Here is a 47,797-nt window from a genome sequence, read left to right on the forward strand (position 1 = left end):
TACCCTGCCAGAGGGGGTAAAGACAGTATTTCTACTTAAAAAAATCCAGTTATTTACCATTTTATAACTAAGGTAAAAACCAAAAAATATCGAAGTTAGCTTAGATAAAGTTATTCTATAAATTAAAACAAAGCAGGTTTTAATAATTCCCGCACTATCATACATTTACGATAAATAACAAACTTAGATTTTATAAAAACAATTTGATCAATAATGTTTTTTGTAAACTTTGAATTACATACTCTAAAAATAAATCTCCCTGATAAACTTGTCATAATTCCAAATGCTCTTCCAATCTTGATTCGCAACACATGGCATCAGCGTGTTGCATATAGACTTCCTATAAAGCCGTTGGGAAGAAGGAGTTTATATTAAAATCAGGAACGAAAAATGAACCAACAACGTCTACTAAGCTGGAAAATAGCAGCTATTCTAGGTACATCTTTTGGCTTTAATGCACACGCTGCAGAAATGGTCAGAGTCGATAATGATGCATTACTACAACAAAGCCTCGTCGCTCAGTCGAAGAGTGTTGCTCCACTTGAATTAGGTTTTTCTGAAGTGAAACGGGTGGTATTGCCCAATGGAAAAACGAAAGTCCGCTACCAACAAACCCACTTAGGTTTACCCGTCTTTGATACTTCGGTCGTGGCCACCCTTTCCAAGAACCAACCCACTCAGGTATTTGGTTCCATGGCACAGGGGATCAGTGGTGACCTATCCAGCATCGCGCCAAAACTGAATCAAGAGCAAGCGATAGAAGCCGCATTGTCTGCTCACCGCACGTTTACCGTCGGCAAAAAGTCGATTAAAAATAAAAACGCGAAACTGATGGTGAGATTGGATGAGAACCAAACCGCGCAAGTGGTGTACCTGGTCGATTTCTTTATCTCGTCCTCAATGCCAGAGCGCCCTTTCTACTTTATTGATGCCACGACTGGCGATGTACTCCAAAAATGGAATGGACTAAACCACGCTAAAGCATTAGGTACTGGCCCCGGTGGCAACCTCAAAACCACTCGATATGAATATGGCAGTGACTTCCCTAGCTTTCCCATCGACAAAACAGGCACAACTTGTACGTTAGAAAACGATTCGGTTAAGACAGTCAACTTGAATCATGGAACCTCTGGCAGCGCAGCCTACAGCTACAACTGTGCCGACGGAACTAACTACACCGATCATAAATACATCAACGGGGCTTACTCGCCTCTTAACGATGCACACTACTTTGGTAATGTCGTATTCGATATGTACAAAGAGTGGATGAATACGTCACCTTTAACTTTCCAGCTGACAATGCGAGTTCATTACAGCACCGATTATGAAAACGCTTTCTGGAATGGTACATCAATGACCTTTGGCGATGGTGGCAGCACCTTCTATCCATTGGTCGATATTAACGTGAGCGCTCACGAAGTCAGCCACGGTTTCACAGAGCAGAACTCAGGGCTTGTCTACAGAAACATGTCGGGCGGTATTAACGAAGCTTTCTCCGATATTGCGGGCGAAGCGGCTGAATACTATTTACGTGGCAATGTGGATTGGATTGTCGGTAGCGACATATTCAAATCGGAAGGTGGCTTGCGTTACTTTGATCAACCCTCAAAAGATGGACGCTCGATTGACCACGCCTCAGAATACTACGATGGTTTGAACGTTCACTTGTCTAGCGGTGTTTATAACCGCGCCTTTTACCTTTTAGCAAACAAATCGGGTTGGAATGTACGCAAGGGCTTTGAAATATTCACAGTCGCAAACCAACTGTATTGGACGGCAAACAGTACCTTTGATGCCGGTGCGTGTGGCGTTGCGAAAGCCGCAGCAGACATGGGGTATGTGGTTGCCGATGTTGAAGATGCATTCAACACTGTAGGCGTGAATGCGAGCTGTGGTGTAACGCCGCCAACGGGCAATGTGCTAACGAAAGGCACACCGATTGCAAACCTAAGCGGGACTCAATCCTCAGAGAGCTTCTACACCTTCACTGTGGATTCTGCATCAAGCGTTACGGTTTCAATGTCTGGCGGTTCAGGCGATGCTGACCTTTACGTGAAATCGGGCAGCAAGCCAACTACATCGAGTTACGACTGTCGCCCTTATCGCGCTGGCAACAATGAGCAGTGCAGTGTGAGTGCGCAACCTGGCGTCACCTATCATGTTTTACTGCGCGGATACTCGAACTACTCTAGCCTAACGTTACGTTTAGATTGAGTTAGAGCGAACCTCTCAAATATGGCGTATTAGTCAATGATGACGACTTTGTGGACGTGTACTACACCTTAGTGCAAAACACGCCTTATGTAGACCGTCCGGGCGCTGGCGGAAATACTGTCGCATCTTTTGCACCAGTCACGATTGCGCCTACAGAGTAGATCGTTTCTTATTGAGTTAGGGCTTAATCACTAAGCCCTAACTCTTCATTATCGAAGGTCAGTAAAACACAACAGACATACTGACAAGCTGCTTACAGGGAGTAATCAAACACAATGATGTCGTCCAGAAGCGGACGAAACACATCTTTTAGCGCGTCATGTTCTGGGTGCGGAAGGTAATTCTGGCGGCCTTCTTCATCGGCGAACGTCATTAACACCGAGTGGGTATAACCTTGATTCTTGTTCTCAGGGCTGTCATTTAGCCCCCACTCTACTGAAGTGACTCCTTCGACCTTATTTGGCATTGCTTCAAACAGTTCTTTCAGTTTCTCTATTTCAGAAGCTTCAGCATCTTGTTTAAACTTAATCAGTAAAATATGACGAATCATTCCCGCTTCTTTTCGATTCATTGCTAGTCCTTTTCGAGTCTTTGTTTACTGGTGCGTCATTCGAGCACACACCCAGTCGCAAGTTAACGTTAATAGAAAAACAAAATGCCACAGGTTACAGATACTGCCAAGGCTAGATGGCTGAATTTTATAAAAGACTCTAAAACGAAAAACGCTGTACCCGAAGGCACAGCATTTCTCATGACAATGGTAAGCACGTTTAAAGTGGTAAGCACACTTTAAACGTTAATCACGACGACCTGTAAGTTGGATCGGTTGGTTTTGATCAACGTTTTTTGGGAATTGGATTCCACCGTTAGAAGCTTCATTTCGCCCTTCTAGTACTGGCTCAGATTCAACACGCTCAGCCTTTACTTGATTACCTTCGCTTCTCGTCATATCGAGAGTACTCGCATAAGTACCGTCAGCTGCGAAAGCTGTGTTCATTGATAGAGCCATCAATCCAAGTGCGATTAACTTGTTCATACATCACCTCGTTGTATTTTTAATTCTTTGTTCGTTTGGTATCTGTGTTTTTGTTGGAGTAACTTTAACAATCGAACATGGACCATTCGAGGAAAAGCAAGATTTACCAAATGGAAAATCAAGAGATTAGCGAAGTTCTGACGCTGTGCTGTCTTAAAAGTTTGGCATTACCACTATGATATTGAGGTCACATAATTTCTGCCTATTAAGGACCGATTTGGAGAGCCTGTGGACCTCAATCTAGATATTCAAAATATCCTTGTTATAAAGCGAATGTATGAACTGCGTAATGTTAGCTTAGTGGCGGAGTCATTAGGTAAAACGCCGGGAGCGATCAGTAAAAACCTAGCCAAGCTCAAAGCCCAACTCGGTGATCCTTTGTTCATTCAATCTAAGCAAGGGTTTGAACCCACAACATTTGTTGAAAGTAATATCGGTAATTTTGAACAAATACTCAGTAGCATCGAGTCCATAAAACACCAAGAGTTTTCCCCAGAGTCCTACCAAGGCGACATAAAGATCTACGCGAATACGCTATTTTGGGAGCGCTTTGGCTCGAAGCTCTACTTTGCTTTGAGTAAACAAGCGCCGCACGCAAACTATTCATTTGTTCGATGGGGAAGCAATGTTAAGAACCGATTGATTGACGGCGAAGAATCAATCGCGGTTCACTACTTTGATGAAACTATGCCACAGTCGATTTCTCAAATGGAGTTCGGAAAAGAAAAAGTGGTGTTCTTTGTAAGGGATGCTCACCCCGCGAAAGAGTTCGCGTCACTGGCAAATTTTCCAACGGTTCTATTTAAAACCCCGGGGTGGAATGACAACAAATACCCTATCCTTGAGCGCCTTCGAAACATAGGGTTCGACGTAACTCCAAAAGTAGAAGTCGACCACCCTGCGATGATTCACGATGTGGTCCTCAAGTCTGACTATTATGGCATCACACTTAGTGGTAGCGTGCCAGAGGGCTGCCGCAGTATAGATCTACCTGAAATACTGGCCATTGAGGTGAGCTATGTGATGAGCTGCCGCCGTTCGCAACAAGATGCACCGCTAAATCAGTGGTTATTACGAATACTGAAAGCAACCCTGAAAAACAAGTAATCTAACCTAGCTAAAATCGGCCCATTCGAACCCAACCGCTAATCCCCCCCCTGAACCAGACTCGAAAAACAAAAGGCTCCAAAGGAGCCTTTAATTATGGTTCTGATGACTATTCGCTTATATTGTTATTTTAAAATGCTTCTTCGAGCGTTTGTTCATTCTTTTTTTCTGTTGGCTTTTCACTGGTTTCGACCTCTTTCAAACGCGCAGTGAAGTGCCTTAGCACAGGTGGTTCGTAGGTAAAGTCGAGCCCTTTGACCTTGCTCGCGTTCTCTTTTACTTTTTCAAATGCTTCGATAATGAAATCCATATGAGTTTGTGTGTAAGTCGCCCTAGGAATGGTAAGACGCAATAGTTCTGCAGGGCATGGATGTTGCTCGCCCGTTACTGGGTCACGACCTTGCAGTAACGAACCAATCTCAACCGCTCTTATACCCGCGACTTTATACAGTTCACACGCCAGAGCATGTGCAGGAAACTGACCTGCAGGAATATGAGGAAGCAATTTGCCCGCGTCCACAAACGCAGCATGACCGCCTGCTTGCTGACACACAATACCTATCGCTTCTAAGCCATCGACTAAGTATTGAACCTGACCAATACGATATTCCAACCAATCTTGACGCATGCCGTCATAAAGGCCAACTGCAAGGCGTTCCATCGCCCCTCCCTCTAAGCCACCATAGGTTGGGAAGCCCTCTTGCACAACACACAAGGTTCGACATTCTGTGTACACGTCCATGAAAGAGTCGTCTTTAAAGCACAGCAAACCGCCCATTTGTACCATGGCGTCTTTCTTGGCAGACATAGCCAAACCATCCGCGTATTTATAAGACTCTCGTGTGATCTGTTCGATTGTCCAATCTTGATAACCCGCTTCGCGCTGCTGAATAAAGTAGGCATTTTCAGCGTAACGCGCAGAATCCATAATTACTGGGATATCGTACTTCTGGGCAATTTCATAAACCGCTTTTAGGTTGGCGATAGACACTGGTTGGCCACCAGCAGAGTTACAGGTAATGGTGCTCACGATGTAAGGAACGTTAGTTGCGCCCGCTTCTAAGATGGCTTCTTCCAGCTTGACCACATCGAAGTTACCTTTGAAATCCGCGTTCACTGATGTATCGAACGCTTCTTTGGTGTAAACGTTCTTCGCGACACAGCAATTCACTTGGGTATGACCTTGTGTGGTGTCGAAGAAATAATTCGACAGAGCAACCATTTTGCTGCGATCGAGCCCCTTTTCCATTTCACGCTTCTTGATAAGAACAGGAATGTAGATTTGCTCAGCACCGCGTCCTTGGTGAGTAGGAATGGTCAACTCGTAACCGAAGATATCCTTAACCGCATTCGACAATGCGTAGTAACTGCGACTACCACTGTAAGCTTCATCGCCCATTAGCATTGCGGCTTGCATGCGTTGAGTGATAGATCCTGTACCGCTGTCTGTCAGTAAGTCGATAAACACATCGTCACTGTCGAGTAGAAATGGGTTCATACCCGCTTCGATAATGGCTTGCTCACGGTAAGCGCGAGTTGTTCTTTTTACTGGCTCTACAACACGAATACGAAACGGTTCTGGTAGATGTTTGAAGTTTTCCATAATAATACCTTTCAATACATTCCGATCAGGTCGAAATATACTTTCTTTAGATGTCACGAATCCTCACCATTAAATTAATCGATCCGTATAAAGACACGCGAACAATTAACAGTGAAAATAAAAAAGTTAAATAATGACTTATTAATCAAACCTAAACAGAGGCTAAGATAATTAACGAAAACGACATAACAACGAATACCCTGCACGGAATAATAAGTGCGACATTCATGTGTTCAAAGGTTATCAAAGCTGCTGATAGGTAAACAAAGCACGCTGCTTTGCTGGCGCGTGACGCCTAGAGGGTACTACTCTGAAGAGAGGTGAAACGAGAGCTGATGATCTAAGGTATACCAAGCTAACAAGGTTAGCCATGCTGTTGATTGCCATTTCAGATACATGTTCACAATATATCCCTACGTTGAAATCAAGATGATCCGAAATTTAAATATAGTGCAATTGTTTTATAAATAAAGATGATAAAAGTATAAATGTGATCAGTATTTAGAATCGGAAATCAAAATACGCTCGTATGTTATATAAACTGTGAATTCCAACCCTTTATATACTATTAAACTAGTTCAGCGAGAGAGTTTATAATAACTGAGACTTTTAAGTTTATGCTTCTCTAATAAAAGTCAAAGATAGCTGTTTTCTAAAAACTATCTTCCAAAAGCCACTTTTCAAAAACCACTGTCAAAAAGCTACCTTCAAGAAATCTGAGGTTCTGATGAGATTCAAACCTTCATCAGAACCGTATTGTAGAAGCAGTCGCAGGTTATTTTTTCTTAACTGCTTGCTTGATGGCCATTTCAGCCAGTTTCGGTGTCGCCGCTTTCAATGCACTGGGAGCAACTTTCTTACCCGCCTTGACCGCTTTATTCAGTTGGCCTTTAACCGACGTGCCTCTTTTCATTGCTTCTAAACGTTGGCGATTTCTCTGAACGTTGTTTGCGTCAGCGATACGTTCGAGCAACGTCTGCCTTAAAGTGTCCAAACCAAACTGTACCTTTTCTGGCGCAATCGCCAGCGGCAGAGCAACATCGGACTGTAATAGGATTTGATTGTATTCGAGCGCTTGAACAATGATCTTTGCTTTAGCCGATGTTGGGTTATCTAAGTCATACGGAGGCTGCCATTCATCAACAGGTTTTAACTTATCGACTTGGTTGACAACCGACACCACAATCGGTTTCTTACGTGAGATGTTCTTAGAATCGTCATAGAAAGCATCAAACTTATCTTTCAACTGCTTATCTAAATCACGTGCAGATTGATTAGCTTTAAGTACCCATAACACCACATCAGCTTGGGTCATCTCTGTCAGCGTTAAGGCTTCAACTTTAGGGTTGCCATCAAGCCCTTGAAGATCAACAACTCGCACATCATTATCATCGACAAACGCATTGTAAACCGTTGAAGTGTCAGTCGATGGCAGTACATCCACTTCTGCAACCAACTCTTGCTTAAGTGCATTGATAAGGGAAGACTTACCAGAACTCGTCTGCCCCACCAGCACGATCCGCACAGGTTCTAGCTCTGGAGCAAAACGTTGTTCATCGATTTCAGAAACGTCGGACGCTTTCAGTGCTTCATCTTCGATGCTAAAACGTCCGCTGTAGAGGTCAATCGCCACCGCAGCGACTTCATCTAACAAGGCTTGTTTGGCGGCGTATTGCATGTCATCAACCACACCTCTTGTCATCGATGCGGTCGCTTGTTCTCGACCCAAATCGGAAATCACTTTCAATGGGTTCAAATACAGGTTTTTAAGGTGATTACCCCAAATGGCAGCCTTAACGATCTTCTGCCCTAACTCGCCATATTTGTCATAGGCTTCGTAGCCCGCTTTGATGTAAGACACCTTAAGATACTCAATGCCCGGTATATGCTCTCGTACCACCAGCTTGTAGCGTCGGCTAACCTCTTCGAACAGCTTTAGCCCTTCAGGGATTGAAAAATCGAGCGATTTCTTATCAAACTTTTTCGCGACAAATTCGAGCACCTCTAAACCGGTTTGGTCTAGATTCCCCCACTCTACATCGACCATTAATTGCTGGCGTACATGGCGTTTGGATTCATTCCAAATCAACAATTCTTTTTGAGACCAATCACTCGAAGCCTTAACCAATGCATCGTTGATATCTGTTTTATTAAGTTGTGGTTCAGATTCAGAAGCACCTTCTCCAAGGTCATCACTCTCTTTATGTGAGAAGGATTGACTTGGAGAATGGTGTGAAGAATCGCGTGAAGAGCGGCTAGAAATAAACAGAGGAATGGTGAACACCAAGGTGCTCACGGCAATAGCAATCGACATCTCTAGTAGATAACCGTATTTGATCGCCAAAAAGACACCAAAGCCCATCATGATGAGGCTTGGAAAGATTGCCGAAATCAGCACAATACCCCAACGTCCGCTCGATAGCACCGCCAGTAATCGAAATAGGTTTCTAATTTTCTTCATAGCCCGATGCCGCCTTTCCTTTTTTCAGGGATTCTTTATAGATCTTCTGCATCTCTTGTTCAGACACTTCTTCGCCTTTGTTCTTATGATAGAAGTAAAAACAAGCCACCCGACCTAAACCATAACTGGTGCCAAAACTCATTGCCGCAACAGCAACCGCACCTACTGTTTGACCATAAACTGGAATCAATTTTATCAACTGTCGAGTGCCCAATTTCATTCCGTATTGCAATGCGAAGCTGCTTCCCAAAGTACCTATCAACTCACTAAAGACTCTTTTATTCCACTCAACCCCATATTGATTTGCCAAGCTATGAAGCATTTTCGCTTGAATCGCAGGCACAGAAACCAAACCAACACCCGGAATAAGATCACTTGCTGCGGCACTTCCCGCATACCAAAGCACTTCGTTTTCGACTTGATCAAAATTGGCTTCTTCTTGAGTCGAGTGTTCTTTGTCTTGCACCATCATGCCGATCACAGGAAGAATGCTGGTCAACTTTTCTAACAAGATGCCGTAGTTGTAAACCGAACCATCCTCAGTTTCAAAATCAACCGCTACCGACTCTAGCCCCTTGCCCCAAACCTTCTCGACTTGGTTGGTGTTAAACTGAATCTGTCTTGCTCGGTCTGCTTCGCTGGAAGACAACACCGCAGTATGAACAAGCAACAAGTGTTTAATCTTCTTTTGCTTCTTAATCTGTTTTAGAGCTGCAAGCACCGCAGATTGTTCAGGTTCATCGGCTTTCATCACCACGACTAACGCATTACCCGCCAAACCAATTTCTTCAAGATCCTCTTTCGCATCGTAATTCGCTTCACTTAAACCCCTGGTATCGAGAAAGCGCATTACCGGTTTGTCTTGGGGAAACTCATACGACATTGCCGTCATGGTACAAGGAGCAAAACCATTCCCAACTTCAACAGAAGAGTCACCCGTGATCGCTTGGATAAACGATGACTTGCCCGCCCCCGTTTTTCCCAACAACCACAGGGTTGGTAGATGCTTGCGCTGATATTCGTGCGCCTGAGTCAGGTCTGGGTTCTTACTCGGGTTAATGAAGTCTTTTATTTGATCAAACATGTTTAGAGTAACGCTCACTTGATATTGAGATTCGGGTTGATGACAAAGCAATGCTGACTTACACGATCAAAAGCCATATTTAACTTATGTTTGTTCTGTCGCACTGGTTTACAATGCTTAAGCGCTTGTTTTTATGTGCTCGCTTATTTTTATAGACGCTTTTTTATACGTGCGGGTATCATCGTATTGATTCACGTACCTAACGAACATCAACAAACACAGAGGGCTCAAAGAAAAGTATGGAACAAATTTATTTAGCCGGCGGGTGTTTGTGGGGCGTACAAGAATTTATTAAGTACGTTCCTGGCGTTGTCGGCACAGAAGCAGGCCGTGCCAATGGAAGCGCGCAGCTAACAGAAAACCTTACGACACAAAGTGATTACGACGGTTACGCAGAGTGCGTACGAATTGAATTTGATCCAAGCGTCACGTCAGTAACAATTCTGATGGAACACTTGTTTGAGATTATCGACCCTTACAGCGTAAATAAACAAGGTGACGATGTCGGAGAGAAGTACCGCACTGGTGTATACAGCACCAATGCAGAACACTTAACAGAAGCTGAGCACTTTATCGCTTCCAGAGATGATGCCGAACGTATCGCCCTTGAGATACTGCCGTTAACTCACTATGTCGCGAGTGATGAGATCCACCAGCATCACCTCAGCCATTTCCCTGAAGATCGCCACTTATGTCATATCCCTTGGGATCTGCTGCATAAATATAAATCACAGTAGCCACAACGTGAGATCGAGGTAATCAAGACCTAAGATCAATAAAGCCTCAACAGACATATCCGTTGAGGCTTTTTAGGTGTTAACGGCTAAGACAGCTATCGTGAATATATTTGATAACCCAGACCGTTAAGCATTTAGCATTAAGCTACTTAGTCGTATTCTCAAGCACGTAGCTTGGTCCCGCTGTTTCAGCCGTCACTACCGCAAGCTTAGATACATCTGCACCTTCACCTTGGTAAGCGTTAATTCCATTCTCAACCGTCATTTTTGGCAGCTCAACCGAGTAGCCTTCAATCAGTTCAGAATCCGTTACTTGACCTACGTATGTTTCGTCTGTGTAAGTAGCACCCACTAATGGGAAGTCTTGCGTTGCGCGCACACTTACAAACTCAGGTGACTGCGAGTTATCAACCACGTTGTGTTTGAATGCCACACATCTACACCTGCGTAGATGCCTTCAACTTCTGCGTTGTTAAACAGGCTGACACGGTGGCTTTGGTTACCGTAAACAATGCCCCACTCAGTATCGACTAGAGAGTTGTTTTCAATGGTGATGTTTTTCGGCGTCCACTGCTTATTCAGCTCTTTGCCTTTCACCGATTGATCAAGCTGTTCACCGTTCGCCACATCGATGATACCAGTGTTAATCACGATACCACCACGCAGGTCAGCATTGCCTTCAATCACACCATCACGGCCACGAGTGTTCGCAATGTAGTTGTTGCGAATTACATGGTCTTCATCGTAGATACGAATACCGCCGGTTAAGCGCTTCTCGTTACCCAAGATCATGTTGTTCTCAACCGTATTACCTTTGCCGTGACGCAGTGAAATCAATGCCGCACTTTGGAAGATGGTGTTACCTGAAATTGTGTTGTCGCCCGACTTAATAGAGATAAGCTCACGCTCACCATCCATATCGATCATTAGGTTGTTTACAAACTTAGAGCTTGAATCCCACTGTGAAGATTTAGAATCGCCGATACGGATCGCTTCCCAACTGTTGCCGTTGTAACGAATCGCTTCTTTGATATCGAATTCATTAAACTGGTTTGGCTTTTGATCCATAAAGATGTTGTTAGCGATCAGGTGGTTGTCTGACGTGTCATCCTTTTGAACACCAATCAAAGTACCGCGCTTTTGCTTACCTTCGAAACGGTTGTTGATCACTTTACCGTCTTTACCCCATAGAGAAACCCATAGGTACTTTGGATACTCAGAACGACGCTCGTCTGGCTCGTAAGTGTAATCATGGTTGAAGTAGTAGAATGTTGAGTTTTGAAGCGTGTTGCCATTACCCATCATACGTACTGCACCAAAGCGTTCATTAGGACCGCCCTCAGTAAATACCAAGCCATCAAGCGTGATGTCATTGCCTTTCAGTTCAAATTGGATCAAACCAGTGATCCACACAGAACCTGCTTGCTCAGCTTTGATGGTGATATCATTAGCGGTAATCGTCACTTGACCTAAGTTCGCGTATTTACCCGCAGGGATAACCACTTCGTCGCCATCATTTAGGTTTTCAAATTGTGCTTTAAGCGCGGCTGCTTGTTCAGTAACACTGACGACTGGCGCTGTGTTTTCTTGTGTTGTACAGCCTGTTGCAAAAGCGAGCGTGAACGCGCTAATAATGCTTACCGATAATAGTTTTTTGTTCATTGTACATCTCACGTTAAAGTTTGGATTTGAAAAATGACGGCCACCCATTCAGGTGGCCGTGATGTTATTTAGGATGCGTATTAAACTAGCTTTCTGCCGGAGTCACTTCGTCTTGCTTCTCGACTTTGTCATCGACCGCTTTAACAAGCAGCAAACCAACAGAGAATACAATCAAGCCACACAGAACGAATACCATGCGTCCCCACATTGGGTTTGGCAGTACGAACATTGTCATTACGCCCACACCCGCAACAGCGATAAGTGAACCCAACATACGACGTTGCTTGTTATCCAGTTTCTTCTGTTCGTTACTTTCAGCAACCAATGGTGTTGCTAGGTTGTTGAAGAACTTGTCTACGTCTTTCTCACGGTGCTCAGCCAAAGGCTTGTAGAACAGAGTTGAAAGAACAAAGAAGCCAGCAGTAAAGACGATGTGACCGATAAGACCGATAGCCACTTTCAGGTCTGCCCACTCACGACCAGTGAGTTCATTTAGACCGAACCAGTTTTGGATCATGTCCGCAGTGATAACGAAACCAACGAAGTAAGAAACCACACCACCGACAACTAGCGTGCCCCAGCCAGCCCAATCCGGTGTTTTACGGATAAAGAAGCCACAGAATGCAGGGATTGTCATTGGGAAGCCGATCAATGCGCCCACGTACATCATGGTGTCGAAAAGGCTCAGACCTTTAAGAGAGTTGATGAACAGAGCAACCAAGATGATCGCGATACCGAAGAAAGTAGACGTTAGCTTAGAAACCACCATTAGCTCTTTCTCTGTCGCTTTCGGGCGAAGAATCGGCTCGTAGAAGTTCTTAACGAAAATACCTGAGTTACGGTTTAGACCAGAGTCCATTGAAGACATAGTCGCAGCAAACATAGCGGCAATCAGAAGGCCAACCATACCTGCAGGCATGTATTCTTGAACAAAGTAAAGGTAAGCGAAGTCAGCGGCTTTGCTGCCAGCTTCTGGGTAAGCTGCTGCTAAATCAACACCTTGACCTGCCATGAACCAAGAAGGCATGAACCAAATGATTGGACCAAGCGTCATTAGTACACAAGCAAGTAGCGCTGCTTTACGTGCGTTGTTTGAATCTTTTGCAGCAAGGTAACGGTAAGAGTTAAGCATGTTATTGGTAATGCTGAACTGCTTTAAGAAAATGAACACAGCCCAGATGCTGAAGATGCTCATGTAATTAAGGTTGTCACCCGTAATGAATGAATCCGTTGGGAAGTCGCTAACGATCTGTGTAACACCGCCACCGTGGTAAATAGCGACTACGGCACATGTCACCGTTACCGCCATGATGATAACCATCTGCATAAAATCAGATGCGATTACCGCCCAAGAGCCGCCCGTCACTGACATGATCAGTACAACCAGACCCGTTAGGATAATCGTCGTTGTCATATCAAAGCCGAAGATACCCGATGCGATGATCGCAAGGCCGTTCAACCAGATACCTGCAGAGATAACGCTGTTTGGCATGCCAGACCAAGTAAACACTTGCTCATTCACTTTACCAAAACGCATACGAATCGCTTCAATTACCGTCACAACGCGCAGTTGGCGGAACTTCGGAGCGAAGTAAAGGTAGTTCATTAGGTAACCGAATGCGTTAGCAATGAAGATAATCGCTACGGCAAACCCATCGGTAAAGGCTTTACCTGCTGCACCAGTAAATGTCCACGCGCTGAACTGGGTCATAAATGCGGTTGCACCTACCATCAGCAGTCTCTGGCTTTTTTCATATATGAAAGCAGCCAATTTTCGTAAACGGTAAGTAATAAAAAAGGTATGCACTTGGCATACCCTTTTAAGTCGTTATTTTAAACAAAGCTGTCATTTCAATCTGAAATGGCTCAGACGTACTTTAAACCATTTCTATTACGCATCTACTACGCAGTCACCAAACGGTGGTTGGCATCTTGCAAGTGTGCAGCAGACACTACTCTCGCCTTGTCACTGTCACCCGCCATGATAGCTTCATAGATTCTACGGTGTTCGTTGATACACGTACTGCCCTCTTCAGAAGAGTGCACAATGAAGTTAACGAACATCGTAGTCAAAATATTACCAAACGGTAGATAGAAGTCGTTGCCTGTCGCATTGAAGATCAAGCTGTGGAAACGAGTATCAATATCTGTCCAACGCTCTTGGTCAAACACTTCCGCTTCATCCACTTCTACCATCTTTTGGAAAATCTCTGAAAGTTCGATACGCTGTTCAGCAGTAGCAAACTTTGCCGCCAGCGCACACGCTTCAGGTTCAATCGCGCGACGAAGGCCCAAGAACTGTGAACAGAATTGGTCTACGTCGGTTAGGCCGTCCATCCATTCAATCAGTTGAGGATCAAGAAAGTTCCAGTATGCGCGGTCGACTACACGAGTACCGATTTTCGGGCGGGACTCTAACAGACCTTTAGAGGTCAATAGTTTCACAGCTTCGCGAAGTGCCGTTCGGCTAATACCAAACTGTTCACACAACGCCATTTCACCAGGAATAATAGAACCTTGTGGCAGTTCGCCAGACAATATTCCACGAGCGATTTCACGCGCTACTTGCACATGCAGGCTACGCTTCGAGCCCGAAATTGAATTAAAAGTGGTAACCATAAGTTCACTTATTTTATATGTTATGTTTATGTATTATTTAAGGATCACTATAACAGTATTTCAACCTACAGCCAATTGAGTAAAATCCAAACGAATCACAACCTGCAAATTTTTATAATAAGAGATTTAAAAAGCATCCTTTGAGAAACGTTATCTTAAATCACTCATAAATCCGTATTCAAAACTAATCCTATCTGTATCGGTATGAAAACCACCAGCACAACCTCGCAAAACCATGGAAGAAAGGTTCACCATTACAAGTGCAATTCATTAACTGCCAGAGATTATTAAAAGTGCTCCCCTTCCCAAATTACATTAGCCTCTTTCCTATACGCATAAAAAAACCGAGCAACTCGCAACGAGTTACTCGGTTTGACTTATTCCCGATATTCTTTGTCATCGACATTAATTTCGTTCAGTTACTCAGATGCGAACACCCTTACAACTCAACATGACATGGTACTTCGTTCCCGCAAAGCACCACATCAATACATGTCATCGTTAAACGACGTGTATGTTAATCATTTACAGTTGAGCAAATGATCCTTCCCACGAGTATGTCTCACCCGCGAACTCCACAGTGTGAGTTGCTTGCTGCGTGTCTTCAGCTTGGTTTGAGATACCGTAGTGGTAAGTGTTGCCAGAAGTAGTCTGAATGCGAACAACAGTCCCGACACTGTTATGGCCCACAACAGATACTGATTTAACCAGACCACGAGCGCCTACAGGCGCTTCGATAGACTCGTTAAAGTAACCATGCGTTTCTAGTACAGAAGCAAACACGTGGTTTTGACCAGACTGACGTAAGATAAGCGCAGGCTCACTCTTAAGATTGAAGTCTGGATCGTTAGCACCAGTGCGAGCAAAAATCACTTCGCTGCCCGCATTAGCGCTGGTTACTAGGCTGTAGTAGCTGCTGTCATGTAGCCAGCTTACTAGAGAGCCCTCTTCGTTCACTTTGCCTGAAGCCACGTTCCAAAGGTGTTGGTAACCGTTGTCATCACCTAATGGCTTCAACGTGCTTTCCATATTGTAATCGAAGTCAGTACGGATGATTTGACCAGAGTGGTGAACGGGTAGGTCGTACTGGTGCTCAGCATCAGCTTCAATGCGGTATACATCGATAATTAATGGCTTATCGAACTCAGGAAGTTCAGCAAGAATCACACTACGTTGCATGTCTACGCCAGTGTAGTACTCAGAAATCGTGCCGCTCATCCCTTGTAGAGATTTGTCGTCTGCTACGAAGAAGTGCTTCTGACCAAACTTAGACTCAGCCAATGCTGAGTTGAAGTTGTTCTGCGTTTTCTGATCAACCGTTACGGTATTGTGAGCAACAGTTTGCTTACAGTAAGACTTGTTCTCTGGGATGTAACGACCACCAAACTTAGGCTCAACGTTTACCCAACGACCGAAGCCGTAATCGTGCAGTACTTCGTGGCCACGGTTGAATACACTTAAGTGCAAACCATCGTAGTGACCGTGGTCTAACGCAGAGTGGTACTGGTGATCAGAACCGTGTTGACCAAACCAGATCAATGCCATGGTATCTGCGGTCTTAGGGTCGTCATCTTGCTCGTCACGGTGACGAAGGATGCTTACGCCGCCTTTTTCTCCTTCAGGGCAGTCGGTTACAAACAGGCTACCCCAGTTGAATGCTTTGATGTCGTCTGCTGCATCAACCGCGTCAGACAATGTTTTACCTGAAGCATGAACCCAAACATCTTGTTGGTGATTAGCCATGCCAAGCAGAGTCTCAGTCTGTTCGTAACGGTGATAACACACAGACGTTGCCATGATAACGCCTTCATCGTTGATAGAAATCGTCTTAGATGAATCGTTTAGCGCTGGCAATGTACCATCTGGGAATGCTGTTTTGAATACAGAGTAAGACGTTGTCTTAATCACTGAGTCGTTGAATTCATAGATACCCACTTCAGGCTGACGACGTTCAATCGCTTCTGCGAACAGGTAGATTGGACGCAAAGAGAAACGGTGGTAGTAAGGACCTTCCATGTAGTAGCCGTCTGGCGAAAACAGTTGGTCAAGTTGCGCTAGGAAACCGCCGCTTACTTTGTCTAGTTTCAAGCCGTATAGTGCTTTGTCTACAGACTCTTGATCGTTGATCGCGTAACCACAAATGCCTACTGCAGCCACTGCCCATAAGCCGTGGTTGTGTACGATATCGAAGTCGTGTGCGTAAGTCACAACGAACATTTCGATCATTTGCTTTAGAAGATCGTCTTCGATCAGACGCTTCTGTTCTTCAGAGATTGTGTGGTAAATGCAGCTGTACGCACAAGAAGCGCAAAGCATCCACATGTTCTCGTTCAACGTTTGATGGAACAGCTTACCCGGAGGGTTAGAGTCACGGCTTACGTTGCTTTCCAATGTTGGGTAAACCGTCGCATACGCAGTCAGCATATCAACGATGTAGTCACGGTACTTTGATTCCTCAGTAATAAGGAACAAACGACCCGCTAGATCCTCTTTTGACGCGGTTTACCTAAGTGGTATTACGCTTGCTATCTTGACAGAGAATGGACGTACGCAGCTATTCAACTTCTTAGACAAATTCAAAGCTCAAGGCGGCCAGGTATTCTTCGACAATAACTTCCGTCCTAAACTTTGGGAAAGCCAACAAGAAGCGATTTCTTGGTACTTGAAGATGCTTAAGTACACCGACACGGCTCTACTAACGTTCGATGACGAACAAGAGTTGTACGGCGACGAAAGCATTGAACAGTGCATTGCGCGCACATCTTAGGCAGGCGTGAAAGAGATTGTGATTAAGCGTGGTGCAAAAGACTGCTTAGTTGTTGAAAGCCAACGTGCTCAATATGTTGCTCCCAACCCAGTAGACAATATCGTAGATACTACAGCAGCTGGCGATTCGTTCAGTGCCGGCTTCTTGGCTAAGCGCTTAAGCGGTGGTAATGCTCGTGATGCAGCATTTGCAGGTCATATTGTAGCGGGAACCGTGATTCAGCATCCAGGTGCTGTTATTCCTCTAGAAGCAACGCCTGATTTATCACTATAATTACGTACTTTAACTATTAATCAAGGGATTGCTTAGTTGAAAGCAAACCCACAATTAACGTGAGAAAGAATTCATGACGACATTAAATGAACAACTAGCAAACCTAAAAGTAATTCCTGTTATCGCTATCAACCGCGCGGAAGACGCTATTCCTCTAGGTAAAGCACTGGTTGAAAACGGCATGCCATGTGCAGAAATCACGTTACGTACTGAATGTGCAATTGAAGCGATTCGCATCATGCGTAAAGAATTCCCAGACATGCTGATCGGTTCAGGCACGGTGCTGACTAACGAGCAAGTTGACGCATCTATCGATGCTGGTGTGGATTTCATTGTAAGCCCAGGTTTCAACCCTCGTACTGTTCAATACTGTATCGACAAAGGTGTTGCTATCGTACCGGGTGTTAACAACCCAAGCCTAGTTGAGCAAGCAATGGAAATGGGTCTTCGCACGTTGAAGTTCTTCCCTGCTGAACCTTCTGGCGGTACTGGCATGCTTAAAGCACTAACTGCGGTTTACCCAGTTAAATTCATGCCTACTGGTGGCGTAAGCTTGAAGAATGTTGATGAATATCTATCTATCCCTTCTGTTCTTGCTTGTGGCGGTACTTGGATGGTTCCAACTAACCTTATCGACGAAGGTAAGTGGGACGAACTAGGCAAGCTTGTTCGTGACGCGGTTGATCACGTTAACGCTTAATCTGTTTTAGATTTAGTGGTAGAGCCTCACTTCGGTGGGGCTTTTTGTTATCCAAGTATTAGTGGCCACATACCTATTTGGCAGTGTGTGTTCGTTTCTTGCTCCTGTATATAGAAATGCCAACTCTCCAATCCTTCACCTGCCTATACTCATCGCTTTTGTCGTACAAACTAATCAAACCTCGCCAGATCAAGAACCAACTTAACTGGTGTCTAAGCGATCCACGATTCGTTCTGCTTGTTTAGTCCTTGTACACCTATTACGAGGTGGTAAACCTTAACAAGGGGCTGGCTCGCATTGTCAATGCGCGATTTGAGCAAGAATATGGCCACCCTTCACCAACATTGATATCAAGAAGAGTCTAGACACAATGCCTATACTCAGATAAATCTAATATGTTCATAAAAACAAGAAGCTATATCGATACCAACAACGTGATAGCAACTACTTTTAATCATGAAAGGTGTCGCAAAATTAAGCTCTTTTGTAGCACACTTATTACGGTTATAACTAAAATCTTATGTGTGCCGCTACTTACGCCCCTTTGGCTTATATTGTAATACATATGAACATTTACAAGGTCGTTTGGCTCAAAACAAAATCAAAAGCAGATTTCAACTAAACACCTTTAAAACAACAACTTATACCGACTCTTAATATTTAACTAAAAATCAATGCGACCTAGATTATACTAAAGACACATTGTAGTACAAATAAACCTTTAGACGCGTTAATCTAAGCCCAGTTAATTATGATATTTAAAAGGCTGAAAAGATGACTATTGATACTTTTGTTGTTCTCCCTACTTCTTCTTTTTAATCGCTATTGGTTGGATGTTCCGTAAGTTCACCACGTCGACTAGTGATTACTTCAGAGGGGGCGGCAAAATGTTGTGGTGGATGGTTGGTGCAACTGCCTTCATGACACAGTTTTCAGCATGGACGTTTACAGGTGCCGCAGGACGCGCGTTCAATGACGGTTTCGTTATTGTAATCCTATTCTTAGCCAATGCTTTTGGCTACTTCATGAACTATATATACTTCGCTCCAAAGTTCCGCCAACTTCGTGTGGTAACGGCGATCGAAGCTATTCGTCAGCGCTTTGGTAAAACGTCTGAACAGTTCTTCACATAGGCAGGTATGCCTGACAGCCTTATCTCTGCGGGTATCTGGCTGAATGGTCTTGCTATCTTCGTAGCAGCGGTATTCAACATCCCAATGGAAGCAACCATTGTGGTAACGGGTATGGTTCTAGTATTGATGGCAGTAACGGGCGGCTCTTGGGCGGTTGTTGCTTCTGACTTCATGCAAATGCTCGTTATCATGGCGGTTACGATTACTTGTGCGGTTGCAGCTTACTTCCACGGTGGCGGCCTAACTAACATCGTTGCAAATTTCGACGGCGACTTCATGTTAGGTAACAACCTAAACTACATGAGCATCTTCGTTCTTTGGGTTGTGTTCATCTTCGTGAAGCAGTTCGGTGTAATGAACAACAGCATCAACGCTTACCGTTACCTATGTGCGAAAGACAGTGAAAACGCACGTAAAGCGGCAGGCTTAGCATGTATCCTTATGGTTGTTGGTCCACTAATTTGGTTCCTACCACCTTGGTACGTAAGTGCATTCATGCCTGAGTTCGCTGAGCAATACACATCAATGGGCGACAAAGCCGGTGATGCTGCTTACCTAGCATTCGTACAGAACGTAATGCCAGCAGGTATGGTTGGTCTTCTTATGTCAGCAATGTTCGCTGCAACGATGTCTTCTATGGATTCAGGTTTGAACCGTAACGCTGGTATCTTTGTAATGAACTTCTACAGCCCTGTTCTTCGTCAAAATGCGACTCAGAAAGAGCTGGTTATTGTAAGTAAGTTAACGACTATCATGATGGGTGTCATCATCATCGCGATTGGTCTATTCATCAACTCTCTACGTCACTTAAGCTTGTTCGATATCGTAATGAACGTAGGTGCGTTGATTGGCTTCCCGATGCTTATCCCTGTACTACTAGGTATGTGGATTCGTAAGACACCAGATTGGTCTGGTTGGTCTACTCTAGTGGTTGGTGGTTTCGTTTCTTACATCTTCGGTATCTCTCTTCAAGCAGAAGACATCGAGAACCTATTTGGTCTAGAAACAGCACTTACTGGCCGTGAATGGAGCGACTTGAAAGTTGGTCTAAGCCTAGCAGCTCACGTAGTGTTCACAGGTGGTTACTTCATCATGACCTCTCGCTTCTACAAAGGCCTAACGCCAGAGCGTGAGAAAGAAGTTGACCAACTATTCACTAACTGGAACACGCCGCTAGTAGCGGAAGGTGAAGAGCAACAAAACCTAGATACTAAACAGCGTTCAATGCTTGGTAAGCTTATCAGCACAGCAGGTTTCGGTATCCTAGCAATGGCTCTGATTCCAAACGAACCGACAGGACGCTTACTGTTCCTACTATGTGGTTCGATGGTACTGACCGTTGGTATCCTACTGGTTAACGCATCTAAAGCTCCGGCTAAGATGAACAACGAGTCAGTTGCTAAATAGCTCAATCGCTAAAGAAAGCATCTAACACGTTAAACCAATAATGAAGCCCATGTTATTCGATAACATGGGCTTTTTGTTTACCACTTAAAGTTGCTGATGCTTTTAAATCTGAATAGCACTTTAATGTGTCTTGTCCCCTTCCCTAAACCTTTCCATTCCACCCTTGTTTCAGACAGAGTCTTCTTACCTCTATTTTTTGCAATCGCACTTTCTTTTTAACTTTCCAATGGTTTGATCTCTTTCTGCTTTTCTTTCTGTTACTTTTAACAACTAGACAAACACAACAGATAATTACAATGAAAAAAACATCACTATTACTTGCTTCCATTACACTGGCACTTTCTGGTGTTGCACAAGCTGACCAGTTAGAGGACATTCAAAAATCAGGCACACTTCGTGTCGGCACCACTGGCGACTACAAGCCTTTTTCTTACTTCGACGGCAAAACCTACTCTGGTTATGACATTGACGTCGCTAAGCATGTTGCAGAGCAGCTGGGTGTCGAATTACAGATTGTTCGTACCACATGGAAAGACCTACTGACCGACCTAGATGACGACAAGTATGACATCGCAATGGGCGGCATTACTCGCAAAATGCAACGCCAATTAAACGCAGAGCAAACTCAGGGCTACATGACCTTTGGTAAGTGTTTCTTAGTTGCGAAAGGCAAAGCAGAACAGTACGACAGCATTGAGAAAGTAAACCTTTCTTCGGTTCGTGTAGGCGTTAATATTGGCGGCACTAACGAGATGTTTGCAGACGCTAACTTGCAAAACGCAAACTTCACACGTTACGAGAACAACTTAGATGTGCCGCAAGCCGTTGCGGAAGGTAAAGTTGATGTCATGGTGACAGAAACCCCTGAAGGTCTGTTCTATCAAGTAACGGACGAGCGCCTTGAAGCAGCTCGTTGTGAAACTCCGTTCACCAATAGCCAATTCGGTTACCTAATTCCTAAAGGCGAACAACGTTTGTTGAACACAGTGAACTTCATTATGGATGAGATGAAATTGAAAGGCGTTGAAGAAGAGTTTCTGATCCACAACTCTCTGAAATAATCTTCTATCGTTCTAGATAAAAAAATAGGCCAGCATTGCTGACCTATTTCGTTTTGGTTTAATGGTTCGCGTTAACCGTGAGTGATCACATTCTGCTGTACTAATGCATCCAGAATATCCGAAGGCATAGTGCCACTTAGTGTTAACTGAGGAGCAAGGTCTTCAACCACGATCACTTGCTCTGTGGTCCCTACGCCATCTGGGTTGATCGTAAGCTCAATATCATTCCCTTCCACCTTCGCGTCTATCTGTTGAAGCAACGCAGTCATGTCTGGAGACGTATTTTTAAGCTCTGGCAACACTTCACGCAGATCGATTTGATCTCCTTCCGACAGGCTGAAATCGGTAATGGTGTCTTCAACGCCATCTTCAATATTAAGCCATACGAACGAATCCATACCATCGCCACCGGTTAGAATATCTGAACCGCCGCCGCCGATGAGTGTGTCGTTACCGTCACCACCCACGAGCGTATCATCACCTGCGCCACCTTCCAGTCTGTCATTACCTGTACCGCCCGTTAAGTCTGTCGCATTAGCACCAGCCAGTAACTGAACGTCATCGGTTTCCGAAGCCAAGTTAATATCAACCGCGTTAGACACAATGTTCAAATTCAGGTCAATCGATGTAGAGGTTGCCGTATCGTTGTTGCCAGTCTCTTCAGAAACCGCCTCAACTTTCAGCGTGTAGTTACCTGGAGTTTGAGAAAGCCCAACCGCTTGCAAGCTTTCAATTGCATCCGCCGTTGCTACCCACACACCACCGCCAAGATCCGTCACAGAACCGGCTGTACTGGTGATTTGAGCGCCAGCAGGCACATCACTGATATGCAGCGTTAGCTCTTCTGTAATGTCCGTTAAGGCTGCGATAATCCCAACTAAAGGAATGCCACTCGCACTCACTGACTGGCTCGCAGTTATGTTTCTCACGTAGTTAGTCGCACTATCGATAGACAAGGTTGGTGCATTCGCTACTGGCGTCACCGCGATGTTGTAAACCACAGGTGCTGTCTCTATCGCGATACCTGAAGGGTTGCCGCTGTCTTTGGCGATAACTTCTAATCCAATGCTATTGGTCGGAGATAGGCTCGCATCAAGAAACACACCATTTTGACTGGTTGGCGTATCAATCAACGCATTCAGGTCGCTCAATGTCCCCACTAAGATGACTGAACCCGTATTGTTACCGTTAACTACAACCGTCGTCACAGGCGGAAGCGATACGTTTAATGTGCCGTAATCCACCGTCAGTGTGACTGTCATTAAGTCATCAGAAAATGCATCTACATAATCAGGGTCACTGACATTGATACCACTCAACAGTTGACCAGCATCCTCATCGATAAGAGTGGTGACACTGTCACCATTAACAACAGGCGTATCGTTCACTCCGTCGACAATCGCGGTGATCTCCGCTGTATCCGTTAGGAAATCATTGCTGCCGTTGGTGGTACCATCATCCTCTACGGTGTAGGTAAACTTAACGTTGCCGTTGTATTCATCAGCTGCCGTAAATACCCAGTATGGGCCTGTGATCGTAGCATCATCAGCGCCACCTATGTTCTCGAAGCGTTGTAGCTGACCTTGACCTTCATCGAGCACCAGATTAGTTACGGTAATCGTATCGTTCTCTGGGTCGCTCGTTGCGCCGATCAGGTCTTCCTCTTTGATGATTAACTGACCTTCTTCCAGGATGGTGCCTAGGTCGATGTCCGTAGCAATAGGTTGATCATTCACTTCGGTTACTTCAAGACTAATTTCAGCACTGTCGGTTAGGAAATCATCCACTCCATTAGTTGTACCGTCATCAGTAATTGAGTAATTGAATTTAACGTCGCCGTTAAAATCATTGTCCGCTACAAATAGCCAGAATGGACCGGTAATCGTTGCATCATCAGCACCACCAGCATTTTCGAAGCGCGTTAGTTGGCCTTGCCCCTGAGTCAGAGTTACACCAGTTACCGTTAAGTTGTGGTTTTCTGGATCAGAGCTTGCTGCAATCAAATTACCTTCAACAATGACGATTTGGCCATCTTCAGCAATCGAACCTAAATCAACATCAGTCGCGACAGGAGCATCATTCACTTCCGTTACGACGAGGCTAATTTCAGCATTGTCAGTTAAGAAATCATCCACACCGTTGGTGGTACCGTCATCAATAATGTCGTAACTGAACTTCACATCGCCATTAAAATCATTGGCTGCAGTGAATATCCAGAATGGTCCTGTAATCGCAGCGTCATCGGCGCCACCAGCGTTTTCAAAGCGCGTTAATTGGCCTTGTCCTTGAGTCAGGGTTACACCCGTAACCGTGAGGTTATGGTTTTCGATGTCAGAACTTGCTGAAATCAAATCGCCTTCCACAATCACTATTTGACCATCTTCAGCAATCGAACCTAAATCAACATCTGCGGCGACAGGTGCATCGTTCACTTCCGTTACCTTGATGGTAAAAGTTGTCTGGTTGATTTGTGCTGTATTAGGGTCACCCGCGTCAATCAAGCCGTTATTACCACCGTCATCGAGTGTCGCATTGATCGTGACTAAACCACTCTGGTTGAGGTAGTTCTGGTCTGGATCTGGTTTGAAAGTCACCGCGCCATTAGTCAATGCGGTATTGATGTCGGCTTCTTTACCGCTCATAACCAATGAACCGTCAGGTTGCAATACAAACATCACGTCAGGAGAGCTCGTAAACTCAAACACACCCTGCGCTCCCGGCAGTGCTTGATCCACTTGTAACGTAAGAACATACGGCGCATCTGGGTTATCAAAGTTAGCGTCAACATCGTAGATACTGAAGTTGTCGATAGCGATGCTAATATCTTCTTGCGTTTCAATGTTGGTGACATTCACAAACGTCGGTTGATCGTTAATTGGATCAATCACTAAATCGACATCAAAGCTGGTTGGCGTGCCTAAGTATTCAGTGTTATCAGCATCTGTATCCACCGAGCGAACCGTAATTTGTAATGGGCCATTAATGCCAAGTACATTGCCCGCATCGCTGTTATGTTCACCTGAGTTGAATACGATCTTATCTAACGACTGAGCCGAGACATCAAGTGTCCATAGCTGCGTCACCGGATCGTAGCTCGCTAAGGTTGTGCCATCAGGGTAGAAAATAGAAGCATCTTGAGGCACGCCTGCCACTTCAACTCGAAGTGTTTCTGGCGCGTTTTCGCTATACGTTCCGCTTCCTGTTGCCGACAGTTCTTTATCCAAAATCGTCGCATTGATTTCGATATCAATGTTTTGACCTTCGTTGCCTGTCACAGAGTCAGTTGGATTGGTATCAACATCGTCACCCACTGGCACCACATGCAGTTTAAAGCTCGGCAGATTCGATGCTGCAGTAGGCACGCCCAACAAAGATTCTTGAGTAAAGACAGCAACGCCAAATTCCGCCGTACCACTGAAGTTTTTAGGCGGTAAAATCGAAATCTCACTCAAATCAAATGACAGTCCTGATGCTTGAGGTAATTGAACACTCCACTCACCACCACCATTGTTCTTCACAGTATAAGCGGAGCCCGGATCTGCACTCATTAAGAAGCCATCAGGTACACCGGTGAACTTAATCGAAACGAACTGTTCTGAGCCGTCTAAGTCAGTGAGTGCAATAGAGACAGGACCCGTTCCCGATAGAGAAATAGCTTGGTCTTCATTGCCCGTAATCTCAATAACATCAGGATCACTGCCCGGCCCTGTCACAAGCACATCATCAACCACTGGGACAACTTCAAAGCTAACACTGGTATTAAACGTATCAGTATCAGTTGCCGTACCGATTGGAGACGAGGCGTCATTGTATGTCGCAGTATCGGTAATCGTACCGCTAACATTAACTTGCACCTGATTGACGTCATTACCCGTTGGATAGTTTAACGTAGGTCGGAACAAGACATTGTCTAGCGCGCCCGTATTAATCTCTGCCTCAGTGAACGTCACTGATGTACCAAGAGAAACACCCGCACTGGTATAAAACGCACCGACGCTCGTATCATCCAAAGTCAGCGTAATAGAAGTGAATTTTTCGTCACCACCTTCAAACCCACTGACTTGGTCCTTAATGGTTGAGCTGAAATCAAGCTGAATATAAGTATCTTCGTAACCCACAGGATCTTGTCCAGCTTGACCGTCAGTATCGACAGGGTTAAACAAATCATCTAGTGAGCCAGTTACCGTCACATCAAAGTCTGGATTACCTTCAACATCAGGCGCTACTTTAATGACCACATCGGTCACCAAGGTTTTCTCATCACCAGACTGTGTATCTTTGGTCACTATCGTGATTGGTAATCTAAAGTCACCAGAATAGTCGGCAGGTAGATTCAGTAACAAACCCGATGAATCAACGGCTACACCTTGTTCAACCGTCGTCTCGTAAACGTATTTCCCATTCACAAAGTCAACATCACTTCTTCCCGAAAGGCTAATTGGGAATGATGTAGTGCCATCAATCACTAGCGTACCATCGATTATCACCGTCACTTGATCTGGAGAATCATCACGTCCGGTAAAGCTTATAATGCCGTTTAGAGCTGCGCCGAGATCAAGTTGAACATCCTCAACAGCATCGATAACACTGTCTGGTACTACTGCTATATCAGCAGCGACTTTATCCGGAGCTGTCAAAACTTCTGGATAAGAAAGCGTCACTTCACCACTGAGCTGTACTTGAGCAGACGACTCATTGTTAGCATCACCCGGATCCGACACTAATGTATAAAGTGTCATCTTGATATCATTGAAATCACCAACAACATCATCAGTATCATCCGACGGTGTAAAATCTAAACCTTGAGGTGCGCTGATACTAAAGGCATCTTCATTGGTCACAACCCATCGGCCCCCCCCCTCATAAGAGGCACCAGTTACTAAAAGTTGCCCTAAAATATCATCCGACAACGCGCTTCCGTCAGTGTTAGTCAGCTGAACAATCACTTCGTCAACTTGCTCTTCTACTGTGCTTAAATCCGTTTCTTGGTATCGGACGACATATTCACCATCCCAGATTTCGTCTCCGTTAGTATCAGTCGTTTGGTTATCACTGTTGGTTGTAAATTTAATTACGCCATTAGAGTCAGCCGTGATCTTAGTCAGTTCTCCAGAACCATCTTCGTTTGAAACAACAATCTTGTTATCGGCATCTCCAGGTTCAACAACGGGTCTCACACGCACATCAATCGTACCGGTAATCGTCGCGGTAACAATGCCCTGACCAGGATCAGTTGCATCAACGTATTCATGATCGCGTTCTTCGATCATGACAACCGTATTAAGCGTAAAGTCTGTACTTGAATCTTCTTCCGGGGTTATCTGAATAAAGTTATTGCTCAGCGCAATTTGAGTAAACTCTTCTGGAGTCTGTCCACTCTTTGGTGTGATGGTTAAAGTACCTGCTGCTGCATCGTAGACCCAAGTCACGTCACCATTAACCACAACACTTTCAACACCTGTTGGTATCGTACTGATGACGATTGAAGTGAAGTGCTCATCATCGTCAATATAATCAGAGCCTTCGGGATGCCAGTCAATATTGATAGCCGTATCTTCATCCCCACGAGTCACCGTATTGTAAGTTGCAGAAGTATCAATCTTAGGCTCAACCAACACTCGAACTTCTTGGTCAAAGGTAAGCGTATGACCATCATTCTCGGTCACGATCACTTTACCTTGGATATGAATATTCTCTGTCGACGAATCAACAGGTCTAATACGGATACCTGAAGTTTTCCCCGCGTCAGTGATGTTCGCTTCGTAGATTGGTTTAGACAGATCTGGGCTACCACCCGGACCGGTTTCATAACCGACAAAGTTAAGGTCAATAACTGTACCGTCACCATCTTCCAGAATAACGCCATCAGGAATACCCGAGAGGATAACCGTTATGGATTCTGAACCGTCGTCAGGTAATGGTGTCGTGCCTGTGTCAGGTTTTCTCTCTCCCGACAACACGGTGAAATCAAGCTCAGCAAAGCTATCGCCATTTTGACTCTCTTGAATCGTGGTTTGAACACCAGATGTTGTGCCATCGGTGATTGCTGTCCAAGCCGTACCGTTAGTACCTCCATATGGAATATCTGCGACACCTTTAACCTCTACATTAACCGTCTTAGTTCCCAGAATCTCTTCATCGACTTGCGCACCTGTAGAAAGGTTCGCGGTGTCTTTGACCACACCTGTTACATCAAAGGTAAAATCCACATTGCTGTGTTTAGTTGGAACAACTTCAACGTTAGCCAAATCGGAATACGCAATTTCTTGGTAGTCAACGCCATTGATCGTGATGGTCGGAACGACTGTCGTGGTGCCTAAGAAGTAAAGTACCGCGCCTTCGGTAACATTACTGATGCGCACAAACAGTTCTTCAGATCCATCTGTATCCACTGACCCAGTCATAGTGATGACTTCGTCTAGCGTGAATGCGTCTTTGTTTTCCAAAGGACCAATGTAATCAGGGTCAGCGATATTGTCTTCGTTGATCTTGATACGACTCACACTGAACTTGCCCGGGTCAGCATCGGCAGTCACATCTATAATGATGTTTTGTTCGACAGAGCGAGCGGTGGTTTTGTCTACCCCACCGTTGGCTGAATCATCGTATGGATTGCGTGTCTCCTCGGTGATTGCCGTTGCTTTAAACTCTATCTGCCCAGAGAAGTTATCGATTGGGTTCACTACTGTGCTATTGATATCTGCTGCAGCAATCGTGTAGACACCATTGACCGGCGCTAACACATTGCCATTTTGATCCAACAGCTCAAACTTCCCATCCCCTTGAATCGCTTCAAGCTCATAGGTAATGGTCTCGGTACGGCTGTTATCTTGAGACTCTGCGTTCAGCTGTAGCGTCACATTGTCTTCATCTTCATTCACTTGATATTGATACGTACTATTCGCATCATCCCAAGTCGCAATATCCGCTACCGCTTCAATTTCAATTCTGAAGTTTGAGTTTACGGTGTGGTCTAACGAACCATTATTATCAATTTCGAGCTCGTAGTTGATTCGCACACCATTGTTATTTGAACCGTAATTTTGGTCTGGAACAAAGAACAAGTTGTCGATCGTCGCAATAGTGTCTAGTGGTTGGTTTACGCTTGGAGCAAAGCTCTGCTGCATTTGGGGTGGACCAAACAAGATATCACCGTTTGGCTCAGCGACTAACTTGTGATATTCCACGCCATCAAAGTAATAGAACGTCCCTCTGTGATTACCACTTTGAATCGTCAACTGGCCGATAGACTCGCTGTTATCTTGGTCCTTCAGGTTAACCTGCAGCGCAATTTGTGCTGGTGCATCAGGCAATCCACTTTGATTATCTTGAATATTCTCTAGGCTTGGGGCATCACCCGTTGCATAAGCGATTGTCGAGTCTCTACCCGCATCCTCAAACGTAGTCACCCTGAGCGATACTGCTGAAGACTCTTCGTCCGTAATCGTGATGTTCAAAGGCGTCGATGACGTATCTAAGTCACCGTCTGTCGCAATCACATTGATCGAGAAGTCGATGGTGTCTCCATCATGATCGAGATAATTGGTAGCTCTAAATTCTATTTCGCCATTTGAGTTGATACGCAAAGTACCCAGCTGCCTTTCCTGAGTGCCACCATTGCCATCATCGGTCTGCTCATAAACACGGATAGTTCGACGTCCACTTTGAACATTCAAGCCATCGCTAAAGCCAGTATTGTTACCTCGTTGAAAAACAATATCAGCCCCGTTACTTGAGATACCTTCAATTCGACTTAGTACCGCGCCATCAGCCCCCACATCCGTAGCATTGGCAAACATATCGACTTTAGAACCATTGTAATTCTGACCTTCAATACGAGCGATAGACTGAGTTGTCACTAACGGAACATCATCGGTTACTGTGATTTTCAGATCGATTGCGTTTGATTGGTCTTGGTCAAAATCTTCAGCAATGATTGAAAAATCAAGTTCGATGTTGTTTTCATCGGCCCCATCAGGGTGTTTTAGAGGTTTAAACAGTTCAAACTGATAGCTGTTGTTTGACGTATCAAAAATAATCTCGAAAACAGGCACTTGACCTGTGTCTGTCTGAGCAACGTAAGTAAACGTACTGCCAGATACAGACACAGGTAACCATTCTAAGCTTTCTCCATCGGAGGTTAAGCCAGTTAGAACCAAATCTTCATCAACCAGTTCATACTTCACAACGCCATCGGCACCTTCATCTACGGTGAATAGTCCATTGATGATGGTGTCTTCAGAACGATCCGAACCAATACCAATCAGATCGTCTTCATCGACAACCGTTTCACCAGTCGGAGCAGTCATTACAGGTATATCGTCAATGACTTCAATTGGTAATTGATACTGATTTGAATCATCGCCATCACTGTCTACCGCCACTACATCAAAGGAGATAGACAGCTTATTTCTCGCCTCTGAGCTGGGCTCATGATCAAGAGGGCCAAGCAAGGTAAATGAATACGCTCCGTCATTACCCAGTGCAAGTGTAAAAATAGGCGTTCCGCTTGCGGTTGTGCCTTGATAGGTGGTTGTATTAGCCGCCCCCGTAACCTCAGTTATCGAGATTGCTTCACCACCTGACGATAGCGTAGTTTCCAACGTTGGGATATTACGCAGTTCGTAAACCTCTACTAGGTCAGCACCTTCGGTCGTAACAAATCCACCTGTTGCTTGAGCCCCTCCAGACCCAAGAACATCTTCATCAACCTCAAATGTACTCCCAATAGTCGTATCTGTGATAGTTGGCGCATCATCGAGCACCTCGATTGGTAATACATATTGGTTAGAATCATCACCATCACCATCAACGGCGACAACATCAAACGGGATAGTTAATGTATCGAGGTTGTTCGGTGTCGTAGCGTGATTGAGAGGGCCAAGCAAGGTAAAGGTGTAGGCACCATCATTAGTCAACACTAATGTAAAAATTGGTGTTCCACCTGAGTCAGTTGCCCCTTGGTAGGTGGTCGTGTTAGCAGCTCCAGTGATCTCAGTGATCTTAATACCTTCATTGCCCGACGATAACGTTGCTTCCAGCGTTGAGATATTACGCAGTTCGTAAACCTCAACTTGGTCTGCACCTTCTGTGGTAACAAACGACCCCGTCGCTTGTGCCAGAGTGCCTAAATCATCTTCATCAACGACAAACGTACTCGCAACAGTCGTATCAGTGATCGTTGGCACATCATCCGTCACTGTAATCTTCAGAGCGATCGCATTCGATTTATCTTGGTCAAAATCTTCTGCCACAACAGAGAAGTTAAGGTCAATCGCATTTTCACCCGCGCCATTAGGGTGCTTAAGTGGTTTAAACAATTCGAATCGATAGCTGTTATCTGAGGTATCGAAAATAACCTCGAACACTGCTTCATTACTCGTTGCTGTTTGAGCAACATAAGTAAATGTTGTGCCGTTTTGTGAAACAGGCAGCCACTCTAAGCTTTCTCCATCGGAGGTTAAGCCTGCAATCACTAAATTTTCATCAACCAATTCATACTTAACAACGCCATCGGCACCTTCATCAATCGTGAATAGCCCATTAATAATGGTATCTTCAGATTGATCAGAACCAACGCCACTAAGATCGTCTTCATCGACAACGGTTTCACCAGTAGGAGCTGTCATAACCGGTACACCATCGAGCACTTCGATTGGCAATACGTATTGGTTAGAATCATCGCCATCACCATCAACGGCCACAACATCAAACGGGATGGTTAGTGTATCGAGGTTGTTCGGTGTCGTAGCGTGATTGAGAGGGCCAAGCAAGGTAAAGGTGTAGGCACCATCATTAGTCAACACTAATGTAAAAATTGGTGTTCCACCTGGGTCAGTTGCCCCTTGGTAGGTGGTCGTGTTAGCAGCACCAGTAATTTCGGTGATCTTAATGCCTTCATTGCCCGACGATAGCGTCGCTTCCAACGTTGAGATATTACGCAGTTCGTAAACCTCTACTTGATCAGCACCTTCTGTCGTAACAAATGCACCTGTTGCTTGAGACACTAGAGATCCAAGATCATCTTCATCAACGACAAACGTACTCGTACCAGTCATATCAGTAATGGCTGGCACATCATCCGTCACTGTGATCTTCAGAGCGATCGCATTCGATTTATCTTGATCGAAATCTTCAGCCACGACAGAGAAGTTAAGGTCAATCGCATTTTCACCCACGGCATCAGGGTGCTTAAGTGGTTTAAGCAATTCGAATTGATAGCTGTTATCCGAGGTATCGAAAATAATTTCAAACACAGGCTGATTACTGGTTACCGTCTGTGCGACATAAGTGAAGGTTGTGCCACTTTGTGAAACAGGCAGCCACTCTAAGCTTTCTCCATCGGAGGTTAAGCCTGCAATCACTAAATTTTCATCAACCAATTCGTACTTAATAACACCATCAGCACCTTGATCAATCGTGAATAATCCATTAATGACGGCATCTTCAGATTGATCTGAACCAATGCCAGCAAGATCATCTTCATCAACAACCGTCTCACCCGTTGGCGCACTCATCACAGGCACATCATCGAGCACTTCGATTGGTAACATATACTGATTAGAATCATCACCGTCACCATCAACTGCAACGACATCGAATGGAATCGTTAAAGTATTGGAATTCGGACTTGTTGGATGATTCAGCGGACCTAACAACGTAAACGTATAAGAGCCATCATTCGCTAGCGCGAGCGTGAAGATAGGAGTCCCGCTTGTCGTCGTACCTTGATAGGTCGTTGTGTTAGCCGCCCCTGTGATTTCTGTAATCGAAATCGCTTCCGTTCCAGAGGTCAATGTCGCTTCAAGAGCTGACACATTACGCAGTTCGTAAACTTCTACTAGGTCAGCACCTTCTGTCGTAACAAATGAACCTGTTGCTTGAGACACCATAGATCCAAGATCATCTTCATCAACAACAAATGTACTCCCAACAGTCGTATCAGTGATAGTTGGCGCATCATCGAGCACCTCGATTGGTAATACATATTGGTTAGAATCATCGCCATCACCATCAACTGCGACAACATCAAACGGGATGGTTAATGTATCGAGGTTACTCGGTGTCGTAGCGTGATTGAGAGGGCCAAGCAAAGTGAACGTATAAGCACCATCATCAGTCAACACCAATGTGAAAATTGGCGTTCCGCCAGGATCAGTTGCCCCTTGGTAGGTAGTCGTGTTAGCTGCGCCTGTGATCTCAGTGATCTTAATACCTTCACTGCCCGACGATAACGTTGCTTCCAACGTTGAGATATTACGAAGCTCGTAAACCTCTGCTTGGTCTGCCCCTTCTGTGGTAACAAACGAGCCTGTCGCCTGAGCGATAACAGAGCCTAAATCGCCTTCATCAACGACAAACGTACTCCCAACACTCGTATCAGTGATGGTTGGCACATCATCCGTCACTGTGATCTTCAGAGCGATCGCATTCGATTTATCTTGGTCGAAATCTTCAGCCACAACAGAGAAGTTAAGGTCAATCGCGTTTTCACCCGCACCATCTGGGTGCTTAAGCGGTTTAAACAATTCGAATTGATAGCTGTTATCCGAGGTGTCGAAAATAATCTCGAACACTGCTTCATTACTCGTTGCTGTTTGAGCAACGTAAGTAAATGTTGTGCCGTTTTGTGAAACAGGCAGCCACTCTAAGCTTTCTCCATCTGAAGTTAAGCCTGCAATCGCTAAATTTTCATCAACCAATTCATACTTAATAACACCATCGGCACCTTCATCAATCGTGAATAACCCATTAATCATGGAATCTTCAGATTGATCCGAACCAATACCAGTAAGATCGTCTTCATCGACAACGGTCTCACCAGTCGGCGCCGTCATGACTGGCGCACCATCGAGCACCTCGATTGGCAATACATATTGGTTAGAATCATCACCATCACCATCAACGGCCACAACATCAAACGGTATGGTCAATGTGTCTAGATTATTCGGTGTCGTAGCGTGATTGAGAGGCCCGAGCAAAGTAAACGTATAAGAGCCGTCATCAGCCAACACTAGTGTAAAAATTGGTGTTCCACCTGGGTCAGTTGCCCCTTGGTAGGTGGTCGTGTCAGCAGCTCCAGTGCTTTCAGTGATCTTAATACCTTCATTGCCCGACGATAGCGTCGCTTCCAGCGTTGAGATATTGCGTAGTTCGTAAACCTCAGCTTGGTCTGCCCCTTCTGTGGTAACAAACGAGCCTGTCGCCTGAGTGATAACAGAGCCTAAATCATCTTCATCAACGACAAACGTACTCGCAACAGTCGTATCAGTGATGGTTGGCACATCATCCGTCACCGTAATCTTCAGATCGACTGCATTCGATTTATCTTGGTCGGAATCTTCAGCCACAACAGAGAAGTTAAGGTCAATCGTGTTTTCACCAGCGCCATCAGAGTGCTTAAGTGGTTTAAACAGTTCGAATTGATAGCTGTTATCTGAAGTATCAAAAATAATTTCAAACACAGGCTGATTACTGGTTACCGTTTGTGCAACATAAGTGAAGGTTGTGCCACTTTGTGAAACAGGCAGCCACTCTAAGCTTTCTCCATCGGAGGTTAAGCCTGCAATCGCTAAATTTTCATCAACCAATTCATACTTAATAACACCATCGGCACCTTCATCGACGGCGAACAATCCATTGATGATAGTGTCTTCAGATTGATCCGAACCTATGCCTGAAAGATCGTCTTCATCGACAACCCTTTCACCCGTTGGCGCACTCATTACTGGTGCATCATCTGTGACATTGATGAGAATCTCAGCGGCTTGTGATGTACTTGAACCGCCAGATAGTGCAGAACGGTCTCCATCGGCATCAACGGCATAAATAGGTAGAGCAAAGGTTAACAGCGTGTCTTCAGCACCTTGGTGTGAAAGCGATTCGTACAGAGTAAATTCATAGTTCCCCAATGACGGACTATCAACTTTAACATCAAAAACCGTAATTCTAGCGCCATTAACCTCAACATAACCTTCGTAAGTTCGCACACCATTGGTTTCATCAACCAGTTCGAGTAACACAACCTCACCGTTAGATATCAGTGTGCCAGCGGTATTAAACTCTGCAGCTTCAAGTTCATGATGATCGATAATGTCACTATCAAAAATTTCTGAAGTGACACTGCCACTTCCTGATACGGTTGCCGTCCCCTCTTGAGAACCGCCAACAATGCCAGCTTCATCAACATCAATACTGTCGACATTGGTAATGACTGGTTTATCGCCATCAGAAATAGCGAGGTTGATGGTATTGGTTACGACATCTTGGTCAAAATCGGTAACCGTGATTGGCAAAGAGAAAGAAAGCGAATCAGTACCAACTTGCTCAATCGGTCTCAACTGCTCAAATCGATAGGTACCGTCGGTATCTAAGCTAACGGTTAAAATAACGTCGCTGCCACCTTGGATTGACAGTGTGATGGTACTTCCATCAGCAGACAAGGATGCAACGGTCGCCTGATTATCACTGAGCACACCATCAAACTGAGCAAGTACGCTTGAGTCAAAAACAGCTGACTGTAAGTTATCACTACCAATATTTGAAAACGTGCCTGCAATTGCAGCACTGCTTGTTTCAACATTATCGATAGACACGCTTTCGGCAGACGGATCTACCCCATCAAGGACTGTTACTTGCGCATTAATTGGTGTTACGAGCTGATTACCTGCGGTGTCTTGGCCTTGTATGTCAAAGGCGATGTTGATTTGGTCGCCCGTAAAGGAAACTTGTCCGCCACCAATTGACGGAACATGATCTATCGATTGAGAAACGGTTGTGGTCAGCGATAATGCAATGTCATTTCCAACACTCACCGTATCAATATCAATGCGCAGCACCTCATCTGTGCCTTGAACACCAATAATCGAATTGGAGGCTGAATCATACGTAAAGGTAACCGGTTGGCCACTAGAGGTAATGTCGCTATTGAGTTCACTAAGGAGCGAGGCGAGAGAGAGTGTTTCAGGAGCAAAAGAATCTGGGTCAAGCGCTAAACTACCCGCAATTATCGTTTCGGTAGTTGTAATAGATTGGGTATAGGTAATATCAGATATCGAGCCTTCAGTAAGTGACTCGCTGATTGACTGGCCGCCAGATGAACGAGTGATCGATCTGAACTCTTCTCTATCTTCATCTACGGTTTGTTGCTCTAGGCCAGCGGTTTCAAAGAATGTCGATGGGTGAGTTTCTGTGTAGTTATAGTCTATCGTCACAAAGCCAGCGTTTGCAGAACCTTGTCCGCCACCAGCGGCCGTCGCCTCTAAGATTTGAGTCGGATCGGCACCACCTAAAATGGCTTCTTGGATAGCAGCAAATTCATCATCAAAATCTCCTGTATCGGCTTGCTGTAAGTCAAAATTAACTTCTCCAGCGAGCGGAACATCAGCCCACGCTAAATCTTGGTCAACACAGCCAACACAATTGCTGCCTACCTCAGTAACACCGTTTTGGGTGCCTAATACAAGCTCTGCTTGGTTGGCAGTGATAACAATCTCGTTTTCACGAATAATATCACCAGCTGAAATTTTTCGTGCGCTTCCGTCAGACTTAACTACGATGACTTCTCCACTCACTGCCTCAACAACTGCAGCTTGGCGCGAAACTTCAATACCCATATATCCCCCGTGGTCACAAAATGCTGTATTGCTCAACATCGTGAAAATGATAGTAATAACGGCTTCAGGCTTAATTTATATTCAGAACTTATTCTCTTCATTAACAATCAATTACATAAGCTGATGTATGTGATGAGTCTGTTCCGTTTCGCCTGTTTTTTTATAGTTTACTTAACCTTAAGCCTAGTCTTCCTTATCCAAAATGTCATGTCTGTGCGAAGTGGCTTCTTTTCACAAATCTAAGCATTCACTTCAGTTTGTTCATGGACTAAGCAAAAGTTTATAGGGTGTTGATTAGTATGCAATAAAACGCACAACTTAATTACACCTCAAATTTTTATAAATATATACAGTAATAAAGTTGATAAATCATTAGGATTTATAGGTAATTAATAAAGTCGAGATATACCTAAACCCCAAAGAAGAACTAAATCCCATATTTGAGACAAGGTTCAGCACAAAGCTGATAAGAAACAGCTTAAACACCGTATATGGCGTCAATTACATATACAAGTATTAGAATATTGAGTGGGCATGTAGGAAGAATGAGTTGAAGTTACAAATAGATATTTCGAGGTATCCAAAAAAGCCCACTAAGTTGAACCTTAGTGGGCTTTAAAATCAGTATATAACGCTACGCTGTTAACAATGAGAGTTTATGATTTAGAAAGGCGATTTGCCGTCCAAACATAAAGCAGCTCAAGCGCAATCGTCGCACCAGCCAATGCTGTAATCTCACTTTGGTCATACGCTGGAGAAACTTCTACAACGTCCATACCAACCATGTTGATGCCTTGTAGACCACGGATGATTTTCAGCACTTTGTCTGAATTCAAACCGCCGCATACTGGTGTACCTGTACCCGGAGCGAAAGCAGGATCCAGACAGTCGATATCAAACGTTAGGTAAACTGGCTTATCACCAACAATACCTTTCACACGAGCAATGATCTCGTCCACACTCATGTCATTCGCTTGCATCGCGTTAATAACGTTAAAGCCATGGCCTTCTTGCTGATACTCTGTACGAATACCAATTTGCACTGAATGTTCAGGTGAGATTAAACCTTCATTTGGCGCATGATAAAACATGGTGCCGTGATCGTAACGACTGCCCTGACTGTAAGTGTCAGTGTGCGCGTCGAAGTGAATCAAAGCCATTTCACCGTACTTCTTGCCATATGCTCTTAGCAAAGGCAGTGTAATGAAGTGATCACCACCTAAACCTAACAGAGTTTTACCACTATTTAGAATCGCATCAGCTGCTGCTTCCAAACGCTGAGTTAGGTCTTCTGCGTCACCGCAATCAAACACAAGGTCGCCAGCATCAATCACTGAGGTATGTTCAAATATATTGAAGTCCCACGGGAATTTTTTGCCTTCCCACGCCAAGTTTACCGATGCACGACGTATTGCATCTGGTCCCATGCGAGCGCCCGGGCGACCAGATGTCGCCATATCTAGCGGCGCACCCAATACAACCACATCAGCGTCATTGTCGATTGGGTTTTGAACTAATGGTCGACGCATAAATGTCATCGCATTGGAGTACAGCGAGTAATCTGGTTTCGTAAATAAATCGTTCATTAAAAATCCTCAAGATAGGTGTAACCCATCAAGCCTTGCTCTAACTCTTCAAGTACGCTTTGCTGCTCTTGCGCTGGTACTTTAGCCGTTACCAATTCTTTGTAGTTCTGACGAATTAGGTCCATATCAATGTGAACGTAACGCATCATGTCTTCTACTGTGTCGCCTTCGTTGATGTAGTCAATGTTCGCGTCTCCGCTCTCATCAACATTCACCACAACACTGTGCGTATCACCAAATAGGTTATGCATATCGCCCAAGATTTCTTGGTACGCGCCTACTAGGAAGAAGCCCATTAGGTATGGTTCATCTGGGTTCCACGCTGGCACTGGCAATGTTGTTTCAATGCCTTGACCATCAACATACTGGTCAATCGTACCGTCAGAGTCACAAGTGATATCCAGCACCACAGCACGACGCTCATCCGCATTGTCTAAACCACTCAATGGCAATACAGGGAACACCTGATCAATCCCCCAAGCGTCTGGCAATGACTGGAATAGTGAGAAGTTCACGAAGAACTTGTCCGCTAAACGTTCGCTCAACTCATCCAAGATCGGACGGTGGTAACGGTTCTTAGTGCTCATGCGAGTGCTAAGTTCGTAGTTGATACGCAAAGACATCTGCTCAGCCCAAGCACGGTGCTGAAGGTTCAGCATACCAGTCGCAAATTGGTTGTGCGCTTCGGCAATATCGCTCTGAGTGTCGTTGTAGATCTCAATCAACGCACGGTCATCATTACCAGCATCGAGCTCTAAGAAGTTCTTCCACATGTTGTTTAGCAACATTGGAGCGTCTGCTTCGGGTGCTGCCATGTCTTCCGGCGAGTAGCTTTCAGTACCAATCACGTTGGTGATCAGTACAGCATGGTGCGCTGTCAATGAGCGACCAGACTCCGAAATGATCACAGGTTGTGGCTGGTTGTAGAGCTTACAAATGTCCCCAACTGTCATCACGATGTTACGAGCGTACTCAAGCAAGCCGTAGTTCATTGAGTTTGAAGATTGGCTGCGAGTGCCGTCGTAATCGACTGCCAAGCCGCCACCAACATCTAAGAACTTCAGTTGAGCGCCAATATCACGCAGTTCACAGTAGAAGCGAGCCGCTTCACTCACACCATTACGCACATCACGAATGTTCGCCATTTGCGAACCAAGGTGGAAGTGCACAAGTTCAAGAACATCCAGTTGGTCTTCTGCTTTCAAGCGTTCGATAACGGTAAGCACTTGTGATGCAGACAAGCCAAACTTCGACTTCTCACCACCACTTGCTTGCCATTTACCCGCGCCTTGAGAAGCAAGACGGATACGCAAACCCAAACGAGGTTTCACACCCAGTGCTTTCGCTTCAGAAAGAACAAGATCAAGCTCAGACAGTTTCTCTAGAACGATAAAAACTTTGTGCCCTAGCTTCTCACCAATCAGTGCAAGGCGAATGTATTCTCTGTCTTTGTAACCGTTACAGACGATCACAGAGCTCGCTTTTTGAGCCAACGCCAACACCGCTAATAGCTCAGGCTTGCTGCCCGCCTCTAGCCCTAGCTGCTTTTGCTCTAGTTGAGCTTGGCTCGCTAAGATCTCATCAACCACTTCTTTTTGCTGGTTAACTTTAATCGGATAAACAAGTAGGTAACGGTTGTCGTACTGATATTCTTCGATCGCTTGGTTAAATGCGTTACAGATATTGTGCACACGCTGGTGCACGATTTGAGGAAAACGCACAAGAGCAGGTAAACCAATGTTTCTTTGCTCTAACTGCTTTACGATCTTACTTAGTGGGACTTGATGATCCGTTTCGCTCGGTGATACATACACTTCACCGTTATCATCAATGCCATAAAAACCTTGGCTCCAGTGCTTTACATTATACTCAGCACGGATGCGTTCCAAATTAACCGAATTTTCCAATTCTAGAGACCTCACACTATAGGGCCATCGACAGAAGATACCTCTTTGGAATAGCGAGGTATAACCCAACAAAAAGCGTTCAAAAACGATTTGTTGGCTGCATTAACCGATATTATTAGGAGCGAGTCCAACCATTGATATTTGTGGTTACGATTACATTTTTTTATCGACAGTATGAGTTAAAGTGACAGGTAAGGAATTACAAGGTTTTAGGGTAAAAAACAGGCTGAAGCGCATTAAATCTAAAGCAATTTCTATCAAAAAATTAGGGGAATAAAATAGCAACGACGCCTAAAATTCTTAGCTAATTTGGTGATGTTAAGTCAGGGTTGTGACAAATATCGGCACTTCACTATCACAAGTCTCACTATCACCAAGATAGTCAGTATCCTGTTCCTCCATACCTATTGATGAGTGTTAAATCATGTCCGAAATTTACACCACCTACGCAAAGCAATACGACTCTGCTGCTCGCGATAATATTTATAATGCCCTATTAGAACGCCCATCAACCATAGCCTTACTAGACGATGTTAAAGGGCTCGATATTGTCGACCTTGGTTGCGGTTCAGGTATATACGCACAGTGGTTTATCGACCAAGGTGCCAACAAAGTCACCTGTACCGACCTATCCCAAGATATGGTTAAACTAGTGAACGGAAAACAAATCCCAAATGTAACAGCATACGCGCAAGATGCTGCTCTTGGTTTACCCAAGGAAGCTGATAACAGCGCTGATGTCATCGTGTGCCCATTGGTGCTGCATTACATTGAAGATCTAAAGCCTGTCTTTGATGGCGTGTATCGCGTTTTGAAACCGGGCGGCTACATCGTGTTTTCCACTCACCACCCTTTTGCGGATTTTGAATGCACCCTTTCAGGTAACTACTTTGAACGCGAATTCATTCAAGAAGAGTGGAACACGGTTGGAACACCCGTTCAGGTAAGCTTCTACCGCCGTTCATTAACCGAACTTTGTCAAGCAGTCAGCCAATCTGGCTTGCTGATTTCACAAATCACGGAAGGCACAATCGACGAGAAAGCCAAAGCCATCTCTGAAGAAACATACGAGCGCCTATCGAAAAACGTTAACTTCATCTTTATGCGTTGCGAGAAAATCTCAGCCTAACCCGTAAGCACATCGCGTGTGCCTTTAACTACACCAAAGGCACACGATCACTTCTCGCAAACCTATCATTTATTCCTCAAGACCAACCTTTCCGTTGTTGGGTCCACTTAACTAAATTGCCAGTTCATTGCACAAAAAATAAACTTTTTTCGTCCATATCTTGTATTCGACCATAACTTCTTGTAATTTTAACTGACCAACCAATCGGTCAGCCTTCGAATTTAGGGGATACTATGAGCCATAATCTAGACCTTGAACCAAACACGTCGAGCACCAACGACATGGATCAAATATTCAACCGACAACAAGATCACTACCGCAACAACGTTAATCCAACACTTGAGCAGAGAAGAAATGATCTCTCAGTCTTGAAAAAACTATTAATGCGTTATCAAGAGCAGTTAATTGAAGCGGTATCTGAAGATTATGGCCATCGAGCAAAGCACGACAGCTTAATTGCTGACATCACCCCTTCCCTACACCAAATCAATTACAGTGATAAAAATCTTAAGAAGTGGCTGAAGCCTTCACGTCGTAAAGCCGGCTTAATGCTAACACCAGCCAAGATTACTGTGCATTATCAACCGGTCGGTGTGGTTGGCATCATCGTGCCTTGGAACTTCCCAGTTATGCTCTCTTTGGGGCCTCTCATCACAGCATTGGCAGCAGGTAACACAGCAATGCTCAAAATGTCTGAGTTTACTCCTGCAACTAACCGTGTTTTAAAAGCGATGTTGGCCGAAGGTTTTAGTGAAGAACAAGTGGCGATCATTGAAGGTGAAGCCGACGTTTCTGCTAAGTTTAGCCAGCTGCCGTTTGACCATATCCTATTCACAGGTTCAACCTCTGTTGGTAAGCACGTAATGAAAGCCGCAGCTGCTAACTTAACGCCAGTGACACTAGAACTAGGTGGAAAGTCTCCAACCATCATCGCACCAGATTTCGATGTTGCTGATGCGGTTGAACGTATCCTATTTGCCAAGAGCCTAAACGCAGGTCAAATCTGTGTCGCACCAGATTACATCTTGCTGCCACGAGAGAAAGTTGATGCATTTATCACCGCTTACAAGCGCTACTTCAAGAAGCTCTATAAAGCGGGAATTGAGAGCAAAGACTTAACCTCAGTGGTTAACATGCGCCAGTACAATCGATTAAAAGGTGTGGTCGAAGATGCGAAGTCAAAAGGTGCTGTGATACACACCGTTACCGAGCAGGCACAAGACGACGTGAACCACAGAATGACGCCGCACCTTCTCACCAAAGTGAATGATGACATGCTGGCAATGCAAGAAGAGCTGTTTGGTCCTGTGCTACCTATCGTGCCTTATGATTCAATTGAAGAAGCGATAAGCTACATCACCACAAGAGAACGTCCACTTGCGCTGTACCTAATGAGTCACGACAAGAAAACCCAAGACCGATTCCTATCAGACACTCACTCAGGCGGCGTTTGTATTAACGACTCTTTGGTGCATGTGGCAGCGGAAGACGCGCCATTCGGTGGTATTGGCCCTTCAGGCATGGGACACTACCACGGCATTGAAGGCTTCAAGACCTTTAGCCATGCAAAAACCGTGTTGACTCGAGGCAAGATCAACTTCACTAAGTTGATGCACCCTCCATACAACAACCCAATCAAAAAAATGATGTTCAAAGTACTGAATCGATGATTACAAAAAGGCAAAAAATCCTAGATGCTGCGCTCCTGCTCTTCTCTCAACAAGGGTTAGAGGGCACATCTACTGGGCAAATAGCGAAGACCGCCGGTGTAGCAAAAGCGACACTGTTTCATCACTTTGAGAACAAATCTCTACTGATTGAAGAGCTATTTCGTGAATTGAAAGTAGAGCTATTTTCTACTCTGGCTCAGCACACAGACATCGCTGAACAAAATCGCTATCAAGCCTTTAAATTCATGTGGATGACCGGAATTGAGTGGGCGTTAGAAAACCCAGTCGCCATGAAATTCTTCACCAATGTGCACTTTGACCCAACGACTCAAACTCGTGAAGTCATTGTTTCGCAGATGTTTGCGTCACTCGATGACATCATTTTGAAAGGACAGCAAGCCGAAGAATTGATGGTGCTAGACATTAATCTCGTTAGACACTTCATCCATAGCCACTTTTTGATCTGTGCGAACTGGCTTGTTGATCAGCAAGAGCCGCAGCCAGAGCAGTCAGAAAAGTATATCAACGACAGTTTTGATATGTGCTGGCGTGCCATTGGTGGTCAAGCGCAGCCGTCCTGTTAGCTAGACTATCAGCGGGCTATAAGCTAAATACCCTGCCATTAAGTAGCGTCAGGTTTCATCGAATCAATAAAAGCGTCTCATCGGCGCTTTTATTATTTGGGTACATTTTAATCACTTTACCCTGTTGACTTTTTAAGCCCGCATTCAGTACCATTCCACCATCATTTCAAAAGAGAATAACGCCATAATGAAGTACTAACATCCTGACATCCGATTTATTTTTTAAAAAATCATTTGGACACTCGGGGTTAGTGGGCGTTACTTCGTCATCTATTTTCGCGACATATTAATATTAAGCTCTTAAAGATCCGCCGATTAACGGCCTGCATCTTCCAGAGCGCACCTAAAAGACAGAAACCATCTCAATACCGCTTTCTCTCTTTCATCGGTCATCTACCTAAGTAACGTCTATGGCGATCTGTTTTAGTATCCAGCTGGATCTTGCACAGAAAAGCGCCTCGCCCCTTTTACTCGTTTACACGTAAAGGGAGGTATTTTTATGCCTATTATTTTAGCCAATAATCTCTCATTCCAGATCGATACTGGAGAGTGGCTATTTAAAGACATCACCTTCAATTTGAACTCGCGACTGACTGGCTTAGTTGGAAGAAACGGAGCCGGAAAATCGTTACTACTTTCATTACTCACTGGGCAGGTGCAGCCGACATCTGGGAATGTGTCTAGACAAGGCTCGATTGGTTTCTACTCACAATTGCCTTCAGTACTTTTGGATAGCACGATCAGTATTGCTGATTTCTTAGGTATCACGGAGAAACTCAATGCCTTGCGAGCTATCGAACAAGGCAGCTGCGAGCTTGAACACTTCAATATCGTTGGTGACGATTGGGATTTGCAAGAAAACACTCAGAAGCTGTTGACCAGTCTGAAAATAACCAGCGAGTTGGCCACGCCATGCAACACATTAAGCGGTGGGCAGCTTGCCCTTTTACAATTTCATCAACTGTTTACGTCAGAACACAACATACTGATTCTAGATGAACCGTCGAATCATTTAGACAGTGACGGGCGTAGCTGGTTAATAGAACAGTGCCAACAATTTGAAGGCAAAATACTGATGGTTAGCCATGATCGAAGCCTGTTGAGGCACATGGAAGGGATCTACCATCTCAACAGTTTGGGGTTACGTTTCTACAAAGGAAACTACGATGATTACTTCAAACAAATGTCGAGCCAAAGTGAAGTATTAGACAAGCAGATTGCGCATCACCAATCTGAAAAGAGACGACTTGAACGCCAAGCTCAAGCCAACAAAGAAAAAGCACAACAGCGAGAGGCGCAAGGAAACCGACTGCGAAAATCAGGCAGTCAGCCCAAGATTTTACTGGATGCAATGAAAGACAAAGCCGGACGAACACAAGCAGCATCAGCCACTAGTCAACATAACTTAAAGGAGCAAAATCAAGATAAGCTTCAATCTCTAAAAGAACAAAAAGAGCAACTGAAACCACAGGCCTTGTATCTACAACAGAGTAATCGCAAGAAAAAGAACGCGCTATTAACTGTTGAAGATTGCCGACTTGAGTTTGGGTCTGGTACTGCTATCAACTTTTCTCTGTCACAAGGTGAACGGTGTTATCTAAGCGGTGTAAACGGTTGTGGTAAGTCGACACTGTTGAAAGCAATTCACAACGAGCACTCGAACTACACTGGTACCATCAAACGCTTTGGATCTACGGTATACCTTGATCAACACTTTGGTTTATTGGATGCCCATAACACCATGTTCGACAGCCTCATGACGCATAGTGACGGGCTTACAGAGAGTGATGCTCGGACATTGTTGGCAGGTATAGGCTTTAGGCGTGATTCCGTATACCGCAAAGTCGCTCACTTAAGTGGTGGAGAGAAAATGAAGCTAGCGATGTTGATTGTCAGCCATAAGCAAGACTCCCCATTACTGCTGCTTGATGAGCCAGACAACCATTTAGATATCGATTCAAAGCAAATATTAGCGTCAGCTTTGCGTGAATACCGAGGCGCTTTTATCTTAGTCAGTCATGACTTGGATTTTGTTAAGGAGGTCGGCGTTAGCCAAAATCGTATTCAGCTTTAACCTTGATATCAACGACCATTGAGTTTAGATAGGCGAGTATTGTTGCGGATACTCGCCTTTCTCGATTGAGACAAGTAAACTACGCGCCTCGAACATCTATTCATAAGGCTAAGGTTTGCATACTCTAGAACAATTAAAATCAGGGCAACTTAAAGGTATTAAGCGCTTAAAATTATCAGAAGGTCTCACTGAGTTCCCATTAGAAATCTTGGATCTTGCCGATTCACTAGAGATTCTGGATCTTTCGGGAAACCAGCTATCAGACTTACCTGAAGAGTTATCACAGCTTACTCACCTGCGTATTATCTTTGCGTCGAACAACCTGTTCACGCACCTTCCTGATGTTCTTGGGTCACTTCCTAAGCTTGAAATGATCGGTTTCAAGACTAACCAAATTAAAACCGTAAGCGAGGTATCTCTACCACCTCAATTACGCTGGTTGATCCTGACCGACAACGCTATCGAAGTTCTGCCGAACTCACTAGGTGAAAGACCAAGATTGCAAAAACTGGCACTTGCAGGCAACCAGCTTCGTACTTTACCTGAGAGTATGGAAAAACTATCTAACCTGGAACTGGTTCGCTTGTCTGCAAACCAACTGACTGAATTCCCAGAGTTCCTTATCAAGCTACCAAAACTGGCTTGGCTAGCGTTTGCGGGTAACCCGTTTTGCAAACACCCTAGCAGCTTAGATAGCGTGCCTGCGGTAAGTTCTCAATGTTACTCATTGAATCAAGTACTTGGCCAAGGTGCATCTGGCGTGATCTCACATGCTAATTGGTTAAACAGTGATTTTGATTTCCCTCAGGAAGTGGCGGTTAAAGTATTCAAAGGCGAAGTGACAAGCGACGGTTACCCACATGATGAACTGGAAGCATGTCTTCAAGCTGGTCACCATAGCAACCTAGTGAAGTCTATCGCCCAAGTGGACGAGCAAGACTACCTTGCGTTGGTGATGGAGCTTATCCCAAGCAGCTACTACAATCTAGGCTTGCCACCGACACTCGAGACTTGCACGCGTGATACTTTCCCTGAAGGTTTCGAACTTCCGATCTCGCAAATCGACAACATCGTGACTCAGATGATCGATGTATTTAATCACCTGCATGACAACAAGGTTTGTCACGGTGATTTGTATGCGCATAACACCCTAGTCAATGAACAAGGTCAGATGATCTTTGGTGACTTCGGAGCAGCAACTATCTACGGCTACCTTACAGAAGAGCAGCAACAAGGCATTCGACACATCGAAGCTCGCGCTCTCAAGTACTTTGTCGAAGACCTACTAACGGTTTGCTCTAGTGAAGATATAGATTCAGAACTGCACAAGAAAATTGAAAATCATCGCGTATAAGACCTACGAAGCACGCATAATAGCTACCAAGCCTAAGTCGCTAATTATGGGTCGAATAGAAATGAAAAAAGCTAACGTTTGACGTTAGCTTTTTGCTTCTAGAGCTGAATTCATCGAAACAAAGTTAACGAGCTTCCACCTGAACAAGCTTAAGATAAGAGTGAAGCTCTTGGTTTTTGTATTCCACCGCTGAGTGGATATTTAAGTCTTTACACGCAACCACATCGAACTGGTAAAGATTGTCACCTTTACTGATTTCAACTTGCAGCAACCCACTTTTCAATAACCAATGACCTTGAGTTTCAAACCGATCAAACAAACGGTACTCGGTTAGAGTGCCATCCGAATGAAAGTGAACCTCAGTAATGTACCCTGCAGGGCAACTTTTTACCCAAGTACGCCCTAAGACATCCTCTTCAACAAAGTTTCTTTTGCTCTCGCACCACTTTAAATAATCAGCACTCTCGCCCAAGTCACTATCTAAATCATGTTTATCCAGTAACTTTTGATCTTGCTGTTCGCGACAGTAAAGCTGAAGCAGTATCTGTTGGTTATCACTCATTAATCGCCATCCCTTGCTAGTTAATTCAATCTAATAAGACTTAATCTACCAACTCGTAAGAGACAACGTAAAGCTGAGAAATACCTGGGTAGATATCTTGAATCACATCTTTCAGCACTTGCAGCGTCATGTTCTCTTGTTGTGCATGGAACTCACCCAGTTCATCGAACAGAATTGGTTCTACGCTGATGATCTTAAGATTACAGAATACGCGCCCTTCTTCTAACGTTGAAACTTCCACAACGCTACCCGGCTGGTAGTCACGCTCAGATTCATCACGGATAGTAATCGTCTTTTTGCCAGAAAGGATATCGGTTTCAAAACGTTCGAAGAACGTCATAGTGGTAGGTGCGGTCATTTATTCGGTCGCTTTACATTAAAGGTTAGGTAGATGTTTATATACCAGAATGCCTGTTCAAGCGAATAAAAATTAGATGCGAGATGCGAGATGC

At 44.6% G+C, this 47,797-nt stretch carries 22 protein-coding genes and 5 pseudogenes; 13 read left to right on the top strand and 14 right to left on the bottom strand.

Translation table 11 applies throughout. The annotated features are described in order from the left end of the window. Nucleotides 1-390: 390 nt before the first annotated feature. Both BCT34_RS11390 and BCT34_RS11395 read left to right on the top strand, forming a co-directional pair. Complete coding sequence (locus BCT34_RS11390) at nucleotides 391-2,214, top strand: M4 family metallopeptidase (protein WP_076655442.1); 1,824 nt, start codon at nucleotides 391-393, stop codon at nucleotides 2,212-2,214. 23 nt (nucleotides 2,215-2,237) lie between these two features. Then, nucleotides 2,238-2,375, top strand: a pseudogene (locus BCT34_RS11395) (DUF3103 family protein); the annotation flags it as partial. A gap of 92 nt (nucleotides 2,376-2,467) precedes the next feature. Here BCT34_RS11395 and BCT34_RS11400 read toward each other — a convergent pair. Together BCT34_RS11400 and BCT34_RS11405 are read right to left on the bottom strand one after the other, a co-directional pair. Next, the gene (locus tag BCT34_RS11400; protein WP_174571161.1) at nucleotides 2,468-2,785 is read right to left on the bottom strand and encodes a Dabb family protein; all 318 of its coding nucleotides are present in this window, start codon (nucleotides 2,783-2,785) and stop codon (nucleotides 2,468-2,470) included. A gap of 225 nt (nucleotides 2,786-3,010) precedes the next feature. Continuing rightward, on the bottom strand, nucleotides 3,011-3,250 hold the full coding sequence (locus BCT34_RS11405; protein WP_076655439.1) for a hypothetical protein: 240 nt from the start codon (nucleotides 3,248-3,250) through the stop codon (nucleotides 3,011-3,013). Nucleotides 3,251-3,478: 228 nt separating this feature from the next. Between BCT34_RS11405 and BCT34_RS11410 the strand changes: the two genes are divergently transcribed. After that, a complete protein-coding gene (locus BCT34_RS11410; protein ID WP_076655436.1) occupies nucleotides 3,479-4,357 on the top strand; it encodes a LysR family transcriptional regulator in 879 nt (292 codons plus the stop codon). 130 nt (nucleotides 4,358-4,487) lie between these two features. Here the strand turns inward: BCT34_RS11410 and tnaA are convergent, their stop codons facing one another. From tnaA to BCT34_RS11425, 3 genes are all read right to left on the bottom strand, one after another. Then, nucleotides 4,488-5,960, bottom strand: a complete 1,473-nt coding sequence (gene tnaA, locus BCT34_RS11415) for a tryptophanase (protein ID WP_076655433.1) — start codon at nucleotides 5,958-5,960, stop codon at nucleotides 4,488-4,490. Between the two features lie 775 nt (nucleotides 5,961-6,735). Beyond that, nucleotides 6,736-8,421: a GTPase gene (locus BCT34_RS11420; RefSeq protein WP_076655430.1), complete on the bottom strand. Its 1,686-nt coding sequence runs from the start codon at nucleotides 8,419-8,421 to the stop codon at nucleotides 6,736-6,738. Then, nucleotides 8,408-9,505, bottom strand: a complete 1,098-nt coding sequence (locus BCT34_RS11425) for a GTPase (protein ID WP_076655427.1) — start codon at nucleotides 9,503-9,505, stop codon at nucleotides 8,408-8,410. The genes BCT34_RS11420 and BCT34_RS11425 overlap by 14 nt, the downstream gene beginning before the upstream one ends. A 239-nt stretch (nucleotides 9,506-9,744) precedes the next feature. Here BCT34_RS11425 and BCT34_RS11430 point away from each other — a divergent pair, with 239 nt between their 5' ends. Beyond that, entirely contained in the window at nucleotides 9,745-10,242 is a 498-nt protein-coding gene (locus BCT34_RS11430) for a peptide-methionine (S)-S-oxide reductase (protein WP_076655424.1), read from the top strand. 145 nt (nucleotides 10,243-10,387) lie between these two features. Here the strand turns inward: BCT34_RS11430 and BCT34_RS11435 are convergent. The 4 genes and pseudogenes from BCT34_RS11435 to BCT34_RS11450 form a co-directional block, all read right to left on the bottom strand. Beyond that, a pseudogene (locus BCT34_RS11435) lies at nucleotides 10,388-11,904 on the bottom strand (polysaccharide lyase 6 family protein). A gap of 85 nt (nucleotides 11,905-11,989) precedes the next feature. Beyond that, on the bottom strand, nucleotides 11,990-13,636 hold the full coding sequence (locus tag BCT34_RS11440) for a transporter (protein WP_076655421.1): 1,647 nt from the start codon (nucleotides 13,634-13,636) through the stop codon (nucleotides 11,990-11,992). A gap of 170 nt (nucleotides 13,637-13,806) precedes the next feature. Beyond that, nucleotides 13,807-14,523, bottom strand: a complete 717-nt coding sequence (locus BCT34_RS11445; RefSeq protein ID WP_076655418.1) for a FadR/GntR family transcriptional regulator — start codon at nucleotides 14,521-14,523, stop codon at nucleotides 13,807-13,809. Between the two features lie 525 nt (nucleotides 14,524-15,048). Further along, nucleotides 15,049-17,010, bottom strand: a pseudogene (locus tag BCT34_RS11450) (heparinase II/III family protein); the annotation flags it as partial. A gap of 1 nt (nucleotide 17,011) precedes the next feature. On the opposite strand from BCT34_RS11450, the pseudogene BCT34_RS11455 reads away from it, so the two are divergent. From BCT34_RS11455 to BCT34_RS11470, 4 genes and pseudogenes are all read left to right on the top strand, one after another. Continuing rightward, nucleotides 17,012-17,563, top strand: a pseudogene (locus tag BCT34_RS11455) (PfkB family carbohydrate kinase); the annotation flags it as partial. A 73-nt stretch (nucleotides 17,564-17,636) separates the two neighbouring features. Continuing rightward, nucleotides 17,637-18,263: a bifunctional 4-hydroxy-2-oxoglutarate aldolase/2-dehydro-3-deoxy-phosphogluconate aldolase gene (locus BCT34_RS11460; protein ID WP_076655415.1), complete on the top strand. Its 627-nt coding sequence runs from the start codon at nucleotides 17,637-17,639 to the stop codon at nucleotides 18,261-18,263. Between the two features lie 774 nt (nucleotides 18,264-19,037). Next, nucleotides 19,038-20,803: pseudogene (locus BCT34_RS11465) on the top strand (transporter). Nucleotides 20,804-21,099: 296 nt separating this feature from the next. Beyond that, nucleotides 21,100-21,864, top strand: coding sequence for a transporter substrate-binding domain-containing protein (locus BCT34_RS11470; RefSeq protein ID WP_076652604.1), 765 nt, complete (start codon nucleotides 21,100-21,102; stop codon nucleotides 21,862-21,864). Nucleotides 21,865-21,935: 71 nt separating this feature from the next. Here BCT34_RS11470 and BCT34_RS11475 read toward each other — a convergent pair whose 3' ends face one another. From BCT34_RS11475 to speA, 3 genes are all read right to left on the bottom strand, one after another. Beyond that, a complete protein-coding gene (locus tag BCT34_RS11475) occupies nucleotides 21,936-36,479 on the bottom strand; it encodes a retention module-containing protein (protein WP_102300642.1) in 14,544 nt (4,847 codons plus the stop codon). A gap of 656 nt (nucleotides 36,480-37,135) precedes the next feature. Beyond that, complete coding sequence (gene speB / locus BCT34_RS11480; RefSeq protein WP_076652207.1) at nucleotides 37,136-38,065, bottom strand: agmatinase; 930 nt, start codon at nucleotides 38,063-38,065, stop codon at nucleotides 37,136-37,138. Continuing rightward, nucleotides 38,065-39,987 (bottom strand): arginine decarboxylase, encoded by a 1,923-nt coding sequence (gene speA, locus BCT34_RS11485; protein WP_277869195.1) that lies wholly within the window; start codon nucleotides 39,985-39,987, stop codon nucleotides 38,065-38,067. Before speA ends, speB begins: the two co-directional genes overlap by 1 nt. A gap of 409 nt (nucleotides 39,988-40,396) precedes the next feature. Here speA and BCT34_RS11490 point away from each other — a divergent pair, with 409 nt between their 5' ends. The 5 genes from BCT34_RS11490 to BCT34_RS11510 all read left to right on the top strand — a co-directional run bounded on the left by BCT34_RS11490 (nucleotide 40,397) and on the right by BCT34_RS11510 (nucleotide 46,783). Beyond that, a complete protein-coding gene (locus BCT34_RS11490) occupies nucleotides 40,397-41,101 on the top strand; it encodes a class I SAM-dependent methyltransferase (protein WP_076652204.1) in 705 nt (234 codons plus the stop codon). 233 nt (nucleotides 41,102-41,334) lie between these two features. Continuing rightward, nucleotides 41,335-42,771, top strand: coding sequence for a coniferyl aldehyde dehydrogenase (locus tag BCT34_RS11495; protein ID WP_076652202.1), 1,437 nt, complete (start codon nucleotides 41,335-41,337; stop codon nucleotides 42,769-42,771). Then, entirely contained in the window at nucleotides 42,768-43,355 is a 588-nt protein-coding gene (locus tag BCT34_RS11500; protein ID WP_076652199.1) for a TetR/AcrR family transcriptional regulator, read from the top strand. Before BCT34_RS11495 ends, BCT34_RS11500 begins: the two co-directional genes overlap by 4 nt. A 499-nt stretch (nucleotides 43,356-43,854) precedes the next feature. Continuing rightward, a complete protein-coding gene (locus BCT34_RS11505) occupies nucleotides 43,855-45,429 on the top strand; it encodes an ATP-binding cassette domain-containing protein (protein WP_076652197.1) in 1,575 nt (524 codons plus the stop codon). A 115-nt stretch (nucleotides 45,430-45,544) separates the two neighbouring features. Continuing rightward, on the top strand, nucleotides 45,545-46,783 hold the full coding sequence (locus BCT34_RS11510; RefSeq protein ID WP_076652194.1) for a leucine-rich repeat-containing protein kinase family protein: 1,239 nt from the start codon (nucleotides 45,545-45,547) through the stop codon (nucleotides 46,781-46,783). Between the two features lie 124 nt (nucleotides 46,784-46,907). Here BCT34_RS11510 and BCT34_RS11515 read toward each other — a convergent pair whose 3' ends face one another. Both BCT34_RS11515 and yqfB read right to left on the bottom strand, forming a co-directional pair. Then, nucleotides 46,908-47,345, bottom strand: a complete 438-nt coding sequence (locus BCT34_RS11515) for a hypothetical protein (RefSeq protein WP_076652192.1) — start codon at nucleotides 47,343-47,345, stop codon at nucleotides 46,908-46,910. A gap of 40 nt (nucleotides 47,346-47,385) precedes the next feature. Next, a complete protein-coding gene (yqfB, locus tag BCT34_RS11520) occupies nucleotides 47,386-47,703 on the bottom strand; it encodes a N(4)-acetylcytidine aminohydrolase (protein ID WP_076652189.1) in 318 nt (105 codons plus the stop codon). Between the last annotated feature and the right edge of the window lie 94 nt (nucleotides 47,704-47,797).

This window comes from Vibrio sp. 10N.261.45.E2 (assembly GCF_002875705.1).
In the GTDB taxonomy this organism is placed as follows: domain Bacteria; phylum Pseudomonadota; class Gammaproteobacteria; order Enterobacterales; family Vibrionaceae; genus Vibrio.

Coding starts and splice junctions, on each gene's coding strand:
- BCT34_RS11390 (WP_076655442.1), top strand. CDS start 391: ATGAACCAACAACGTCTACTAAGCTGGAAAATAGCAGCTATTCTAGGT.
- BCT34_RS11400 (WP_174571161.1), bottom strand. CDS start 2,785: ATGAATCGAAAAGAAGCGGGAATGATTCGTCATATTTTACTGATTAAG.
- BCT34_RS11405 (WP_076655439.1), bottom strand. CDS start 3,250: ATGAACAAGTTAATCGCACTTGGATTGATGGCTCTATCAATGAACACA.
- tnaA (WP_076655433.1), bottom strand. CDS start 5,960: ATGGAAAACTTCAAACATCTACCAGAACCGTTTCGTATTCGTGTTGTA.
- BCT34_RS11420 (WP_076655430.1), bottom strand. CDS start 8,421: ATGAAGAAAATTAGAAACCTATTTCGATTACTGGCGGTGCTATCGAGC.
- BCT34_RS11425 (WP_076655427.1), bottom strand. CDS start 9,505: ATGTTTGATCAAATAAAAGACTTCATTAACCCGAGTAAGAACCCAGAC.
- BCT34_RS11430 (WP_076655424.1), top strand. CDS start 9,745: ATGGAACAAATTTATTTAGCCGGCGGGTGTTTGTGGGGCGTACAAGAA.
- BCT34_RS11440 (WP_076655421.1), bottom strand. CDS start 13,636: ATGGTAGGTGCAACCGCATTTATGACCCAGTTCAGCGCGTGGACATTT.
- BCT34_RS11445 (WP_076655418.1), bottom strand. CDS start 14,523: ATGGTTACCACTTTTAATTCAATTTCGGGCTCGAAGCGTAGCCTGCAT.
- BCT34_RS11460 (WP_076655415.1), top strand. CDS start 17,637: ATGACGACATTAAATGAACAACTAGCAAACCTAAAAGTAATTCCTGTT.
- BCT34_RS11470 (WP_076652604.1), top strand. CDS start 21,100: ATGAAAAAAACATCACTATTACTTGCTTCCATTACACTGGCACTTTCT.
- BCT34_RS11475 (WP_102300642.1), bottom strand. CDS start 36,479: ATGGGTATTGAAGTTTCGCGCCAAGCTGCAGTTGTTGAGGCAGTGAGT.
- speB (WP_076652207.1), bottom strand. CDS start 38,065: ATGAACGATTTATTTACGAAACCAGATTACTCGCTGTACTCCAATGCG.
- BCT34_RS11490 (WP_076652204.1), top strand. CDS start 40,397: ATGTCCGAAATTTACACCACCTACGCAAAGCAATACGACTCTGCTGCT.
- BCT34_RS11495 (WP_076652202.1), top strand. CDS start 41,335: ATGAGCCATAATCTAGACCTTGAACCAAACACGTCGAGCACCAACGAC.
- BCT34_RS11500 (WP_076652199.1), top strand. CDS start 42,768: ATGATTACAAAAAGGCAAAAAATCCTAGATGCTGCGCTCCTGCTCTTC.
- BCT34_RS11505 (WP_076652197.1), top strand. CDS start 43,855: ATGCCTATTATTTTAGCCAATAATCTCTCATTCCAGATCGATACTGGA.
- BCT34_RS11515 (WP_076652192.1), bottom strand. CDS start 47,345: ATGAGTGATAACCAACAGATACTGCTTCAGCTTTACTGTCGCGAACAG.
- yqfB (WP_076652189.1), bottom strand. CDS start 47,703: ATGACCGCACCTACCACTATGACGTTCTTCGAACGTTTTGAAACCGAT.